Below are 55,813 nucleotides of genomic sequence, written 5' to 3'. Positions count from 1 at the left end.
CCTCCTGCCCGGCGAGCCGGGTCAGCGCCTTGCGGTCGATCTTGCCGTTGGCGGTGAGCGGCAGCACATCGAGCCGGCGGAACCGGCTGGGGATCATATAGCTGGGCAGCGCCGCGCCGAGCGACTCCAGGAGCGTGGCCTCGGACAGTTCCTCGCCGCTGTGGAAGGCCACCAGCTGCCGGCTCTCGCCCTCGCCGGTGACGACGACGGCGCTGTCCCGCACCCCGTCCACCCGGAGCAGCTGGTTCTCGACCTCGCCGATCTCGATCCGGAAGCCCCGGATCTTGACCTGGGCGTCCCGGCGGCCGAGGAACTCCAGCCGCCCGTCCGGCAGCCACCGCCCGAAGTCGCCGGAGCGGTACATGCGTTCACCGGGCAGCAGCGGGTCGGGCATGAACGCGGCCTTGGTGCGCTCCTCGTCGTTGACGTAACCCCGTCCGACGCAGACGCCGGAGAACAGGATCTCGCCCGGGGAGCCGAGCGGCACCAGGCGCAGCCGCTCGTCGACCACATGGATCCGCACATTGGCGACCGGCCTGCCCAGCGGCACCGAGGCCTGTTCGGGCACCCGGCGCATCACCTCGTGGTTGGTGTCGTCCGAGGTCTCGGTCAGGCCGTACGCATTGACCAGCGCGACATCGGGGAACATGGCGAACCAGCGCTCCACCAGCTCCTTCTTGAGCGCCTCACCGGTCGCCGACACATGGCGCAGCCGGGGCAGCGCGCGGGGGCTGCGCTCCAGCTCCGTCAGGACCACTTCGAGATAGGAGGGCACGGCCTGGAGGACCTCGACACCGCCGGTGTCGAGCGTCTCGATGAAGCGCGCGGTGTCCAGGATGTCCGGCTGCCCGATGATGAGGGTGCGTCCGCCGACGGCCAGTGCGGCCACCAGCTGCCACAGGGAGATGTCGAAGCACTGCGGCGCGGTCTGGGCGACCACCCGGCCCTCGGTGATCTCCAAATCGTCGATCTTGGCGAGGAGATGGTTGAGGAAGCCCGCGTGCTCGCATACGGCGCCCTTGGGCGCACCGGTCGAACCGGAGGTGAAGTAGATGTACGCGCTCTGGCCGGCGGCCACCGGGATGCCGGGGTCGGTGACCGGGTGGTCCTCGGCGAGCAGAGTGTCCAGATGATCCGCGCGCACGCCGGGCAGCCCGGTCAGCGCCTCGGTCAGGCCCGGGGACGCGTCCCGCTCGGTCAGCACCCGGCGGCAGTCGGCGCGCACCAGCATGCCGCTGATCCGGTCGGCCGGGAAGTGCGGCTCCACCGGCAGATAGACACCGCCGGCCTTGAACACGGCCAGCACGGCGACCAGCCAGGGGAGGGTGCGTTCGGTGACCACCGCGACGACGTCCTCGTCGCGCAGCCCGCCGTGGCGCAGCGCGTGGGCGACGCGGTTGGCGCGCTCGTTGAGCTCCCGGTAGGTCCAGGACTCGGTGCCGTGGACGGCGGCGATGTCGTCCGGGCGCAACCGCACCTGGTCCTCGAAGAGTTCGTGCACCCGGCGGTCGGGCAGCTCCCGCCGCGGGCCCGCGAACTCGGCCAGCTGCTGTGCGACCTCCCGCTCCGGCACCGGGCTCCACTCCTGGTGGTCCGCCCCGGGCCGCTCGGCCGGCTCGCGCAGCGCGGCGAGCAGATAGCCCGCGAACCGGTCGGCCTGCTCGCCGTCCAGGGCGTCGGGGCGGTGGCTCAGCACCAGTTCCAGCCCGTCCCCGGTCCGGGCGAGGCCGGCGGCGAGCACGGTGCCGTCCGTCAGGTCCTCGGGGCCGGGCGCCCGGCCGGCGACCAGGACGGTGTCGAACAGCGGCTCCGTCCGGCCGGTCTCGGCGCGCAGCTCGTCCAGGGCCTGCGGCGCATGCCGCCGGACCTCGTCCGCCAGCTGTGCGACCTCGGTGACGAGTTCTTCCCACGAGCCCCCGGAAAGCGCGGCCCACAGGGGCAACGGGCTTTTCTCCGGGCCGTCTTCGGGCAGATATCCGGTCACCACGGAAGAGTCGCCCGTCACCGCCGCCAGGACGCGGACATAAGCGGCCAGCAGCAGGGTGTCCGGAGAAAGGCCCGGCCCTTCCGAAAGATCCGGCCGTTCCGAAAGACCCCTCTGTTCCGAAAGGCGAAGCAGTGCCTGTGCGGTGCCGGCGGGTATCGCGGTGCGACGCACGGCAGGCAGGTCCGCCGGAATCCTCGACCACCGGGGCAAAGGGGTGAACCCGCCGCCGAGAACTCTTTGCCAGAATACGCGGTCCGCAGCCATCACACCGCAACCTCCCTAATGGCCCTGCCGGTTGTCATTACTCGGTGCTGTCCCATGAGCGAACAAGACGCTAGGTCGGCGGCTTATTGGCCAGATATCGTGCCGCCGACCACGGGCGATACTCGTATTGCACGGGCCGGAGATATTCGGCGGACCGGGAGAACGCCGGCTTCAGGCGTCCGCCCGGAGCCCGGCTCAGACGTCCGCCCGGAGCGGCGCCTCCTGCGGGACGGCGACCGGGGAGTCATCGGTCTCCCCGGGCGGGGGCTCCGGCGGTTCCGTCCCCAGCAGCTTGAGCAGCGGCCCGGTCATCGCGGTGGTGCCGACCGCCATGAGGACCAGCACCGTCAGGCCCGTCGTGCTGATCAGATGGCGTTGCCAGCCGATCCCGGCGACCACGAGTTCGGTGACCCCGCGGCAGTTCATCAGCGCGCCGAAGCGCAACGACTCCTTCGGCGGGTAGCCCATCGCCCGGGCGGCGCCGCCCGCACCGACGATCTTGGTCAGGGTCGCCACGACGATGACCCCGGCGAGAACCAGCCAGTGCCACGGGTCCCGCCCCAGCGCCCCGACCGAGACATTGAGCCCCACCCCGGCGAAGAACAGCGGCAGCAGCACCGTCAGGGTGAAGCCCTGCAGCTGCTGGTTCATCCGGTGGGTGACCGCCGAGTCGCGGGGGACCGCCGTACCGAACAGGAACGCCCCGATGACCGCGTGCAGCCCCAGCAGATGCGTCAGCACGGCATAGCTGATGGCGCCGACCAGCAGCAGCGGCAGCAGTGTCCCCTTGCCGGGCCGTTCCTCCGCCCGCTGCACCACGGTCGCCAGCAGCGGACGCACGACCAGCGCGGTGAACACCACCAGGGCCACCACCAGCGCGATCGTGCTGCCCATGTCGGTGGCGTCACCGGACCCGGTCGCCGCGAGGATGACGGTCAGCGCGAGCCAGGCGATACCGTCGCCCACCGCCGCACTGGCCAGCGCGAACTGCCCGACGGGGGAGCGGTCCAGACGCAGATCGGTGAGGATCCTGGCGAGCACCGGCAGCGCGGTCACCGATATGGCCAGCCCGAAGAAGCAGAGGTAGCCGAAGTCGTGCGGGGTCGAGCCGCGCAGCATGGCGGGGGCCGCCGCCGCGAGGGCGAGCCCGGCCACGAACGGCAGACCCATCGCGCCGAGCACGCTCACCCCGAGCGAGCCGACGGCCTTCTTGGGGCTCTCCATGCGCAGCTCGCAGCCGAGCAGGAACATGAAGACGATCAGCCCGAGCTGGGCCACCGTGTTGAGGGCGGAGACGACATCGGCGGAGAGCAGCCAGGCCTGCCCGGACGGCCACACCCAGCCCAGCAGCGAGGGGCCGAGCAGCAGGCCGCCGAGGATCTCACCGATCACCAGCGGCTGGCCGAGCCGGCCCAGCAGCGCTCCCAGCAGATGGCTGAGCAGAATGATCACCATGACGGCGAGCAGGAACCTGGCCGTCGTGTCGACCTCGGTCGACGAGCCCCCGGAGCCCAGCCGGCCCCACCACAGCCCTAAGGCGCCGAGCAGCAGGACGACGCCTGCGATGACCTTCAGCATGACGACACGGGGGTGCCGAGGGCGAGCGGCGCGGCGGGTGCCTCGCCGCCCGGCCAGGAGGCGAAGCGCCGCACCCCGTACAGCAGCGGGGTCCCGGCGTCCTGGGTGACACCGGTGACCGCGCCCACCACGAGGGTGTGGTCGCTCACCTCGACCAGCTTCGTCACCCGGCACTCGGCGACCGCGAAGGCGTCGTCGGCCAGCCACGGCAGCCCGGCCTCCGGCGAGCGCCGCCAGCCGACCTGGGAGAACCGGTCCGCGACCGGGTGCGCGAACACCTCACCGGCCCGCTGCCCCCGGTCGTGCAGGAGGTTCACCGCGAAGGCGCCGTACTCGCGCAGCGCGCCCAGGGTCTCTCCCCGGCTGGTCAGCCAGACGGAGAGGGTCGGCGGCGCGGTGGTCACGCTCGACAGCGAACTGCACGTCAGCCCGCGGGGCCGGTCGTCCGTCCCGTACGTGGTGATCACGGCGACGCCGGTGGGGAAGGCGCCCATCAGGGAGCGGAAGCCGTCGGCCGGCACCGGGCGGGTGGCCGTGTCCGGCGCGGACGAGGGTGGGGGAAGGCTAGCCATGGTGAGGTCGTCCTCCGGTTGGGGCGCCGGGCCGTTCCGGGGACCGGCCCCCGGACTCCCGGCCGAGCAGGCGGGTGAAGCGCCGACGCCCGTACCCGCCGGGGGACAGGGGTAGGGGCGTCGGCAGCTGAAGTGAGCCCGGGGGCTCAGCTGTTGAGGGAGGCGATGTACTCGTAGCAGCTGGGCAGGGCGGCGACCAGCTCGTCCGCGTCCGCCTTGAGCCGCGCGAGCTCGGCGCGCGCGTTCGCCGGGTCGATGTGCGCGAGGGAGGGGCGCGGCCGCTTCGGCTCGTGGCCCAGGCCCAGCATCATCGTGATCCACGAGTACTGCTCGAAGCCGTGGTACGGCTGGTAGATGGTGCGCTCGTCGAGCAGGTGCGAGGAGCCGATCGCGAGGCGCTCGGCGAGCCCGTCGGGAAGGGCGCGGGTCTTCGCCTCCTTCCAGTACGGGGTGTCCTCGCGCTGCGCCGCCTTGTAGTGCAGTACCAGGAACTCCTTGACCCCGTCCAGGACCTCGGCGACCCGGTGGTTGTAGTCGTCGGCCAGCGCCGGGTCCCAGTTCGCGTCCGGGAAGTTCTTCACCAGCTGCTCGATGCCGTGCTGGATGAAGAAGATGCCGGTGGACTCCAGCGGCTCGACGAAGGCGCTCGACAGACCGATCGCCACACAGTTGTTGACCCACGAGCGGCGGTTGCGCCCGATGCGCATCCGGATGTGGTTGGCCTCCAGGTCGTCCTGGCCGGGGGCGACGTGGTTGCGCAGGGTGCGCTCCGCCTCCTCCGGGGTGCAGAACTCGTCGGAGTACACATAGCCGTTGCCGTTCCGCCCGAACAGCGGGATGTTCCAGATCCAGCCGGCGTCCATCGCGGTCGCGGTGGTGTACGGGTTCATACCGGTCGTGGCCTGGTCGGCCTGCGGTACGCGCAGCGCGACGGCGCGGTTGTTCGGCAGCACGTCCTGGAAGGACTCGAACGGCTCGTCCAGGGTCTCGTTGATGAGCATGCCCTTGAAGCCGGTGCAGTCGATGAACAGGTCACCGGTGAGGTCACCGTGCTCGCGGGTGGCGACATGGCTGATCCAGCCGCGCTCGTCGCGGGCCACCTGGGTCACGTCGTCGACGACATGGCGGACACCGCGGTCGGTGCCGTACTTGGTCAGGTACTTCGCCAGCAGCGCCGCGTCGAAGTGGTACGCGTACGGGAACTGGGCCCGCTGCTCCTCCAGCGTCGAGCGGCCCAGCGAGCCGTCGAGACCGCCCGCGAACAGGGAGCCGTCCATCAGCCGCGGCGAGCGCTTGGCCTCGCACAGCGCCGGCGTGATGAAGCAGGAACGGTCGAACGGCTGGCTGCGGTCGCCCTCCTGCAGCCACCAGTCGGCGAGGGTGTAGCCGTCGGACGTCCGCAGCCGCTCGAAGGGGTGGTAGAAGTGGTGCCCGGGCTCCCGCCAGTTCTCGAACCGGATTCCCAGCTTGTACGAGCCGGAGCACTCCGGCATCCATTCGCGCTCGTCCAGGCCGAGATAGTCGAAGAAATGCCGGACCGTGCTGAAGGTCGCTTCGCCGACACCGATGGTCGCGACGCGGTCGGATTCAACCAGAGTGACGTTGATGCGGTCACCGTACGCCGCCTTCAGGTACGAGGCGCTCATCCATCCCGCAGTGCCGCCGCCGACAATGACCACTGAATTAATCACGCTGTGACTCCTGTTGTTCGTGAACGGGCCTCAGAAGGGCGGGTGGGCTGATTCACGCACAGAAGTTAGACAGGTGGGCTTTTACTTCGTTATCGGGAAAGGAGCGATCTATATTAGCGGCGTCGCGCCGTCATCGGCAGATTCTTCGCGCCGTACATTCCGCGGGCGTGATAGGCGACGTCGCGGCCGTGGTCGACGCGTAGCTCACGGAAGGTGTCCAGCAGGGCATTGAGCGCCACTTCCGCCTCCATCCGGGCCAGCGGCGCGCCCACACAGAAGTGTCCACCGCGCCCGAAGGCGACATGCCGGTTGGGCGTGCGCCGGATGTCGAAGCGGTGCGCGTCCGGGAACTGGTCCTCGTCGTGATTCGCCGAAATCACCCACGGAGTCACCATGCGGTCGGCCGGGATGAGATGGCCGCCCACCTCGACATCGGTCACGGTGACCCGGCTGACCGTGGTGAACGGAGAACGGAACCGCAGGACTTCCTCGATGGCGGACGGGATCAGGGAGCGGTCGGCGCGGAGTTCCGCATAAGCGTCCGGGTTGCTGTCGAGGCACTGCATGGCGTTGCCGATCAGCAGCGTCGTCGTGAGATGACCGGTCAGGAAGAGGATTCCGGTGAATTTCACGACTTCATCGTCGGTGAGCCGTTCGCCGTCGATCTCGGCCGTGGCCAGCCGGCTGATCAGGTCGTCCTTCGGGTCCGTCCGGCGCTTGCGGCAATGGCCCAGCAGATACTCGTCCATCTCACGGGTCGCGGCCTGGAACGTGGCGACGAAGTCCTCCGGCGCGATCGGCTGGTCGCCGAGCGCGATGAACCGGTCCGCCCACACCCGGAACAGGTCACGGTCCGAGGCGGGCACACCCAGCAGCTCGCTGATGACGATGACCGGCAGCGGATACGTCAGCACGTCCACCAGGTCGAACCGCTCCGCATCGACCCCGGCCAGCAGCTCGTTCGTCACGGACGCGATACGGGGCTCCAGCCCGGCCACCGTCTTCGGGGTGAAGGCCTGATTGACCAGCCGGCGCAGCTTGCCGTGGTCCGGCGGGTCCATCGAGTTGATGTGGCCCTCGGTCAGCGGCTTCAGATGGGGCATGACACGGCTGGAGTCGTTGGAGAACGTCTTCGGGTCGGAGATGACCTGCTGCACGTCCTCGTAGCGGAAGACGTGATACGGCCCGTCCCCCTCCTGCCACACGGGACGGCCGGTCCGCATCCTGCCGAGCCAGTCGAACAACTCGTTGCTGCCGTCGGCATCCGGGACGGCGATCTCGTCGCGCACAGTCATCTGAACCTCTCGGTGGTGCCGGCTCGAAGGGCAGCGGACGCTACCGCGCACCGTTTTTCGTGCGTTATCGGTACGACGCGTCCGCTGTCCCCCCGGTCAGCGCCCCGGCAGCGTCCGGCCCCCGCAGGTCTCGGCCGACAGCCGGCTGATGTCCGCGCTCGCCTGCAACTCCCCCCACACCGAACCGATCTCGTGGAAGGTGTTGCGCGCGATCAGCAGATGCTGGCTCGCCCGGGTGAGCTGGTTCAGCTGCTGGCTGCAGCTGCCGAGCGCCAGATGGACCTTGGCGAGGAGGAAGAGGTCGTCGACCCGCTCCGCTATCTCCAGGGCGTCCGCCAGGATGCTCTCGGCCTCGTCGTACTGGCCCGACGCCACCAGGGTCTCCCCGATGCCCATCAGCGCATACGCCTCACCACGGGTGTCGCCCTTGCTGCGCACGATCCGCAGCACCCCGTCGTACGACTGCTTGGCGGCGTCGAAACGGCCCTGCTTCACATAGGCGGCGGCCAGCCGGTTGAGGGCCTGGGCCGCACCGCGGGTCTCCCCGAGCGCGGTGGCTATCCGCACGGCCTCCAGCGAGAGCCGGACCGCGGCGTCCGGGTTTCCCCACTCCAGCTCGATCTGTGACATCTGGTTCAGGGTGTGCGCCTCGGCGGACGCGTCGCCCACGACCCGGAAGGTGTTGCGTGCCTCGTCGAGCCGGCTCATGGCGGACCGGAGGCCGCCCTGCACCCGGTCGGTGATCGCCATGTTCCGCAGCGTCAGCGCCCGGCCGTGCACCTCCCGCACACTGTCGAAGAGCTGGAAGGCCCTGGTGAACAGCGGTGTGGCGGAGTCGAAGCGCTGCTGGAACATCTCCACGGAGGCGAGTTCGTAGCACATCGCCGCCTCCCCGCGGATGTTCCCCGCGTTCCGGTTCGCCTCCAGCGCCTTCTCGCTGACGGCGCGCCAGTCGTCGTAGTAGTTGCGCGTCTCGAAGAGGACCACGCTGGACATCGCCAGGTCCCAGGCGAGCTCCTCCATCCGGAGCGTGCAGGCCTGGAGGATCGAGGCCACCAGGGACGGGCGCTCGGCCTCGAACCAGTCGAGCGGCGATCCCAGGAGCCTGCCGACGAGCGGGGCGTCGAGGTGCCGGCGCGGCGTCGACCCGTGGATGATCGCGAAATCGCCGCCGTACTCCCGGATATGGCCCTGCTCGGCCAGCGTGAGGTAGGTACGGAACACCCGGTGCAGCGCGGCGCGGCGCTTGTCCTCGGCCTCGTCGGACTCGGCCCGCTCCCGTGCGTACAGCCGCAGCAGATCGTGGAAGCGGTAGCGCATGGTGCCGGTGGCGTCGCTGCCGATCGGGGTGAGCAGATGGGCGTCCACCAGCCGCTCGATCATGTCCTCGGCCTCGGCCGGCGAGACATCGAGGAGCGCGCCGCCCACCCATGCCGGGAAGTCCGGCACGTCGAGCAGCCCCAGCAGGCGGTACATCCGGGCCGTCTGCTCGGTCAGGCCGCGGTAGCTGAGGGCGAAGCTCGCGCGCACCTCCAGGCCGCCGGTGCTGAGTTCATCGAGCCGGCGGTGCTCGTCGCGGAGCCGGTCCACCAGATGCTGTACGGACCAGTGCTGCTTGGCGACCAGGCGGGCCGCCGCGATCCGCAGGGCGAGCGGAAGCCCGTCGCACAGCCGGCAGAGTTCGTTGACCGCCGCCTTTTCCGAGGTGGCCCGCCCCTCACCGGCGATTTTGGTGATCAGGGTCTGGGACTCGTGCGCGGTCATCAGCCCCAGGTCGACCCGGACCGTGCCGGAATCGGCCGCCAATTGCTCCCTGCTGGCCGCGAGGACACAGCTGCGGCCGGTGCCCGGGAGGAGGGCCGTGATGTGGCTCATCGTGCGAACGTTGTCGAGCACGATGAGCGTTTTCCTGTCGGCGAGCACACTGCGATAGAGCGAGGCGAGCTCGGCGGGGTCGGACGGTATCTGGTCCCCGGGCACACCGAGCGCCCGGAGAAAACGCCCCAGCAGGGCGCCGGCCACGAATTCCGGCTGCTTGCCGTCGTACTGGGACAGATCGGCATACAGCTGGCCGTCCGGGAATTCCCCGGCGACGTTATGGGCCCAGTGCACAATGAGGCCGGTCTTGCCGACGCCGGCCACTCCGGTGATGAGTCCCATCCGCGGGGCCTTCTCCCCGAGCAGCCGGTCGAGCTTTCCGAGTTCCGCCGCACGGCCCTGGAACAGATCCACGTCCGGCGGAAGCTGGGCGGGCACCACCATGGGCTTGACTTGCACCGGAAGAGTGAGACCCGGGTCGTCCTGAAGAATGGACGCGTGCAATTCCTTTATTGCCACGCTCGGTTCGAGACCCAGTTCATCGACGAAGTTGCGCCGCCACATCCGGAAACCCTCGGTCGCCTCGGCCCGGAGGCCGGCGCGGTACTGGGCGAGCATGAGGTTGTACCGGAGCTGCTCGTGCAGCGGGGAACTGTTCGCGATCGAGGTCAGCTCGGAGATGATTTCCTGGTGGTGCCCCAGGGCGAGTTCCACCTCGGACCAGGCCTCGTAGGCCGCGTAGCGCCGCTCGTCGAGCCGGGTCGCCTCGTCCTCGACCGGCCGCCCGGTGACCCCCGCGAGGGCGGGGCCCTTCCACAGGTCGAGCGCCTGCCGGTACAGGACACGGCCCTGTTCGTGGCGGCCCTGCTTGACCTGTGCGGCGGCCTCGGTGACGAGTGAGGTGAACTGCAGGGCGTCGAGATCGCTCCCCGTGGTCTCCAGGCGATAGCCGGGATGGGTCGTCAGAATGACATCGCCCTCGACGCCCGCCTGTTTGAAGGACTTTCGCAGCGCCCCGATGCAAATCGCCACCTGCGTCCTGGCCGTGGCCGGAGGTTCGTCACCCCATACCGCGTCGACCAGGCTGTCGACCGATACGACACGCCCCCACGCGAGGATGAGCATCGTGAGAATGGTCCGCTGCCGGGGACCGTGGACCCCTATGATCCGGCCACTACCGGTGATGACCAAGAGCGGCCTGAGTACCGAGTATTTGATGGCGCGAGGTATGGAACGGTCTTCTGGCATGGCTGTGTTACCCCCCGTGTAGCACGGCCCGCGAGGCCCGTGATCCAGCCACTATAGGGATCGTAACGCGACCGCTGAGCGTGGCTCCTGCCGAGGCCCGGGGCAGAGGTCTACTCCACCACGTTTGCGGGCTTTCGCGCCGTGATTTTTGTTGCCGAACAGGGCATCGGGGCGCCGGGCCGGTGGCCGGGAACCGCCGTTGCGGAGCGCCCTCGATGGGGGGAGGGTGTGCTGCGGGCGCCGGGCGAGGTGACCGGGCGGACGGTGACGGACCGAGGGCACCGCGCTGACGGCACATCAAAGCCCCCTGACCGAAAGGCGCCCCGGGAAGACCGCTTCCTGAATCCTGGGCGTCGTTGTGCCGGTGTTCATCCGCCGGACACCGCCGCGCTGCCACGGCCTGACGGACTGAATGGTCCACGGCGCCCGCCCACCGCCCGGAAAAGTAGGCCAATAACGATGTGAAGCCGTCCCCGGATAAATTCATGCTTGATGGCACCGACGGTCGACCACCGTTCGTGCACGTATTAACTAGGGGGAATCATGACTGCGACAATCGGCGTCACTGCCCGACGTGCCACCCCGGACCGAATCGCCTGCGCCACCTTAAAGTTCCCCGCTGCTGTCCGCGTATCGCAGCAGGACTTTTCCGGGCGCCACAGGCGCAACCAGGACTGGGTGTGACAGCAGGCCAGTTGGGAGCCCGGGACCCGCTCGCCGGGCCCGGCCCCGGCCGGCCCCGCGGTAGCGCGCCGTGTAGTCGACCCCCTACCTGAGAGCTACCGCGAAGTGCGCTCCTCAGTGTGATTTCTGCCGCCGCTCCCGTCACTAACCTCCTTTTCCAGTTCCCCGAACGGACAGGAAGGCAGGCCGGCGATGCGCGCTGCACGTCTCAGGCGTGGGCTGGCTATGGCCCTCACCGCATGCTCCATCGTGGTGACGGTCGCCGCGGCGGCACGGTCCACCGTGCCGGGTACGCCCGAGCAGCCGCGGCTCCCCGCGCTCCGGGCGGACACCCTGGCGGCGCGGTACGCGGCGAACCACCGCTTCATCGACCGATCCGAGCGCGCGGCCCGGGACATGGGCGACACCGGCCGGGCCACGGTGCTCGGCCGGCTGGCGCGCAAGGACCGGCACTTCCTCTCGTTCAGCCCGCGTGGCGACGGCCAGGTCGTGGAGGTGCTCGGCGACCTGGCCCACGCCGACCGGATCGCGGTCGTGGTGCCCGGCTCGGACACCACGGTCGACACCTTCGACCAACTGGGCACCGTCTACGCCTCGTTGAACGGCGGCGCCCGGTCCCTGCACGCCGAGATGACAAGGCTCCAGCCGGAGCGGAAGACCGCGGTGGTGGCCTGGTACGGCTACCCGGCACCCCGCACCATGAGCCGGGACATCGTGCTCACCGACCGCGCACTGGACGGCGGCCGCCGCCTGGCCGGGCTGCTCGGGGACCTGCGCACGGTGAATCCTTCGGCCCCCGTGGCCATGCTCTGCCACTCCTACGGATCCGTGGTGTGCGCGACCGCCCTGCGCCGCATGGACGCCGCCGCCGAGTCCTCCCTGGCGGACGTGGTGCTCTTCGGCAGCCCGGGAACGGGCGTGCGCTCCCGGGCCGAACTGCACACCCGGGTCCCGGTGTGGGCGGGCCGGGGAGCGACCGACTGGATCGAGGGAGTACCCCACGTCAGCCTCGATCTGCTGGGCGAACAGGTCGGGTTCGGCACCGACCCCGTCACCGCCGCGTTCGGTGCGCGGCTCTTCCCCGCGGGCGCCGGCAGCCACAGCGACTACCTCCGCCCCGGCGGACTCGCGCTGCGCAACATATCCCTGATCGCGCTCGGCCGGGGCACGGAGGTCTCCCATGACTGATCTGGAACTGCGCCCGCCGTCACCGGTACGGCAGCCACCGCTGCCCACCGGCCCGCTGCGCCCCCGTCCCGCGCGGCGCACCCCCTGGCAGGCCCTGCACACGGCGGCCCTGCGCATCGACGCGGCGACCCCGGCGGAACGAGACCGGGCCATAGATGTGCTGCGCGCGCTGGCCATCGCGGGGGTGGTCCTGGGCCATTGGCTGGTGAGCGGTGTCGTCCTCCAGGCCGGCGGTCATCTGGTCGGCGACAGCCCGCTGGGACATCTGCCCGGCCTCGCCCCGGTGACCTGGATCCTGCAGCCCCTGGCCGTGTTCTTCCTGGTGGGCGGCCGGGTGAGCGCCCGCAGCTACGCAACGGCGCAGGCCCGCGGAATCGGCTACCGGACCTGGCTGGGCCGGCGGCTGGCGAGACTGCTCCGCCCGGCGACGGCGTTCGCCCTCACCTGGGGACTCGTGTGGCTGGGCCTGGTGCTCGCCGGCACCGCACACGAGACGATCCACACGCTGATGTGGCTGGCGTACTCCCCGCTCTGGTTCCTCGGTGTGTACGCACTGCTGATCGCGGCCACTCCGCTGGTGCACAAGGCAGGGGGCCGTATCGCGGTGGCGGCCTGCCTGGTCGTGGCCGCGCTGGACGCATCCCGGGTGCTGTTCGCGGACAGCGGCTGGCCCGACACCCTCCGCCTGCTGAACATCCCGGCGGGCTGGCTGGTCCCGTACTGCCTCGGCGCGGTCTGGGCGGCCGGCGGATTCAGCCGCAGCCGGCCCGCGGTGGCGCTGCTGCTCGGCGGCGGCGGTGCCATGGCGGCGCTGATCCTCTGGGGCGGCTATCCCGCGAGCATGGTCGGCGTCCCGGGTTCCACCCTCTCCAACCTCAGCCCGCCCACCCTCGCGGTGGTCGCCTTCGGCCTGGCCCAGGCGGGCGCGGCACTGCTGCTGCGCGGTCCGCTGCGCCGGGCGGTGACCGTTCCGGCCCCCACGGGCCCCGCCGCGGCGCTCCGAAGCCGCGCGACTTCGGCGCAGTTCCTCTGGGCGGCGGTGGCGCTGCTCAACCTCTCGGCCGTCACGGTCTTCCTCTGGCACCAGACCGCGATGCTCACCACCACCGTCATCCCGCTGGGCCTGGGGCACACCTTCCCCGGCCTGCACACCAGCCCCGACTCCCTGGCCTGGATCGCGGCCAGATCCGGGTGGATCGCGGTGTTCGTGGTGGTCCTCCTCGTGCTGGGAACGGCCTTCCGGGACCGGGAGGGGGCCCGCGGCAACCGAGCAATAATCAACCAATAACGTCATGTGAGAAGGTAGTTCGCCGCCGCGTCGGCCGTTGAAGCCCCCAGTGTCCGTTCGTCAGCACCACCCGCAACTCGTCCCCTCCGGAGGATTGATGTCCACCCTCACGCTCGAATCGATAAGCACCCTCTATGCGAAGTACGCGGACGACTTGAGGGCGGTGCGTGACGCGCAGCGGAAGTTCCTCCAGGACAACAAGGACACGGTCAAGGCCCAGCTCGACGACTACGAGGCGGAGATCACCTACCTGCTCCTGCGGGACCTCAAGCCGGAGGTCGTTGTGGAGGTGGGCACCTTCCGCGGCTGGTCCACCACCTGGATCCTGAGCGCGCTGCGCGACAACGGAACGGGCCACCTGTACTCCTTCGACATCGTCGACAACGTCGTGAAGAACGTGCCGGCCGAACTCTCCGAGGGACGCTGGACGTTCACCAAGGGCGATCTGCGGGACACCATCGCCAAGGTCCCGACGGAGACCGACTACCTCTTCATCGACGCCGACCACGGCGCCCGGTTCGCGCGCTGGTACATCGACAACCTCTTCCCGGTGGTCCGCCCCGGGACCCCCACCAGCGTCCATGACGTCTTCCACGGCCGCCGCCCGAAGCCCATGAGCGAGGGCTCGGTCGTGATCAAGTGGCTGGCCGCCCAGAACGTCGAGTACTTCACCCCGTCCGTGGCCAAGGCCCCCGAGGTGACGGCGCGACTGGCCGAGGTGAAGAAGGAACTGAACCTCAGCGAGCCGGTCCGCGAGAGCCGCCACAACCCGATGATCTACTTCAACCTCCCGCAGAGCTGAGCCCCTAGGCGGCACACCACGAAGTCCCCCACCTCGCCCGAGGTGGGGGACTTCTGCGTCCGGGGTGCTCAGGGGCCGGTCACGGCAGCTGGTGCACGAAGGCGAGGACGAAGAGCAGGCCGAGGACAACCGCCAGGACCGCGGTGGGCAGCGCCCAGGCGGGGCGGCGTTCACCGCGCAGCGGAGCCGTCGTATGGCGGTTCAGCCGGGTGAGGCCGGTCAGTATGACCAGCGCGAGGGCGACGCAGGGCACCGATACGGCGAAGTGCGCCAGCCACGCCCCGGCCAGTGAGGGCCCGCCCCAGTCGTTGATGTGCGGAGTCCGGTCCACGAACCCGTACAACAGCCCCCGTGCGACGGCCAGGGCGAGCGCACCGGCCAGCAGCAGGGCGACGACGCCGAGGAGTATGGTCAGCGCGCCGTGGAACACCAGCCGGGCGACGCCCGGTGAGCGGGCGCCCAGCGGCAGCGGCCCGGCGCGCAGCCACCGCCGCCGGGCGGCTTCCCGGTGACCGGTGAGGGTGGAACAGAGCGCCAGGGCACCGGCGGGGAACAGGGTCACCGCGAGACCGGCGTGCCGGGCCGCCTCGGCCAGGCGGGGCGGGCCCGACGAGCTGGCCGGACGCCGCACGACGACAGGGGGTCGGTTCGTCATGCCAGGACAGTAGGTTCGCGCCACGGTCACCCGCGTCACTCCCCGGCGGTGTCCCCGCACCCGTACCGCAGTAGGGCGTGGGGTACGGCTGCTTGGCCTACAGGCACGCAGATGTCCGGGAGAGGGCCCGGCCTACGGCAGACGGACAGCGGGGGCCGGGGGAGCCGGGTCCCCTGGGCGGAACGGTGCGGCTGTCAGCTGTCAGCTGTCAGCTGTCGGGATCGAGATCCACCGTGGCCAGGGCCCCGCCGTCCGGGGGGTTTTCGTAGGTCACCCGGGCGCCCAGCACCCGCGCCTGCCCGGCGACGATGGTCAGGCCCAGTCCGATCCCGGCACCGCGCTCGCGGGCACCGGTGCGGAAGCGCTGGGGGCCGTGCGTCAGCAGCTCGGCGGGGAAGCCGGGGCCGTGGTCGCGTACCCGCACCGCCGACCCCGCCACCTCCAGGGTCACCGGCGGGGCGCCGTGGAGCCGGGCGTTGGCGACCAGGTTGGCCAGGATCCGTTCGACCCGGCGGTGATCGGTCGCCACGACGGACTCGCCCCGTACGAGCACCTCGACGTCCCCGCCCGCCAGGGCGGCCGCCCGGTGCGCCAGCGCGCTCGGGAGCACCTCCTCGCACTGCGCCTGCTCGACGCCCGGCACATCGAGCCGGGCCACCTCCAGGACGTTCTCCACCACGCTGCGCAGCGTGTCCACACCGCCGCTGACCAGCTCGGCCGGGCGGCCGGGCGGCAGCAGTCCGACGGCGGTCACCAGCCCGGCCACCGGGGTGCGGAGCTCATGGGCGATATCGGCGGTGACCCGTCGCTCGGCCTCCAGGCGGGCGCTGAGGGCGTCGGCCATGGTGTTGACGGCGGCACCGAGCCGGGCGATCTCGTCCTTGCCCCGGGGCCGGACCCGGTCCGTCAGATCGCCGTCCGCGATCCGCTGGGCGGTGCGCGCGGACGCGGTGATCCGCCGTCCCGCGCCGGCCGCCGCGACGATGCCCAGCACACAGCCGAGCGCGGTGACGGCCGCGCCGGAGCCGACCAGCACCCGGTCGAGATCGGCGAGGGCACGCACCTGTGGCGCGTAGGAGCGCCGGACCGCGACGATGTCCCGCCCGCTGCGGGTGGCGGCCCACAGCACCGGGGCGGAACCGCCGGTGTGCTGCAGACAGGTGGCCCGCACGGGGCGGTCGGTGACGGTCCTGCGGAGCGCGTCGGGCAGGCCCCGAGGATTCACCAGGGCGCCGTTGTCGATTCCGGAGGCGTATTCGTTCACCGCCTCCAGGAGTTGGGCGTCGACCACATGGGCCGCGTTCTTCCGCTGGTCCTCGGCGGTGAGTTGATGCACCAGCAGCCCGATGAGCATGGCGACGAGCGCGGCGGTCGCGGCGATGACCAGGGCGGTCTTGGTGCGGAGTCCCATGGCGCTCAGGGCGCGAGCTTGTAGCCGAAGCCGCGAACGGTCCTGATGCGGTCGTGGCCGATCTTGGCGCGCAGCCGGAGCACATGGACGTCGACGACCCGGGTGTCGCCGCCGCAGGCGTAGTCCCACACCCGCTCCAGCAGGGCCATCCGGGACAGCACGACCCCGGGCTCGGCCGCGAGCTCCAGCAGCAGCCTGCGCTCGGTGGGGGTGAGTTCGAGCCGCCGGCCCGCCCGGCGGACCGCCAAGGAGGCGGTGTTCACGCTGAGGTCGCCGAACCGCAGCACCGTGTCGTCCTCGTGCGGCCCGTTCCGGTCGACCGCAGTGGCGCGCCGCAGCGCCGCGCGGATACGGGCGACCAGCACCGGGATGTCGTACGGCTTGGTGAGGTAGTCGTCGGCGCCCGCCTCCAGGCCGAGGACGACATCCACCGGGTCGGTGCGCGCGGACACCATCAGCACCGGCAGCGGGCTCTCGTCCCGCATGCGGCGCACCAGACTGACCCCGTCGAGCCGGGGCAGCATGACGTCCAGGACGGCGACATCGGGCACCCGGTCACGGAACTCCGCCAGCCCGGCCTGCCCGTCGGAGGCCGCGCGCACCTGGTATCCGTAGTGTTCCAGGGACAGTTGGGTGGCCTCCCGCAACAGGGAGTCGTCCTCCACGAGCAGCACGTCGGTCATTGGTTGCGTTCCCAGGGCTCGGGGATGGGCAGCCGGACGTTGCGCAGTTTGGATGACTGGTCGGACGGGAGGTGGGCGGGGGACCGCACCACGGCGAGGGTGTAGTAGCCGACGTTCTCACGGCGCTGCAGGCGGCTGAGCTCGACGGTGGCCGGATACCCGTGGTCGGGGCAGTGGGGGATGCACCACATGCCGCTCAGCCTCCCGGTGGCCACGGCCTTCGCCTCTCCCCAGGAGCGCCAGCTCAACCGGGAGACCGACGAGAACTCGGTGAGGCCGAATTTTGTGGGGCGGGTCAGCGGGTGGCCCATGGTGTCGGAGACATAGACCGGGCCGGAGGCCTGCGAGGGGCTGGGGGCGGGGCCCTCGACATGGGGCCGTTCGGGATTGCCGCACCCCGAGCAGCCCACGGCCGCCAGCACCAGTACGCAGACGGTGGCCAGGGCCGTGGGCTTGTTCATCGGGAGAGTTCTCCGTCAGATGGTGGACATCGGACGCTTGCCCTTGAGGTCTTCGGCATCGTACATACCGCTACCGACGGGCAGCTTCAGGGTGAAGGACGAGAAGACCTTCTTGCCGTTCACGGTCTTGGGGTCCGAGAGCGTGAGGGTCGCGTTCAGGGGCTTCTCGTCGCAGGCTTTGCCGCACCAGCCGCTGGAGATCTTGCCGGTGGCGACGGCCTTCTTCGCGCCCCACTCCTTCCAGTCGAGGTTGTTCACCGCGGTGAACTCGGAGAGCACCAGATTCTCGGGGCTGCGCTCGGCCTTGCCCCAGTCCGCGTTCTCCTCGCCGTAGTGGTTCACGACATAGGGAGTGCTGCTGGTGCGGGCGACGCTCGCGGTGTGCTCCGAGGCCGTGGCGGCCTGCGCCCCGGTGGCGGTGGCGACCGTACCGAGGACGGCGACACAGGCCAGTGCCGCGCCGAGGGCCGTCTTGTGGCGCCGGGCGATGCTCGTGGTGCGCTTCATGGTTCTCGCTCCATCGTGTTGATCATTTGGGGCACGACCGAAGCTATGAGCGACGTTTCCCGGTGCTCTGACAGCTGTGTAACAGCCATCCATCGACCTTTGTAACCTGATCGACATACGGGGGAGAGCGTCGGCAGCGGAGCCCGCCCGGCCAAGGGAAAGGCCAGGTCAGGGAGTTGAGGGTCGGCGCTCGTCCGGGCCCGTTGCGCCCGGCGGATCGGTTGCCCTGCCGTCCCGGATCACCGCGACGCCCCTGGGCACCTCGACCTTGAACTTGGCGTCACAGAAGGCGATTCCGCTGCACCCGGCGTCGATGTCGAGGGTGTCGCCCTTGAGGGTCCAGGTCAGATGCTCGCTGCCCGCGGCGTGGTCGAACCAGCGGGTGACCTTGATGTCCCTGCGGTCGGCGGCGACCAGTTCGGTGGCCACCTCATGCGTCGTCAGTTTCAGGGAACTGCCCGCGTACGCGAAGCTCTTCGACTCGGGTTCCACCGTCGAGGCGTCCACCGAGCATCCGGTGAGGCCGAGCGCGGCGGCAACGGCCGTCGCCGCGACGACGAGAGGGAGCGGCCGCTTCGGTCCGGTGCCTGTGAACATCGGTTCCTCCAGAGGTACGGGTGGGGCGCTCCCAGGAGGATCCCGGCCCCGGACGGGCGGCACATCTGCCGATCGGCAGAGATCGGGTCACCGGACGGCGGGCACCGGCAGCCGGCAGCTGACCCGCCACCCCTGTGCGTACGGGCCCGCCTCCAGGGCGCCCCCGACGGCACCGACCCGTTCGGCGAGGCCCGCAAGACCGGTGCCGCCGCCCGGGCGTCCCCCCTGCTCCCGGAGAGCGCGGGGGAGGGCGCCGGTGGACGCGCCGGTCCCCGCGCCGTCGGCGATCGAGAGCTCCACGGCCCCGTCGGCGCTCCGGGCGGCGCGCACCTCGACCCGCCCGGCCCGCGGCGCATGCCGCCGTACGTTGGTCAGCGCCTCCAGCACCACGCGGTACGCGGTGTCCTCGGCCTCCCGTGAGAGCGTGCCGGCCACCTCGTCCTCCAGGGACAGCGTCACCTCGGCCGCCGTCATGGCGGCGAAGCGGCCGATGAGTTCGGGCAGATCGGCCAGACCGTGCGGCCGGGTGGGCAGCGGCTCCTCCCAGGTGCGGCCGTCCGCCTCGCGGAGCGTCGCCACCGTCCGGTCCATGGAGTCCAGCGCCCGCAGCCCGGCCTGCTCGATGCGGTGCAGCAGCGCGCGGTGCTCCCCGGGGCCGCAGTCCTCGTCCAGCTGGGCCGCCTGGGCCTCCAGCACGATGCCAGTCACCTCATGGGCCACGAAGTCATGCAGATCGCGGGCGACTTCGAGCCGCTGCTCACGCCGGGCCAGCGCCACGGCATGCGTCCGGCGGCGGTCCAGCGACCGGAGGTAGAGCCCGACGCCCGTCGCGGCGGCGGCCGGGACGAAGGCCAGTGCGGCCAGGAAGACCGATTCCTTGATCCCGGTCTGCGGGGCGTGCAGGGTGAAGCGCAGCGGCAGCAGTACCGCGGCGGCACCGGTCAGCCCGCCGACGAGGCCCACCCGGGAGCCGGGCACATGGCGGACCACCCGCTCCAGGAGGACGAGCAGGGCGACCGCCTCGAACGGGAGCCAGAGCAGCGCCAGTCCGGCCTTCCCGAAGGAGACGGTGTCCGCGGCGAGGGAGAGCACCGCGGTCCCGGCCGCCGCCCGCGCGAGCGAGACCCGGCCCACCGGCCACACCGAGAGCGCCACGACCAGAGCCAGCGCGGCCATGACCGCCGGCAGGTAGGCGCCGGGGGGCGAGAGGAGGGCGGGGAGGAGCATCGCCGCCGCGGCCGCGCCGCACCATCCTCGGCGCCGCCCGCGCCGCACCGGAACGTTGTCCTTCATGCCGGTGAGGCTACGCAGCGCGTCCGTGTCCGGCCCGGTATCCCTCCCGGAGCCCGTCACCCCGGTGTCCGCCCCGTGGCATATCCCAACTCCCAGGCCCGTACGGCGATTCCGACCCGGTTACGGACCTGCAGCTTGCGCTGAATGCTGGCGACATGGGTCTTCACGGTGCCCGCCGAGATGAACAACTCCCGGGCGATATCGGCATTGGTCTTCCCCTCGGCGACCTTCCCGGCGATCTCCACCTCCCGCTCGGTCAGCACCGCGTCGCGGCGGCGGGGGCGGCGGCCGGCCGTGGGGCCGGTGACATGCCGCAGCAGCCGGACGGTGACCGAGGGGCTGATCAGACTGTCGCCGGCCATCGCCGCCCGGACCGCCTCGACCAGCAGCGTCGGCCCCGAGCGCTTGAGCAGAAAGCCGGAGGCGCCGAAGCGCAGCGCGGGATAGACGTATTCATCGAGGTCGAAGGTGGTCACGATGACGATCCGGACCGGGTCGGCCAGCGCGGGGTCCGCCAGCCGGCGGGTCACCTCCAGGCCGTCCATCCGCGGCATCCGGATGTCCACCAGCGCCACATCCGGCTTCAGCGCGCGCCCCATCGCCACGGCGTCCAGGCCGTTCGCCGCCTCGCCGACCACTTCCATGTCGGGCTGGCTCTCCACGATGCGGCGTATTCCCCGGCGGACCATCTCCTGGTCGTCGGCGATCAATAAGCGAATCGTCACGGGCAGGGATTCTGCCGTACGGGCGGGGCACGGGCCCTTGCCATTTCGCCGCCCGCACGGACCGAGGGCCGTCCGGAACGCCCGGCCGCCCGGAGGGACCGCCCGGATGGCGGGCCGCCCGGAAAAGCGCCGAGCACCCGCTCCGCACCCCGGCCCGCCCCTGCTGACCTGCAAAAAGGCGACTTCCGGGGCAGGGGGTGCGGAGCCGTCCGGCCGCTGCTCGCGTGGCGGGTGACGGGGGATGCGGTCATGTTGAGCAGACAGCGGCATTCCTGGACGGGAGGAAGGGCCCCAGGGGGCCATGCCCGACGCGGCCGGCGCCGTCGGGCGAGCGGACCAGGAGGCTGCCGCATGGTTCGGAGATCACTGCGGATACCCGCTGCCGGCATCGCCTATCTGATGACGGCCGCGATGGCGTCGTCCGCGATGGTGTCCGGGCCGGACGAGTTCGCGGATGTCGCCGTGAGCAGCGGGACGCGGGCCGGACCCGGCACCGCGGCGACCCGGGTGATCGCCCACCGCGGCGCCTCCCGTTACGCGCCCGAGAACACCCTCGCCGCCGTCGACGCCGCACACCGCCGCGGATACATCTGGGTCGAGAACGATGTGCAGCGGAGCAAGGACGGCCGGCTGGTGGTGCTGCACGACACCACGCTGCGGCGGACGACGGACGCCGCCAGGGTGTTTCCCGGGCGGGCGCCGTGGCGGGTGGGGGATTTCACCGCCGCGGAGCTCGCGCGGCTGGATGCCGGCAGCTGGTTCGGCAAGCGGTTCAAGGGGGAGCGGATACCCACGCTTGCCGACTTCTTGCGCCGTCTGGACCATAACGGGCAGCGTCTTTTGCTGGAGATCAAGGCTCCAGAGAAGTATCCCGGAATCGAGGCACAGGTCCTCCGTGAACTACGCGCCAAGGGGTGGCTGGATCGCGCCCATGTCCGGAGCCGGCTGGTGGTCCAGAGCTTCTGTGTGATGTGCGTAAAAACCGTCCATGAGTTGGCGCCACAGGTGCGTACCGGGATTCTCGGGGCGCCCGATGTGCGCAAACTGGCGCGCTATGCGCGGTTCGCCGATCAGATCAACCCCCGTGTATCCGCGCTCAGTTCACGCTGGCTGGCGGCCGTGCACCGGCTGCGCGGGCCGCACGGCCGCCGGTTGGAGGTCTATGCGTGGGACGTGGCGAAGAACACGACCGCGCGGTCCGTGCGGGCCAGAGGGGTCGAAGGTGTTATTGAATAGCGGGCAACGGCCGGAGATTGAGGCAGCATTGTCCAGATCTCCCGGGGTGCCGGGCCGCGCTGCGGCCCGCCCTGCCGCCCGCGGTGCGTGAAGGAGCTGTGGAGGGCGGATGCGCCGTGTGTGGCCGCGACGGGCGGGGATTTACGTGATTCCCGCCGCGGGGCTAAGGTGCCTGAGATGTTCGACGCCGCCACACTCCCCGTAAAAGAACTAAGACGCAGGATTTGGCTTTTGGGTTCCGATTTGCGGCCCGGCGCGGGCCAGCGTCCAGCTCCTCCCCTGGGATCCTTTCGGGAGGCTCCTTGAAGAACGAATTTCCGGCGTATGGTGAACGGCGGGTGCCGCTTCCCCCGCCGCGGCAGATGTCGCACGACACGCTGAGCCGGACGGGCACACCGGCGCCGCCGCAGACCGGTGGGGCCACGGCAACGGCAACGCTGGCACCGGAGACGGTGACGGCGACCGTGCCCGGTGCGGCGACGGCCGGCGGTGCGGCGACGGCCGGCGGTGCGCACGCCAGGCCCAGAAGCCATGCCAAGGGCCGGGGCAAGGACCGTGCGAAGACCGAAGCGAAGGCCGATGCCAAGGCCGATGCCAAGGCGAAGCCGCGCGATGCCTTCTTCGACAACGCGAAGTACCTGGCCATCGTGCTGGTGGCGATGGGGCACTCCTGGGAGCCGCTGCGCGACGGCAGCCGCTCCGCTGCGGCGCTCTACATCACCGTCTACGCCTTCCACATGCCGGCGTTCATCATCATCTCCGGTTATTTCTCGCGCAGTTTCGATATGCGCAAGGACCGGCTGCAGCGGCTGATTACCGGAGTCGCCGTCCCGTACATCCTCTTCGAAGTTGCCTACACGCTCTTCAAGAAGTGGGCGGACGACGATCCGGGTTACCCGATAAGCCTGACGGACCCCTGGTATCTGACGTGGTTCCTGCTGGCGCTGTTCGTCTGGCGGCTGACCACCCCGCTGTGGAAGATCGTGCGCTGGCCGGTCCCCCTGGCGCTGGCCATCGCCGTCCTCGCGTCGCTGTCCCCGGACGTCGGCGACGGCATGGACCTCCAACGGGTGCTGCAGTTCCTGCCGTTCTTCGTGATCGGGCTGTCACTGCGGCCGGAGCACTTCAAGCTCGTACGCCGCAAGAAGGCGCGGATCCTGGCCGTACCGGTCTTCGCGGCCGCGCTGGTCTTCGCGTACTGGGCGGCACCGCGGATGAATGCCGCCTGGTTCTACCACCGTGACGCCGCACAGGAGCTCGCCGCTCCGTGGTGGAGCGGTGCGGTGATGACGCTGGCGATGTTCGGCTGTTCCCTCGTGCTGGTGGCCTGCTTCTTCGCCTGGATCCCGGGCCGCACGATGTGGTGCACGGCGCTGGGCGCGGGCACCCTCTACGGCTATCTGCTGCACGGCTTCCTCGCCAAGGGGTCGCGCTTCTGGGACTGGTACGACAACCCGTGGATGCACACGCCGTGGGGTGCGGTACTGCTGACGCTGATCGCGGGCACCGTGGTCACGGTCTTGTGCACACCGCCCGTGCAGCGGGCCTTCCGCTGGGCGATGGAGCCCAAGATGACCTGGGCGTTCAAGAAGGACCCGGTGGGGATGGCGCGCAGCCGCAACTGAGCGGCCGCGCTCCCACGAACGGGGTGACGCGGCAGCGCGTACAGGACGGGGCGTACGTCCGGAACAGCGCCAGGGGCGCCCGCCCCGCCGGGAGACCGACGGGACGACGGGCGCCCCTGGTGTGTGCGGGGCGGTGGCCGGCGCGGCCGGAAGCGTCGCCGCGGTCGGCGCGGTCGGCGCGGTCGGAGTCACCGGAGTCACCGGAACCGCCGGAGTCACCGGAGTCACCGGAGTCACCGGAACCGCCGGAGTCACCGGAGTCGCCGGAGTCGCCGGAGTCGCCGGAACCGCCGGAGCGGTCCGCTAGCGGACGACGGCGATGCCTTCGATCTCGACCAGCGCGGTCTCGTCCCACAGGCGGGTGGCACCGATCACGGCCATCGCCGGATAGTCGCTGCCCGCCAGGCGCTTCCACACCCGGCCGATCTCGCGCGCATGCAGGCGGTAGTCCGCGACATCGACGGCGAAGACGGTGAGTTTGGCGAGGTCGGACGGGCCGGCGCCGGACGCCGCCGCGACGTCCAGGAGATTCGTCAGCGCCCGCTCGAACTGCTCGACGATGCCGTCGCCGACGATCCGGCCCGAGCCGTCGAGAGCGGTCTGTCCCGCGAGAAAAACCAGGGTGCCCGGGGCGGCGCGCACCGCATGACTGAACCCGGTCGGCGGCGCGAGATGCGCCGGATTTACACGCTCCAGCCCACCGCCGCCCGCACCTGCCTTTGCCTCCGTGCCTGCTTCTGCCTCCGGGCTTGCTTCTGCCTTCCGGCCTGCGTTTGCCTCCGCGCCTGCTTTTGCCTCCGGGCTTGCTTCTGCCTCCCGGCCTGCGTTTGCCTCCGTGTCTGCCTTTGCCTCCGGGCTTGCTTCTGCCTCCCGGCCTGCCTTTGCCTCCGTGTCCGCCTTTGCCTTCGCGTCCGGGGCCGCGCCCGCGCCTCCGCCCATGATTGCGTGCGCGCCTGCCTTCGCGTCCGCGCCGTGCTCGGCAGGCCGCTCCGATCCAGCGCTCGTTCCGGTCCCGGCACTCATCCGGCCGACTCCCTCCGCCGCCAACTCTTCTCGCCCGTCCAGGGATTGAAGCGCGTTCCGCTCCTTCTGCGAAAGCCCCGCACCGGAGCGAACGAGCACCCGCACGGGCCCGGCTCCTTCGCGGCCCCTTCCGTCGCGGAGACTCACCCAGCCGACTGCCGACTGCCGCTCCCCGACCGCTGATCACCGACCGCCGACCGCCGACCGCCGACCGCCGACCGCCGACCGGCGCTCGCCGCTGGCACCTGCCGGCGAGTTTAGGGCGTAGCGGACGGATCGCCAGGGGCGACGGGGCGAGCACGGCACGGCACGTCGGGAGGAACACGGCACGGCCGGGAGGGCCTTGCACGGCTGGGACGGCATGGCGAGGACGGGAGGACGTGGGGCACGGACGGGGATGGCATGGCACAGCCGTGATGGCGCTGCCCTGCCCTGCCCTGCCCTGCACGGCCGGGGCGGCCGCGGGCCCGCGGCGCGGGGCCAGGGCAGGCGGCGCGGGTCAAGGACACGCGGGCAGGCGGGCCTGAGCCGCGCCGCGGTCAGCACAGGCCCACCCCCGTGGGACCCGTGCGGACCGCGGCGCGGCTCAGGGTATGCGCGGGGCCAGGGCGGTCGTCGCCACCGGCTCCTGGCCGTCCAGCGTGCCCTGGGCGCCGTACGGCCGGCACCGCAGGAACCCTGCCTCGTGGTGGAACGGCTTCGCCTGGTGCTCCCTGACCACCTCCTTGTGCTCGGGCTGTGCGGATCCGTAGGCGTAGCGGCGCATCGCCGACGCGCTCTGCCACAGGGAGAAGGTGCCGACGAAGCGGGGCGGCCTGGCCAGGGCGACCGAAGCGGTCATCGCGGGATCGGCGGCGGCCCGGCCGGCGGCCTGGGAGTTGGCGCGCAGGAACGGCAGGGCGCGGCGCAGCCGCAGCTGCCCGAGGGTGAGGACCGCGACCGGCCCGTCCTCCTCGTCCTCCGCGGCGCCGGGGCCGATCTCGACCGGCATCGGGCCCCAGGAGCCGGAGAACCGGAGCGGCCGCAGCCGCACATGCCAGCCACCGGTCAGCCGCCGCGGCAGCGGGTCCTCGGCGAGAAAGCGGTCGAGCGCGGCATCGTCGTCCCACGAGGCGAGCAGCGCGGCGCGGCCGGGGCGCACCTTGGGCGGCCCGGACGCGATGGCGCCGGTGAGCGTGGTCTCGGCATAGCGGAGGCCGGGGGTCTCGCCCGGCCGGGGGCGCTCGCGGAGCACGGCGCGCACCGCGCGGACGCCGATGTCGGCGATGTGAACGGAAACGATCACGATGAGCCCCCGCATCTCGAACTTACTCCTGCGTATACCAAGCGGTACACGACCCAGTATCCTTCAATCCCACGGCCATGGCGAGCCGAATTCACCACTGGATTGAGCCAGATCGCAGGGAGGGGACGAGATGAGCGAGATCGACCGGAGCCGCGCCGCGCGCGCCGAGGCCAGGACCCGTATCGAGGAGGTCGCTGCCCGGCTGTTCGCCGAGCGCGGCTTCGCGGGCACGACCATCGGGGAGATCGCCGCCGAGGCGGGCCTGAGCAAGCCGATGCTCTACCGCCACTTCGACTCCAAGCAGGAGCTGCACCTCGCCCTGCTGGAGCGGCACCGCGACGAGTTGGCCGCCGCCCCGATCCGCGAACTCCTGCACGGCGAGGGCGATCTGGACACACGGATGACGGCGATGTACGACGCCTGGTTCGGGTATGTGGAGAGCCACCCGTACACCTGGCGGATGATGTTCCGGGACACCACCGGGGACGCTCAGGTGCAGGCCTTCCACCGTGAGCTGCAGCGCCGGCAGCGCGAGACGGACATGGCGCTGCTCCGCGAGTTCGTGCCCGGTATCCCCGAGGCCGAGCTGGAGCCCCTCGGCGAGGCGATCCGCAGCGCGCTGTACGGGCTCGCCCTGTGGTGGCTGGACCGCCCCGACCAGCCCCGCGAGCTGCTGGTGGCGACGATGACGCGGATCACCCGTGGCCTGATCTCGACCGTCGAGGGCCCGAACGCCGAACTGCCGGGCGCTACGAGCGCCGAGCCCCCGGAAACCACGAGCACCGGGACCCCGGACGCCCCGGGCCCGAGCGGAACGTCCCCCTCCGGCCCACCGGGCAGCACGGACTGAGAAGCCGGCGCCCCGGGCGGCGCGACGGCGCCCGGTGTCCCGGGGCGGCACGGACTGAGCCCCGGCGTCCCGGGCGGCACTGACGGATTCTCGGCGCCCCGGGCGGGACGCCCGGCGCCCGGCCCGGCTCAGCCCGCCAAGCTCAGCCCGACACCGTCAGCCCCCACCGTCAGGCCGCCACGGTCAGCCCGCCACGGCCAGTCGTCCCCCCACCGTCAATCCGCCACCGTCATCCCCCCACCGGATACAGCGCCTCCCTCAACTGCCCCGTCCAGTGCGCCGTCATCTCCTTCGCCACCCGGGTGTCCGGCGCGAACAGCTCGAAGCCGTGCCAGGCACCGGGCACATTGCGGACCGTGACCGGCACCCCCGCGTCCATCAGCCGCCGGGCATACGCCAGCCCCGCATCGCGCAGCGGATCGAGATCGCAGACCAGCACATAGGCCGGCGGCAGCCCCGACAGGTCGGTGGCGCGGGCCGCCGCGGCATACGCCTCCGCCTCGGCCGTCCCCTCCGGCAGGTAGTGCCGCCACGCCCTCTGGATGTCCCGCGCGGTGGTCACCCGCGTCTCCACGGCTTCCGCGTCCTCCTCGGCATCCACCGCCGCCTCGTCCGCCCCGACCCGGTCGTCCACATCCGGGACGCACAGCGACTGGTGGACGATCGCCGGGCCGCCGCGGTCCCGGGCCATCAGGGCGACCGCGGCGCTGAGCCCACCACCCGCGGACTTGCCGGTGAGGGCGATCCGCGCGGGATCGATGCCCAGGCCGGCGGCTCGCTCCGCCGCCCACTCCAGGGCGCGGTAGCAGTCCTCCACCCCGGCCGGATAGCGGTGTTCCGGAGCGAGGCGGTATTCGACGGTGAGGACGACGGCGGGCAGCTCACGGCAGAGCGCGATCGCCGCGCGGTCCTGCCCCGGCAGCGACCGGCCGAGGGCGAACCCGCCACCGTGGAAGTGCAGCACGGCGGGCAGGGCGCGTCCGGCCCCCTCGGGAGCGGCTCCCCGCGTGTCCTGCCCCGTACCGGTGTCCGCCCCGCCCTCCGGGCGGTAGACCTCGACCGTCAGCGCACTGCCGTCCGCCCGCGGGATCTCGAACCGCTCGCTGCTCACGCCCGTACGGTCGGCCGGAAACGCGGCCAGCATCTTGTGGAACCCCTCGCGGGTGGCCTCGATGTCCTCGTACGGATCGGGGAACTGCGGCAACGACTCAAAGGCCGGGAGGAGTTCGGGATGCACCTGCATCTCGGTCCGGAGCTGCATCTCGGGCGGGACGCTCATACGGGGCACTCCTCGTTCGGGACGGACGCACTACGCCTTCTGCTCACGATCTTCACTCTGCACGCCCGCACCGCCGCTGTCCCGGCGGTTTTCGCACCACGCCGCCCGGCACCTGCCCCGCCCTCACTTCGCCTCCGCATAGCACTCCACCACCGCCGTGGTGAACGGGAAGCGGACCGGGGTCTCCCCGAACGCGATCCGCCCCGCCGTATCGGCCGCCGCCGTGATCGCCTCGGAGACCGCCGCCGCCTCCTGCGCGGGGCAGTGCACGATCACCTCGTCGTGCTGGAAGAACACCAGCTCGGCGTGGAGTCCGCCCGCCCACAGCGAGTGGCGCAGCGCGGCCAGCAGCAGCAACGCCCAGTCGGCGGCGCTGCCCTGGACGACGAAGTTACGGGTGAACCGGCCGCGGGCACGGGCGGCCGCCGAGCTGCCGCCGTACGCCGCGGGCTCCTCCTGGGGCAGGCCCGCCTCATCGGGCGGCACCACGGACGCGGGCGGGCAGGTGCGGCCCATCCACGTGCGCACCAGCCGGCCCTCCTCGCCCGCGCGCGCCGCCTCGTCCACATACGCCACCGCGGCCGGATAGCGGCGGCGCAGATCGGCCATGTGCTTGAGGGCGTCGCCGGACGTCTGCCCGTAAATGGCGCCCAGCAGACCGAGCTTGGCCTGGGCACGGTCCCCGCCGAAGGCACGGGCCGCCAGATCCGCGTACAGATCCTCGCCGCTGCCGGCCACCTCCATCAGGCCCCGGTCACGGGAGACGGCCGCCAGCACCCGCGGCTCCATCTGGTCGGCGTCGGCGACCACCAGGCGCCACCCCGGATCGGCGCGCACGGCCTGCCGGATCACCTTGGGGATCTGCAGCGCGCCGCCGCCGTTGGCGGTCCAGCGCCCGGAGACCGTGCCACCGGGCAGATACTCGGGACGGAAGCGGCCGTCGTGCACCCACTGCTGCAGCCAGGACCACCCATGGGCGGTGTGCAGACGGTAGAGCTTCTTGTACTCCAGCAGCGGCGCCACCGCCGGATGGTCGATCTGCTGCAGCTCCCATTTGCGGGTCGAGGTGAGGGAAATCCCGGCGCGGGCGAAGGCCTTGATGATGTCGTTCGGCAGATCCGGGCGCACCCGCGCACCCGCCCCGAAGGCCCGGGACACCTCATCGGCCAGCTCCGCCATACGGCGCGGCTCCAGTCCGCCCGGAAAGCGCCCGCCCAGCAGCCCGTCGAGCAGCGCGCGGTGCACATCCGCCCGCCAGGGCACCCCGGCCCGCCCCATCTCCGTGGCGACCAGCATGCCCGCGGACTCCGAGGCCAGCAGCAGCCGCATCCGGTCCGGGTGTTCGGCCTTCTCCGCACGCGCCACCTGGCCGGCGTAGACCTCCAGCAGTGCCGTCAGCTCGTCCGTGCCGGGCGGCAGCGGCACCGGACCCGGCTCGAACAGCGACGGCTGGGTCTCGGCAGTACGGACGGGCGGGTCCTCGGGGACGGGCAGGCCGTGCAGCCGCGCCCAGGCGGCGGCCAGCGAACGCGGCTGGCCCGACTGGCCCTCCTCATGGCCGATCAGCAGCGCCTCCGCGGCCTCCACGTCATAGCAGCGCTCGACGCGCACCCCCGCCGCCTGCAGCCGCCGGTAGATCTCCGCGGTGGACCGCCACACCCACCGCTCGACCTCGGGCCGGGAGCGCACCGCCGCCGCGAGCGAAGGCTCCTGCACCACCGGCCCGGCGGGCCGCCCGTCCTGGGCGAGCGGGCAGAGACGAGCACCTCCGTCGCCCGTCTCCACCACCGCCCATCTCATGCCCCTGAGTCTTGCACCAGGCTCTGACAATCGCCCTGACCAGCACGGACGACACGGACGACAGGGACGGCACGGACGGCACGGAGGACAGGGACGGCACGGACGGCACGGACGATGCGGAGCCGGCGCCCGAGGGGCCGGCCCCTAAGCCGTACGCATGACGAGCGCCCGCTCGCGCCCCGTGCAGCGGGCGAGATGGCCGGCCTCCGCCTCCAGGCCCGCCCGCGGCACCTCGCCGTGCTCCGCGAACAGCGTCACCGCCACCGACTCCTCGGTGAACTCCCACACCCCGGCCACCCGGCCTTCGTGCACCACCACCGGCGAGATCCAGCCCCCGGTCCGGCTCACCGCCGTACGCCGGCCGGCCGCGATCAGCCGGGTGTCGGTGGTGCCGGGCCCGAGGACGTACTGATCGAAGCCGCCCAGCAGCCGCACCTCCCGCGACGGCTCGGTCCGCGCCAGCGCCGCGGCGTCCTCGCTGCGCACGAACGCCCCGCCCACCCCGTCGACCTCGACCTCCGTCAGCCGGTCGCCGAGCGCCGCGAACCAGCCGCGCAGCACGGCCTTACGGGTCGCCCCGCGCAGCAGCCAGGCGTCGAACGCGGCGGGCGTCGCCGGCCCATGTGCCCCCAGGTACGCGGGAATCACGGCCGGCGCGGCCTCCTCCGGGTCCGGCACTCCACGCCATCCGGGCACCCAGGACCGCGGCGAGGTGAAGGTCACGTGCTGCCCCCGGGGCGGCCCCTGACACAGCCGCCCCGTCCAGGCGAGCGGTTTGAGAACGGTGCCCCAACCGGAGGACAGCTGCTCGCCCAGCCCCTCCAGGCCGGCACGCGCCGACACCGCCTCGATCAGCTCCTGCCGGCTCAGCACCTGACCGTCCAGGATGTCGTCCACGGCCTCCCCGAGCGCCGCCATCTGCCCCGGGTCCACCCCGAACGCCCGCTGCCAGACGGGCTTTTCCCATGTACGCGCCGCCCCCAGCAGCGCCAGATACGACGCCATCCCCTCGGCCGGCAGCAGATGCAGCGTGCCCCGCATCGCCCAGGTCCTGACCAGCGAGCGCGCGGCGAGCGCCGACGGCACGGCCCCGCCGCGCGGCGTCTTCTGCCGTACCGCGAGCGCGAGTTCGGCGGCGGAGCCGACCTGCGCCTGCACCCCCGCCAGCCGCGCGACGAGCTCCTCGACCGGGGCGTCCGTCCGCGGCACCAGACTCTGCTGCCGCAACCGCCAGGCCACCACCTGCGCATGAGTCACCTTCATGACGCCATTGCACACGACGTCGCCGACAATCCGCGCTGACCGAAGGCCGGTTGGCTGTCAGCTGCCAATATGTATATCCCTCTCACCAATGCCGTCCCCCGGGCTCATCGGCCATGCATTCACCCGAATGAACCGCTACTTCTGCCCTGGGTGGTGAGTTGAGCAGCTTGTCGCTCTAAGCGGCGCGTACAGATTTCTGCTTGCTGCTCAGTGAAGAGGTTCACCGTGAAGTTTGTTTCCAAGGCCGCCGTCCTGTCCGCTGCCGCGGGTCTCGCCGTTGTGGGCGGAGCCGGTGTGGCCAGTGCGCATGGCGGCGCCGGCGCGGCAGGAGTTGCCCAGAACTCCCCCGGCGTTCTCTCCGGCAACCTCATCCAGGTCCCGGTCGATGTGCCGGTCAACGTCTGTGGCAACACCCTCAACTTCATCGCCCTGCTGAACCCGGCGTTCGGCAACACCTGCCTCAACGTCTGATCAACGTACAGCTCTTGAGGCCCGGCCGTATTCGGTCGGCCCCCTCCTCGGCAAAGGCCGGTACGAAGAATTCGTACCGGCCTTTGCCGTGCAAAGCGTGCTGCAGGCCGCAATGTTGTCCCGCCGCAGTGATATGTATCTATGGTTTCGTGGCATTCGGGTGAAACGGCGAAACCGCACCCCCAGAAGGGAGTTGACCAGGGCGCTCCGGATACGGGCACTCCGCTTCGAGAAGGGTAAATCGTGATCAAGAAGGTCCTCGCCACGACGGCTGTAGCCGCGTCCGTCGTCGGCATTTCGGCGGCGGCCGCACCCCAGGCGATGGCTACCGGCAACGACAAGGGCACCTCCACGGTCAACGGCAACGGCGCCACGTCGGCGTTCGGTAACTCCACCACCCGCGGCAGCATGAGCCCGCAGCTGGAGCTGATTCAGGGCTCGCTGAACAAGCTGTGCCTGGCCCTGCCCAAGGTCAACCTTGCGGCGGTCGCCCAGGACATCAACGTGCTGTCGTCGCCGCAGAACCAGCAGTGCGTCGAGAACTCGAGCCAGGCCAAGGGCGACGAGCCGCTGTCGCACATCCTGGACGACATCGCGGTGCTCGCCGCCAACGGTGTCGGCAACCGCTGAACCGGCCATCGGTCGCAGGCCCGGCCGCAGGCTCTCTCTTCGTGAGCGGTCCGGGCCCGCGACACCCTCCTACGAACCGTGAAGCCGAAGATTTTCGCGGCTTGTTCGGTAGGAATTCGTATTCGGCGGATACCTCGTACGTTCGAACTCCGGTGTTTTTTCCGCGTCGTATGCGCGGTGGCAATCTCCTGAAACGGTCTTGCATCATTTGGGCGATTCCTCCGAAAACTTCTCGGGAAGAGTTTCGTCCACGAGGAGAAATCGTTACCAATATCGGCAGCGGCGTTACGGGCGAGCAGATCAGCGCCCGAGCGACACGACGGTCGTGTTCGCTACGGACCCGCTGCAGGAAGGGCTGAAAGTGAAGTACGCAAAGGTCGCAGCAGTCACCGCCGGAACCCTCATGGCGGTGGGCTCGGCTGCGCCGGCGTTCGCCGACGCGGGTGCCGCGGGCGGCGCCAAGAACTCCCCCGGTGTTCTCTCCGGAAACGCCATCCAGGTTCCGGTCCACATTCCGATCAACCTGTGCGGCAACACCATCAACATCGTTGCTCTGCTGAACCCGGCGTTCGGCAACAACTGCCTGAACCACTGACTCGAAGAATTTCGAGCCGTGTCTTCTGACCCGGCCCCGGTGCGCGGACGCCTGCACACCGGGGCCGGTCGGTATTCGACCCCGGCCGCCGCAATCGACCGCCGTAATCGCAAAATCCCGCATCTTTAGGGTGGCGTTGTCAAGAAGGTGAAACTTCAGAGTTTCTCCGTGCGGCGGTACTCGTTAGTCAGGGTGAATGCGGTGATCCGAGCAGCGAAGTGAGTGCTCACGCGGCACTTGTGCCGCGGGACCTTCAAGCACCGCCCGAGAAGGGACAGTTGAAAGTGAAGTACGCGAAGTCTGCCGCAGTTGCTGTTGGTTCCGTCATGGCGCTGGGTACGGCCGTGCCCGCTTTCGCCGCCCAGCCCGGCGCTCCGACCATGAGCCTCAACGGCGGTCTGACGGACGCGCTGCACAGCAAGCAGCTGGACGGCCACCAGATCGCACCGCTGGTCAAAATGGTCAAGACCACGAAGGACAAGGTCAAGTCGACCAGCGCGAAGAAACTTCTCGGGAGCGTCGCCGGAGCCACCAAGAAGGCTCCGCTGCTCGGTGGTCTGCCGCTCGGTAAGTAATTCCCGGGCGCGCGGGATCGCCCGCCGGCCGCGGCGTGGATATTCACATTTCATCGTTTCCGGCGATACCGCAGCTGCCGAATGCTTCACGGGCCCGGCCGAAATCACCGGGCGGGGCGCGGTGGCCCACCGAATGACTCCCGCCCGTATCTCCCGGGCGCTTCCCCTGCTCGTAACGCTGACCAGGGCAAGCTCATTGGAGTGAATCAGCACAACCCAACTCAATTCTTTCGAGTTGGGCAGCTTGTCCGTCCCAAGGGCAACTCGAAACACGAAGGACTAGCAATGATCAAGAAGACGCTGGCGACCGCAGCTGCGGCTGTGTCCATTGTCGGCATTGCCGTCGCTGCCGCCCCGCAGGCGATGGCCACCGGTAACGACCAGGGCACCTCCACCGTCAACGGCAACGGTGCCCGGCAGATTTACGGCAACTCCACCACGTACGGCTACATGAGCCCGCAGATCGGCTTGATCCAGGGCTCTCTCAACAAGCCGTGCCTCGCCCTGCCCAAGATCAACGGCTTGGCGGGCCTCCAGGACATCAACGTGCTGTCGTCGCCGCAGAACCAGCAGTGCACCGAGAACTCGACCCAGGCCAAGGGCGACGAGCCGCTGTCGCACATCCTGGACGACATCGCGGTGCTCTCCGCCAACGGCGCCGGCAACCGCTGAGCGGCTGAGCAAGGCCCGGGCTGCCCAGTCCTCCTTCTTCTGGGCGGCCCGGGTTTTTGCTGCCATCGCCCGGCGAAGCCGGGGTTGGTGCGGAAATCCCGGCCTCCGCAACGCGATTTGTTATTCGCCTGTGACCGATACGCGGTGCGCCGGATCGTTAAGAATGATGTGTGGAGGGAAGCGTGCCAATGCCCTTGTGCGATTGATGGGGTTGCCGGGGCATTGGCACGCCGGCCGGAAACACAGGACAGGGCCTGCTGACCCGTTTACCGGCGATGTAGGCCCTTTGTCATACGGTCCGTCCGGAGAGCCCAGGGGGAGGCTCGCGCGGAGGTATGAGGCCCGTTGAAGCGCAGGACGCCTTTCGGGAAATGCATCGCCATCTGTTCGGGTGATGATGCGGAACTCGTGCGGCTGCGACGGGTTATTCAAACAGGGCTCCCGTGCCGGGAGTTCCTTCTCCTGAAGGGTTTGCGCGATGAAGAAGATGATGGCGGGCGCGGCGATTGCGGCGTCGCTCGTGGGAATGACCGCGGCGGCCGCGCCGCAGGCCATGGCGATCGGCAACGATCACGGCACGTCCACGGTCAACGGCAATGGTTCCAAGTCGATTTACGGCAACTCCACCACGCACGGCAATCTGAGCACCCAGCTCGGGCTCGTGCAGGGCTCCCTGAACGACCTCTGCCTGGGCCTTCCGAAGGTCAACCTTGCGGCGGTCCTTGCCCAGGACATCAACGTGCTGTCGTCGCCGCAGAACCAGCAGTGCGTCGAGAACTCGAGCCAGGCGAAGGGCGACGAGGCGCTGTCGCACATCCTGGACGACCTCGCGGTGCTGTCCGGCAACGGGGTTGCCAACCACTGACGACCAACGGCCTCGGCCGTTCCACCGCTTGTGCCCCCGGGCGGTCGGCGCCGCGTATGCGCTGCCGGCCGCCCGGCCGTGCGAGCAGCACGGGGGAGGGGTGCGGGCGGCGGTCCGTACGCCTCGACTGCAGATGAGGGATGACAGATGCGACAGAGCCTGAAGGCGTGCGTGTTCGTGGCGGCGGCGTCGGGCGTGCTCGGTGCGAGCGGCAGTGCGGCGTACGCGGATGCCGGTGCCGGGGGGAGCGCGACGAACTCTCCCGGGGTGCTGTCCGGGAACAGCGTCCAGGTGACCGTGGACACCCCGGTCAACGCGTGTGGCAACTCGGTCGACGGGGGCGCGGCGCTCAACCCGGCCATGGGGGCGTCGTGCGGGAACGGAGCGCCGGCCGCGCCGGCCTTCCGGCGACCGCCGCCGGCGCAGCATCCCCCGGCGGACCGGCTGCCTGCCGGGGCGGAGCATGCCCCGGGAGTGCACTGGACGGCCCCGGAGCCGGAGCACCGCGCGGAGCCGGAGCGGCGACCTGCCCCGGAGCGGCGAGCGGCCCCGGAACGGGACGGGCGCCCGGTCACGACGCCGGTGGAGCACACCGCCCCCAGGCCGCCCGCCCCGCGGCCCGCACAGGAGGCGCGGGTGGATGCGGTGGCACGGGCCGGGGCCTCGGCGGGCTCGGCGCTGCTGGCGGCCACCGGGGCGGACGAGCTGGCCGCGGTGGCCGCGGTGGGCGGCGGACTGCTGGTGGGCGGGGCGCTGCTGCTGCGCCGGGCGCATACCCGGCGGCGATGAGCGGGCGGGCCGCGCACGGACGGCCGGGCGGTCCCTGGGGTTCCGGGGGGCTCGGCGGCCGGCCGAGCGGGTCCGGCGGGCCGCTCGGCCGGAGCCGCCCGGTCGAGCCGGCCGTCGGCATCGCCGGACGACTCGACCGTGGACCGTCGTACCGCTGCCGCCGGGCTGAGCTGCGGCTGGAAGCGGCCCTGCGGGGCGTACGGCGGATCGTGCGGATCAACGGGTGAAACCCGTGTCCGGCACGGGAAGGATCGTTCTTTCGCTCATTGGTGGGGACCGGTCTTCCGGGTGTTTGAAACAGGGCGGAACCGTGAGCTCCGCCGGGCCGTGCCGCTGTCTCCAGGCTCTGGCAAAATTGGGGTGAAAGCCGCAATAGTGATGAGTCGATGAGGTGGGGACATGCTCATTGCGCTGGCGCAGACCGACTGTGTGCTGGGTGACGTCGAGGAGAACCTCGTCATCGCCCGCGAGCAGATCGAGCAGGCGGCGGCGCAGGGCGCGGATGTCGTCGTGTTCCCCGAACTGAGCCTGCACGGCTATCACTTGGGTGCCCTCAAGCGCGATGAGTCCCTGGAGGGGAACGATCCCCGGCTGCTGGAGCTCAGCATCCACGGCCCGGATGTGCTGGTCGGCTTCCACGAGCACACCAGTCTGCGGGCGTACAACACCGCGGCGCACTACTCGGGCGGTGAGCTGGTGCATGCGCACCGCAAGCTGTACCTCCCCAACTACCTGGCCTGGGAGGAGCGCAAGCACGTCAGCCCGGGGCAGTCGCTGCGGGCCTACGAGCTGAAGCGGGACCGGAGCGGCGGCCGGGGGGCCACGCTGGTGTGCAATGACGCCTGGCAGCCGGCGCTGCCGTGGCTGGCGGTGCAGGACGGCGCCGAGGTGCTGTTCATCCCCACCAACAGTGCGGCGAGCCTGGATCCCGAGGCGATGGACACCGGCCTGTACTGGGACACCCTGCTGTCCTATACGGCGAAGATGCTGCAGTGCTGGGTGGTCTTCGTGAACCGGGTGGGCAATGAGCACGGGGCGGCGTTCTGGGGCGGCTCGCGGGTGGTGGATCCGCGCGGTTTCGTGGTGGCGCAGGCGCCCAAGTGGGAGCCCGCGCTGGTCACCGTGGAGATCGATCTCGCCGAGGCGCGGCGGCAGCGCCGCTCGGTGCCGCTGGTCGCCGAGGCCCGGCTGGGGCTGATCGACCGCGAGGTGCGGCGGCTGATCGACGAGGGCGGCGACCACTGAGGGCCCGGGGCCCCGGCGTCAGTGGCGGGTGGCGGACTCCGGGCGGGGCGCCTCGGCCTGCTCGTCGTCCTTGATGGCCCGCGCCTCGGACTTGAGGATGCGCATCGAGCGGCCCAGGCCGCGTGCCATGTCGGGCAGCTTCTTCGAGCCGAAGAGCAGTACCAGGACCGCGAGGATCAGGATCAGGTGCCAGGGCTCGAAGGCGTTGCGGAGCATGGGCGCGCTCGCTTTCGTCGGGGGCGTCGGACGTTCTGTCCAGTATTACCCGAAGGGTCCGGCCGTCCGGTCCAGGGGTGCCCCGGGCCGGACGGCCGGTGGTGCGGCTACCAGCTGGACTTGCGGACGCCCGGGAGATAGCCCGCGTGGGCCTGTTCGCGCAGCCGTACGCGGGACAGGCCGAAGGCGCGGAAGTAGCCGCGGGGGCGGCCGTCGACGCTGTCGCGGTTGCGTACCCGGGTGGCGCTGGCGTCCCGCGGCTGGCGGGACAGCTCGCGCCGGGCGGCGGTGCGCTCCTCCTCCGGCGTGTGCGGGCTGCGGATCAGGGCCTTGAGGACGGCGCGCCGGGCCGCGTAGCGGGCGACCGTCGCGCGGCGCTTCTCGTTCTTGGCGATCTTGCTCTGCTTGGCCATCAGACCTTTCCTCCTCGTGCGCGGATGCGGGCGACGGCCGCCTCGATCCCGATCGTGTCCACGGTCTTGATGCCCTTGGCGCTCAGCGTGAGCCGGATGTGCCGGCCCTCGCTCTCCAGCCAGTAGCGCTTGCGCTGGATGTTGGGGTCGAAGCGGCGGGGGGTGCGGCGGTGCGAGTGGGAGACGGACTTGCCGAAGCCCGGCGTGCGGCCGGTCAGCTGGCAGTGGGCGGACACGGGGTGATCCCTTCGGTCGGCGGCCCTGGTGAGAGCCTATTGAAAATGGAAACCATTTCCGTATACTAACCCCATGGCCCGCAACGAACTACGCCCGGTCGTCAAGCTCCGGTCCACCGCCGGCACCGGCTACACCTACGTGACCCGCAAGAACCGCCGTAACGACCCCGACCGCCTGGAACTGCGCAAGTACGACCCGGTGGCCGGCCGGCACGTCGCTTTCCGAGAGGAGCGCTGAGCACCGTGAAGACTGGAATCCACCCCGCCTACGGGCCGGTCGTCTTCCGCGACCGGGCCGCCGACTTCGCCTTCCTGACCCGCTCGACCGCCGCCAGCGAGAAGACTGTGGAGTGGGAGGACGGGAACACTTATCCCGTCATCGACGTCGAGATCTCCTCGGCGAGCCACCCCTTCTACACGGGCACCGCCCGGGTGCTGGACACCGCAGGCCGCGTCGAGCGGTTCGAGCGCCGCTACGGCGCGCGCGGGGCCCGCTGATGGAGCGGCTCAACGTCGTGCTGGTGGGCGGCCTGCACTCGGACGCGCGGCGGGCCGCCGTCGAGCGGCTGCTGCGGACCGTCCCCGGCAGCGTCGCCCTCCACCACGACCTCGCGTCGGCCACCGACGGCACGGTGCGGCGCACCGTCCGTGACGCGGGCGGCACCCTCGACACCGGGGACGCACCGCTGGTCAACGACTGCGCCTGCTGTGCGCTGCGCGAGGATCTGGTGCCCGAGCTGGAGCGGCTGGCCGCCGGCCGGACCTGCCGGCTGGCGATCGTCGAACTGTGGGACTCGGTCGAGCCCAAGGCGATGGCCGAGGTGGTCACCGCCTGCGGCAGCGAGAACCTCGTGCTGACCGGTGTGCTCACCGCCGTCGACCCCGCGCTGCTGCTGCCGTATCTCGGCTGCGGCGACGACCTCGCGGAGGCGGGCCTCGCCGCCGCGGCCTCCGACCAGCGCACGGTCGCCGACACCTGGGCCCGGCAGCTGGAGTACGCGCCGGTGCTGGCGATCGCGACGGGCGAGGAGCCGGCCGAGCCGGCCGACCTGGCGCTGCTCGGCCAGCTGCACCCGATGGCACACCAGGTCTCAGTGGAATCAGAGGAGTTGGCGGCCGCGGCGACGGCCGGCTTCGATGTGGCCGCGGCCGCGGACCGCCAGCACCCGGCCTGTGCGCTGCTGCCGCAGGAGGCCGACGCGGAGGGCGTCTCCACGCTCGTCTGGCGGCACAGCCGTCCCTTCCACCCCGAGCGGCTCTACGCCGCGCTGGAGGACCTGACCTGTGCGGCCGCGCGCAGCCGGGGCCGGTTCTGGCTGGCCGACCGCCCGGACACCCTGCTGTCCTGGGACGCGGCCGGCGGTGCGCTGTGTGTGGAGAACGCCGGGCCGTGGCTGGCCTCGCTGCCGGACGCCGCCTGGGAGATGGTGCCGCCGACGCGCCGGGCCGCCGCCGCCCTGGACTGGCACCCCGAGAACGGTGACCGCACCCAGCATCTGGTCTTCACCTCGCCGGGTCTGGACCGCGAGGGCCTGCGGTCCCTGCTGGACTCCTGTCTGCTCACCGACGCCGAGTACGCGGGCGGCCCGCCGGCCTGGAAGAGCCTGCCGCCCGCCTTCGACGCCCTCCTCGACCCCGTTTCGTAAGGCCGGCCGCGTCCGTACGCACGGAACCGGCCCCCTCAGCACGTACAAGGAAGCTCCCCATGCCCCGACGGCACGACCCGCGCCGCTCGTCCAAGCCCCGCCGCAACCCGCTGGACGCGGCGGGCATCACCTACATCGACTACAAGGACACCGATCTTCTGCGGAAGTTCATTTCGGACCGCGGCAAGATCCGCAGCCGCCGGGTCACCCATGTCACCGCGCAGCAGCAGCGGCAGCTGGCCCGCGCGATCAAGAACGCGCGGGAGATGGCGCTGCTGCCGTACGCCTCCCGGTGACCGCCGTCATCCGCTGATGAACAGGAGGTTCCCTACGTCTGTCGTGTAGGGGACCTCCTTCGTTTGTCCGTGGGTGTGCTGAGGGGCAGGGCCTTCGCCCGGGCGGACGGATCACCCGGATCCGGAACCCGAAGGGCGTGGCACACGTCTTTTCCTCGGGCATGAGGGCTTGAGCCCCGTCGATCCGTACCAGGTGACGGCGTATCGCGCCGGGGGAGACGGTCGGCCGGCGACCGTGTGTGAGGGGTCGGTGACCGTGCTCGACGAGCTGTGACGGCGTCGGCACCCCGTGTCGTGCACGTGCATCTGCGCATGCATCCGCATGTGAACGCAGCTATGATCCCGGGCAGTTGACACCATTTATCACCGGGAGACCCCTGTGCCCCACGCATACAACGGCATGGCCGCCACAGATCTCCGTGATGTGGCATGGCAGAAGAGCAGGCACAGCAACTCCCAGGGATCCTGTGTGGAGTTCGCCAAGCTGCCCGGGGGAGACATCGCGGTGCGCAACTCCCGTTTCCCGGACGGCCCGGCGCTCATCTACACGCCGGCCGAGGTGCAGGCGATGCTGCTCGGCATCAAGGACGGAGAGTTCGACCATCTCGTCCGGGACTGAGTGCCCGCAGGGGACCACGCGGTTGCAGGGAAGTGCGCGCCCGTAGGCGGTGAAGCGCCCGCACAGGACGACCGGGCGCCCGCGTGTCACGGTGCGCCCGGTGTACGGAACGGCTACGGCAGCCGGAAGAGTGCCCACACGATCTTGCCGTGCGCGGCGCCGGCCAGCGGATGCCAGCCCCAGCTGTCGCTGAAGGAGTCCACGAGATACAGCCCGCGCCCCGATTCCGCGGCGGAGTCCGCCTCACCGGCGACCGGGGAGTCATCGCTCGGGTCCCGTACGGCGCAGACCAGCCGGGAGGACCAGCGCATCAGATGCAGCCGGGCGGGCGGAGTGGCGTCGCCGTGCTCCGGGGCGGCGAGGATCGCATGCCGCAGGGCGTTGGTGACGAGTTCGGAGACGACCAGGGCGACCGAGTCGAAGAGCTCGTCCAGCTCCCAGCCCTGCAGGGTCTCGCGGGTGAACGTCCGTGCGCTGCGCACCGATTCATAGCGCGGTGGGAGCGTGCGGGATGCGGATCCGGAGACAGCCAGGGGGTCGACGGGAGGAAAGCCCTGCCATAACGGCTCGAGCATGGTCAAAACCTTGGTCCCCATGCGAGGCACTCCTGGCGTTCGCGGACGTCATGACCCTGGCCGGTCAGCCGGATCTGGCGGATCTTTCACGAGCGTGCATGCGTGCGACGCCTATGGTTCCCAATGTGCGAGACAGATGCAAGGGCAGATGCACGTGCACGTGCCGTAATTGCCCTTGTGTGCATGGATTTGATCGGGATTCTTCCTGCGGCATCTTGTGGAGGGCTTGCGGGGGCCGCACGTATCCGTAACCGGATGAGCACTCAACGAAGCCCGAACGTGGCAGACTGCGGCCCACTGTTGGACGGGGTGGGGTCACAGGAGGGTCTGAGAGGTGTCCGCAAGTGAGTCGAGCGGGTCGGTGGTGCGGCGCATCCTGCTCGGATCGCAGCTCCGTCGGCTGCGTGAATCGCGCGGGATAACCCGCGAGGCGGCCGGCTACTCGATCCGTGCGTCCGAATCGAAGATCAGCCGCATGGAGTTGGGCCGCGTGAGCTTCAAGGCACGGGATGTGGAGGATCTGCTCACCCTGTACGGGGTCGGTGACGCCCAGGAGCGCGAGGCGCTGCTCTCCCTGGCGCGGGAGGCGAATGTCGCCGGCTGGTGGCACAGCTACAGCGATGTGCTGCCCGGGTGGTTCCAGACGTATGTGGGGCTGGAAGGCGCCACTTCTCTTCTCCGCGTCTACGAAGTCCAGTTCGTCCACGGGCTGTTGCAGACGGAGAGCTATGCGCAGGCCGTCGTCAGACGGGGCATGCCCGACGCCGGGTCCGCGGAGATCGAGAGACGGGTCGCGCTGCGCATGGAGCGCCAGAAGCTGCTGGTGGCCGAGCGGTCGGCGCAGTTCCACTGTGTGCTGGACGAGGCCGCGCTACGGCGTCCGTACGGCGAACGTGCGGTGATGCGCGAGCAGTTGAAGCATCTGATCGAGGTGTCGGAGCGCCCCAATGTGCGGCTCCAGGTGATGCCCTTCAGTCTGGGCGGGCACGCGGGCGAGAGCGGTGCCTTCACCATGCTCGGCTTCCAGGAGTCCGGCCTGCCGGACGTCGTCTATCTGGAGCAGCTGACGAGTGCGCTGTATGTGGACAAGCCCGAGGAAGTGGCCCAGTACGCACGGGTGATGGACCGCCTCCAGGAGGAGGGGCCGAATCCGGCCGAGACCAGGGACCTGTTGCGTGGTCTGCTCCAACTGATGTGACGCGTCGGTAGGATGGCGCACCATCAGGAGTCAGCACCCCCCAATGCGGCGCCCTGAGCGCCCTGTTCTCCAGATCGGGATGGCATGTCCTACTTCGACGAGTTGGCGTATCAGTTCATCGACGGTGAGTGGCGGTCCGGCAGCGGCTCGTGGGACATCGTCGATTTCAATCCGTACAACGGCGAGAAACTGACCTCCATACCCGTCGCTACGGTAGAGGAGATCGACCAGGCCTACCGTGCTGCCGAGCGCGCCCAGCGGGAGTGGGGCGCCACCAATCCGTACACCCGGCGGCTCGTCTTCGAGCGCGTGCTGCGGATCATCGACGACCGCGAGGCGGAGCTCGGCGAGGCGATCGCCGCGGAGGTCGGCGGCACGCTCGCCAAGGTGGGCTTCGAGCTCCATCTGGCCCGGGAGTTCCTGCGCGAGGCCATCCAGCTGGCGCTGCGCGCGGAGGGCCGCATCCTGCCCTCGCCCATCGACGGCAAGGAGAACCGCCTCTACCGGCTGCCGGTCGGTGTCGTCGGGATCATCAGCCCCTTCAACTTCCCCTTCCTGCTGTCGCTCAAGTCCGTCGCGCCGGCCCTCGCGCTCGGCAACGCCGTCGTCCTCAAGCCGCACCAGAACACCCCGGTCTGCGGCGGCGGTCTGGTCGCCAGGATCTTCGAGGAGGCCGGGCTGCCGGCGGGGCTGCTGAACGTCGTCGTCACGGACATCGCCGAAATCGGTGACGCGCTCATCGAGCACCCGGTGCCCAAGACCATCTCCTTCACCGGCTCCGAGAAGGTCGGCCGGCATGTCGCGACGGTCGCCGCCGCCAACTTCAAGCACACCGTGCTGGAGCTGGGCGGCAACAGCGCCCTGGTCGTCCTCGACGACGCCGATGTCGACTACGCGGTGGACGCCGCCGTCTTCAGCCGCTTCGTCCACCAGGGCCAGGTCTGTATGGCCGCCAACCGGGTGCTCGTGGACCGCGCCGTGGAGCGGGAGTTCACCGAGAAGTTCGTCGCCAAGGTCGCCTCGCTGAAGGTGGGCGACCCCACCGATCCGCAGACGCACATCGGTCCGCTGATCAACGAGGGCCAGGCCGAGGCGATCTCCGCGCTGGTGGACCGCGCGGTCGAGGACGGCGCCTCGGCGCTGCTGCACGGCGAGACCCGGGGCACGCTGGTCGCCCCGAGCGTGCTGAGCGGTCTGCCGGAGGACTCCCCGCTGCTGCAGCAGGAGATCTTCGGGCCGGTCGTGCTGCTGGTGCCGTTCGACGGCGAGGAGGAGGCGGTGCGGCTGACCAATGCGACCTCGTTCGGGCTCAGCGGCGCCGTGCACACCGGCGACATCGAGCGCGGGGTGCGGTTCGCCAAGCGCATCGACACCGGGATGTTCCACGTCAACGACGCCACCGTGCACGACGAGCCGATCGTGCCCTTCGGCGGAGAGAAGAGCTCCGGAGTGGGGCGCCTCAACGGCGAGGCGATGGTGGAGGCCTTCACCACGACCAAGTGGATCTCCATCCAGCACGGCCGGTCGCAGTTCCCGTTCTGAGCTTCTGAGCTTCTGAGCGGACGGGTCCGGGACGATCCGCTGCGAGTTGCGGACAGAAGCTGACCGCAAGGGCTCCTACGTTGAGTGGTGTCGGAAGGCGGACGGCGAAGGGCCGGCCGCCGAGGACGTCACGAAAGGTGGACCCCATGCCCACTCACGTTCTTGCCGAGGCCCACGGCGACGAGACCGGCGCGCTGCTGGCCTTCCTGGAGGCCCAGCGCGGCGGGCTGCGCCGGGCGGTCCTGGGGCTGACCGACGACCGGGCGACCCAGCGGCCGAGCGCCAGTGAGCTGTCGCTGGCCGGACTGGTCAAGCATGTCGCGGAGACCGAGCAGGGCTGGGTCGAGACCGCGCAGGAGCTGCCGCACTCCATCGAGCGGACCCAGGACACCTGGCATCTGAGCTTCCAGATGGAGGACGGCGAGACCCTGGCCGAGGTGCTGGCGTTCTGGGACGGCGTGGCGAAGCGGACGGAGAAGTTCATCCGCTCCGTGCCCAGCCTGAACGACACCTTCCCGCTGCCCCCGGCGCCGTGGTTCCCGCCGGAGGCCCGGCAGTCGATGCGCTGGCTGCTGCTGCATCTGATCGAGGAGACGGCCCGGCACGCCGGCCACGCCGACATCCTCCGCGAGTCCCTCGACGGCAAAACGGCCTTCGAGCTGGTGGACGAGGAGCGCGCGGCCCGGGAGGGGTAGCGGGCGGGGACCTCGCGCGCTCTAGGCTGGCGGAAGGGGGCGCGCGAGGAATTGAGGAGACGATGTCGGCGATCCGGCTGTTGGTACTGGGCGCCGTGCGGCAGCACGGCCGGGCGCACGGCTACCAGGTGCGCAACGACCTGGAGTACTGGGGCGCCCACGAGTGGTCCAACGCCAAGCCCGGCTCGATCTACCACGCGCTCAAGCAGATGGCCAAGCAAGGGCTGCTGCGCGCCCACGACATCGCGCCCAGCACCGCCGGCGGCCCGCCGCGTACCGAGTACGAGCTGACCGCGGCGGGCGAGGCGGAGTTCTTCGCGCTGCTGCGCGCCGCGCTCTCGCAGCACGACCAGAAGGTCGACATGCTCAGCGCGGGCATCGGCTTCGTCGTCGATCTGCCGCGGGCCGAGGCGGTGGCGCTGCTCAAGGAGCGGGTGCGGGCGCTCCAGGAGTGGCGCGGCACGGTCACCGGGTACTACACCCCCGAGGGCGGGACCGGACAGCTCGGCCACATCGGCGAGATCATGCATATGTGGGTGCACTCCGCGGACAGCGGTGCCGAGTGGACGCGGGGACTGATCGAGCGGATCGAGGGCGGGGCGTATGTCTTCGCCGGTGAGGGGGAGCCGTTCGTCGGCGTACTGGCGGACGGGCAGGAGAACCCGTACGCGACCAAGGGTGCGGAGGAGCCGGACGCGGAGGAGCCGGGCGAGGGCGGGAGCGGTGGCGCGGGCGACGGCGGCGCCGCCACGGAAGCGCGCTGACCGGGGCCCGGCGCCCGTCAGTGATGGAACGCCGTGGCGACGCTCTCCGGGCGCTCCATCGGGCCGGGCTGGTCGCGGAGTTCGGGCAGCAGCGACTCCAGGTCCGCGAGGAACAGATCGGCGAGGTCCAGGGAGAAGCCGTTGCGGCAGACCACCCGTAGGACGGAGAGGTCCTCGCGGTTCTCCGGGAAGGTGTAGGCGGGGATCAGCCAGCCGCGCTCCTTCATCCGCCGGGAGACGTCGAAGACGTCGAAGGCGGTGACATGGTCCGCGGTGGTGAAGGCGAAGACCGGCAGCTGGTCGCCGTCGGTCAGCAGCCTGAAGTCGCCCAGCGCGCCGATCCGTTCGGCCATTGAGCGGGCCACGTCACGGGTGGCCTGCTGCACGGCGCGGAAGCCGGCCCGGCCGAGCCGCAGAAAGGTGTAGTACTGCGCGGCTACCTGGGCGCCGGGGCGGGAGAAGTTGAGGGCGAAGGTCGGCATGTCGCCGCCCAGGTAGTTGACCCGGAAGACCAGCTCCTCGGGCAGTGCCTCCGTATCGCGCCACAGTGCCCAGCCGACGCCCGGGTAGACCAGGCCGTACTTGTGCCCCGAGGTGTTGATGGAGGCGACCCGGGGCAGCCGGAAGTCCCAGACCAGCTCCGGGTCGAGGAACGGGGCGATCATGGCGCCGGACGCGCCGTCCACATGGACCGGGATGTCCCAGCCGTGCTGCCGGTGGACCTCGTCGAGCGCCGCGCAGATCTCGGCCACCGGCTCGTACGACCCGTCGAAGGTCGAGCCGAGGATCGCCACCACGCCGATGGTGTTCTCGTCGCACAGCGCGGCGGCGGAGGCGGCGTCCAGATGGAAGCGGTCGCCCTCCATCGGGACCATGCGCGCCTCGACCTCCCAGAAGTTGCAGAACTTCTCCCAGCAGACCTGGACATTGGCGCCCATGATGAGGTTCGGCCGGGCCTGCCCCGGATACCGGTCCTGGTTGCGCTGCATCCAGCGGCGCTTGAGGGCCATCCCGGCGAGCATGCAGGCCTCGCTCGACCCGGTGGTGGAGCAGCCGACGGCGGTCGCCGGGTCGGGGGCGTGCCACAGGTCGGCGAGCATCGCCACACACCGCTTCTCCAGTTCGGCGGTGCGCGGGTACTCGTCCTTGTCGATCATGTTCTTGTCCCGGCAGTCCGCCATCAGGACGCCGGCCTGGGGCTCCATCCAGGTCGTGACGAACGTCGCCAGATTCAGCCGGGAGTTGCCGTCCAGCATCAACTCGTCGTGCACGAACTGATAGGCGGTGTGCGGGGAGAGGGGGCCGTCGGGCAGGGTGTGCCGCGGTGGCGCGGTCTCCATTCCGGCGACCGGGTCGGCCTCGCCGTAGAAGGGGTTGACCGGATGCCCGGAGTGCTTACGGTCGGAAGGCGATGCGCCTTTGTGCAGAGTCATCTGTCGCGCCTACCCGTCAACTGGCTGGAGAGAGGCCATGTTTGATGGCTTTGGTGAACTTCACCACGCGCTCCGCCTGGATGCGGGCGGCGGTGCGGGCTTCGTCGTCGAGCGGGGTATCGGGGCCGCCGACATGGGAGGTGCCGTAGGGATTGCCGTCGGTGAACTTCGCCGGGTCGGTGTAGCCCGGCGTCACGAGGATGCCGCCGAAATGGTGGACGGTCTGGTAGAGCGCGAGCAGCGTGGACTCCTGGCCGCCGTGCTTGGTGGCGCTCGCGGTGAAGCCGCTGTAGACCTTGTCGGCCAGCCTGCCCTGCTGCCAGAGGCCGCCCAGGGTGTCGAGGTACTGCTTGAGCTGCGAGGTCACATTGCCGAAGCGGGTGGGGGTCCCGAAGATCACCGCGTCCGCCCAGAGCACGTCCTCATGGGTGGCCTCCATGATGTCGGCGGTGGCCGCGGCGTTGGCCGCCCAGGCCGGGTTCGCGTCGATCGCGGTCTGCGGGGCGAGTTCCGCGGCCCGGCGCAGCCGGACATCGGCCCCGGCGTGCTCGGCGGCGTCCGCGATCAGCCGTGCGAGCTCGGCGACGGTGCCGGTCGACGAGTAGTAGATGACGGCGACATGGACGTCATGCACGGGCATCGGCGTACCTCCTCGAACCCGACAATAAGGGCATAGGGGGTACGTGGCCTCCAGGGTTCACCCAGGGGAAGCGCAGCGGGCGGGCGGCCGCCCCGGAGGACCGCCACCCGCCCGTACACAAGCTCCTGCCGCGAGCCCCCGTCAGCTCGCGCTGGCCAGCGACAGCTTCGCGGCGAAGCCGAGGAACGCCGCCCCGGCGCCCGCGGACAGCCCGGCCGTCAGCCGCTTGCGGCGGCGGAAGGCCGCCGCCAGAAACGTCCCGCTGAAGATCAGAACCGACAGATACGTGAAGCTGAACAGCTGCGCCCAGGCGCCCAGCGTCAGGAACGACAGCACCGGGTGGGCATAGGACGGATCCACGAACTGCACGAAGAAGGAGATGAAGAACAGGATCGCCTTCGGGTTGAGCAGACTGACCACCAGCGCCCTGCGGAACGGCCGCTCCACGGCCTCCTTCGGCGCCTCGGGTGCCCCGTCGCCCCGCTCGGCCCGGCGGGCCTCCCGGCCGCGCCACAGCGCCCAGGCGCCGCGCAGCATCCCGACCGCCAGCCACGTCAGATAGCCCGCACCGGCGAACTTGACGACGGTGAACAGCACCGGAGTGGTCTGCAGCAGCGAGGCCACCCCGCCCGCCGACAGCGTCATCAGCACCGTGTCACCGCACAGCACCCCGGCCGCCGCACGGTACGCCACCCGCGGGCCGCGCCGGGCGGCCACCGACACGACGTACAGCGAATTCGGCCCCGGCAGCAGAATGATCAGCGCGAGCCCCACCAGATACGTGGACAGATCCGTTATCCCCAGCATGTGCGGCAGGATCTCACCCCCGGTCCCGCCGCCTCACCGGGTTTTCAGGATGCGGACTTGCACCTCACGCGGCGTGAGGTCACATCGTGGAGCGCGTACCCAGAAGGGAGCGGAAGTGAGCTATTCGGTAGGGCAGGTGGCGGCCTTCGCCGGTGTGACGGTGCGCACCCTGCACCACTACCACGAGATCGGGCTGCTCCAGCCCGGCGAGCGCAATCACGCAGGTCACCGGCGCTACGGCGATGACGACCTGGACCGGCTGCAGCAGATCCTGTTCTACCGGGAGCTCGGCTTTCCGCTCGATGAGGTCGCGGCCCTCCTGGACGATCCGCACACGGACCCGCAGCAGCATCTGCGGCGCCAGCACGAACTGCTGACCGAGCGGATCGGCAAGCTCCAGAAGATGGCCGCCGCCGTCGAACACGCGATGGAGGCACGCAAGATGAACGTACGGCTCACACCGGAGGAGAAGTTCGAGGTCTTCGGGGACTACGACCCCGACGAGCACGCGGCGGAGGTCGAGGAGCGCTGGGGCCACACCGAGGCCTACAAGGAGTCGCAGCGCAGGACGGCCGCGTACACCAAGGAGGACTGGAAGCGGGTGACGGCGGAGCTCGATGCCGTCCACCGCAGGATGGCGGACCAGCTCGCGCAGGGGGTGGCGGCGGACTCCGCGGCGGCCATGGATGTCGCCGAGGAGCACCGGCAGTTCATCTGCGGTGCGTACTACGACTGCTCCCCTGAGATGCACACCTGCCTCGGTGAGATCTATGTCACCGATGAGCGCTTCACCGCCACCTACGAGGCGATCAGGCCCGGCCTCGCCGTCTACATGCGGGACGCGATTGTGGCCAACGCGGCCCGCCACCAGTGATCCGTACGGGCCGGGGAGCGCGCCCCCGGCCCGTACGGAGCCTGCACCGGGCTCAGGCCTGCGGCGAAAGCACCACGGCCGTCCCGTAGGCGCACACCTCGGTACCCACGTCGGCGGCCTCCGTGACATCGAAGCGGAACATCAGCACCGCGTTCGCACCGCGTGAGCGGGCCTGCTCCACCAGCCGTTCCATCGCCTGGTTACGGGTCTCGACCAGGGTCTTGGTCAGGCCCCGCAGCTCGCCGCCGATCATCGACTTCAGGCCCGCGCCGATCTGGCTGCCGAGGTGCCGGGAGCGCACCGTCAGGCCGAAGACCTCACCGATCACCCGTTCCACGTGAAACCCCGGGACGTCGTTGGTCGTCACCACCAGGACGTCGGACTGCGCACGCTGTCCGCCGCCGTATTCTTCGATGCCCATGGCGCGCACCTCCTCATGGCCAGCATCACCCGGCCCGGTGGGGGCGGCCAGCGGTCGGGGGCCGTCGGGTGAGGCCCGGGGGCCGCCTGGAACCATGGCGGGTCACCCGGCGTTGATAGTTTTGGCCGCACACGCGCCTGTATCCCGTCGCTTCGCCCGTCGCACCGCACGATCCGGCGCCCTCGACCCAGGAGCCTTCACCCCGTGAATACTCTCGCGCTCGGCCCCCAGTGGCTGGACCCGGACTACCTGATCGCGACATTCGGCCTGATCGGCGTCCTGGTCATCGTCTTCGCGGAGTCCGGCCTGCTGATCGGCTTCTTCCTGCCGGGCGACTCGCTCCTGTTCACCACCGGTCTGCTGGTGACGACGAACAAACTGGACAAGCCGCTGTGGATGGTGTGCTCCCTGATCGTCCTTGCCGCCGTCCTCGGCGATCAGGCCGGCTATCTCTTCGGCCGCAAGGTGGGCCCCGCGCTCTTCACCCGCCCGGACTCCAAGCTCTTCAAGCAGGAGAACGTCGAGAAGGCGCATGAGTTCTTCGAGAAGCACGGCCCCAAGTCGCTGATCCTGGCCCGCTTCGTCCCGATCGTGCGTACGTTCACGCCGATCATCGCCGGTGTGAGCCGGATGAACTACCGCTCCTTCATCACCTTCAACGTCATCGGCGGCGCCCTGTGGGGCGCGGGTGTCACCCTGCTCGGGGCCTCGCTGGGGAAGGTCGAGTTCGTCCACAAGCACATCGAGCTGATCCTGGTCGCGATCGTGCTGATCTCCGTCGTGCCGATCGCCATCGAGTACTTCCGTGCCCGTGGCAAGTCGAAGAAGGCCCAGTCCGCCCCACCCCACCCCGCGGACAGCCCGCAGGGCGCCCCCGCCGACACCCGCCGCGGCCGCCACGCCAAGCGCTGACCACAGGCGGAGAAGAGCGCGCGCACCCACCCCCCCCACACACAACTCCACCCGCACCCACCACGCGAGGCGACGGCGACCGCGACGGCCGCCGGAAAGTGTTGCCCCCGTGCACGCGTCCCGCATCCTCATCAGGCATCGTGTCCTTGACATCCGTCAGGAGGCTTACGAGGAGAGCGAAGACCCGTGGCGTCGGACTCACAGCGCGGCCAGCGCGGCCAGCGCGGCACGAACGGCAGCAGCGGCAGCGGCGCCTCGGATCAGACCGGCGCCGAGGACCGCAAGCCCCAGTCGGACGAGGCCCACAGCGCGTTCACCCCGCCCCTGGGCGTGCCCTACCCGCCGCTTCCCGAGGACGAGCACCCCACCTCCGAGTTCGCGCTGCCCGTGGGCCTGCGCCCGGAGACGCCGGCCGAGCAGGAGGGCTCGGCGTTCACCGCGCCCAGCAGCACCACCGGCCAGACCCCGCTGCCCGCCCCCGTCGGTGCCACGGCGATGAGCGCCTTCACCCCGCCGCACGGCATCCCCGCCGTCAGCCTCACCAAGGAAGCCCCCTGGCAGGACCGGATGCGGACCATGCTCCGGATGCCGGTCCACGAGCGCCCGGTCCCCGAGCGCCCGGAGCGCGGCGACGAGGACACCGGCCCGGCCGTCCCCCGTGTACTCGACCTGACGCTCCGTATCGGCGAGATCCTGCTGGCCGGCGGTGAGGGCGCGGAGGACGTCGAGGCCGCGATGTTCGGCGTCGGGCACGCCTACGGGCTGGAGCGGGTCGAGCCGACCGTCACCTTCACCCTGCTGTCGATCTCCTACCAGCCGTCGCTGGTCGACGACCCCGTCACGGCCAGCCGGACGGTACGGCGCCGTGGCGTCGACTACACCCGGCTGTCCGCGGTCTTCCGGCTCGTCGACGACATCACCTCCGAGGGCATCACCCTCGAAGAGGCCTACCGCGGCCTCGCCGAGATCCGCCGTAACCGCCACCCGTACCCGAGCTGGGCGCTGACGGTGGCCTCCGGACTGCTGTCCGGTGCCGCTTCGATGCTGGTCGGCGGCGAGTTGCTGGTGTTCCTCGCGGCCGCGCTGGGCTCGATGCTCGGCGACCGGCTGGCCTGGCTCGCGTCCGGGCGCGGGCTGCCGGAGTTCTACCAGTTCGTGGTCGCGGCGATGCCGCCCGCGGCGGTGGGCGTCGGCTTCGGTCTGGCCCACGCCAATGTGCAGGCGTCCGCGGTGATCACCGGTGGGCTGTTCGCGCTGATCCCGGGGCGGGCCCTGGTCGCCGGCGTCCACGACGGGCTGACCGGCTACTACATCACCGCCGCCGCCCGTCTGCTGGAGGTCGGCTACCTCATCGTCGGCATCGTCGTCGGCGTCCTCAGCGTGCTCTACATCGGACTCCAGCTGAACCCCGGTCTGCGGCGGCTCAACCCCGAGGAGGCGCTGGGGGCGTACAACGAGCCGCTGGTGCAGATCACCGCGTCGATGCTGCTGGCGCTGGCGTTCTGTGTGCTGCTCCAGCAGGAACGTCACACCGTGGCGTTTGCCACCTTGAACGGCGGCGTCGCCTGGGTGGTCTACGGCGCACTGCACTACGTGGCCGGGATAAACCCCGTGCCCGCCACCGCCATCGGGGCCGGACTGGTCGGCCTCTTCGGCCAGTTGCTCTCCCGATACCGCTATGCCTCGGCCCTGCCGTACGTCACCGCGGCCATCGGCCCGCTGCTGCCCGGTAGCGCCACGTACTTCGGGCTGCTCAACTTCGCCCAGGGCCATCTGCCGGAGGGCCTCACCTCGCTGGTGCAGGCCGTCTCGCTGGCGCTCGCCATCGCCGTGGGAGTCAACCTCGGTGCCGAGGTCGCCCGGCTGTTCCTGCGCGCCCCCGGAGTCGAGGAGGCCGGTATCGGACGCCGGGCCGCCAAGCGCACCCGCGGCTTCTAGACGGTCGCGCCGGGGCCGTGGCCCGGCCCCGACACGCACGAACGGGCGGCAACCCGACTGGGTGCCGCCCGTTCGCGTACGAAAATCAGCGGGCGCGGACCCGGGCGCCGCGGTCAGGGAAACCCCGCCGGACGCCGGGCCGACGACGCTGCGTCAGTGCGCGCCGCCCTGCGCCTCAAGGCGCTTGAACGAGGCCTCGATCTCCGCCTCGGCCTCGGTGCGGCCGACCCAGTTGGCGCCCTCGACGGACTTGCCGGGCTCCAGGTCCTTGTAGACCTCGAAGAAGTGCTGGATCTCCAGGCGGTCGAACTCCGACACGTGGTGGATGTCCCGCAGGTGCTCCACTCGCGGGTCGGATGCCGGCACGCACAGCAGCTTGTCGTCGCCGCCGGCCTCGTCCGTCATCCGGAACATGCCGATGGCGCGGCACTTGATGAGGCAGCCGGGGAAGGTCGGCTCGTCCAGGATGACCAGCGCGTCCAGCGGGTCGCCGTCCTCTCCCAGGGTGTTCTCGACAAAGCCGTAGTCGGCCGGGTAGCTGGTCGAGGTGAAGAGTCGACGGTCCAGGCGGATCCGACCGGTCTCGTGGTCCACCTCGTACTTGTTCCGCGAACCCTTCGGGATCTCGATGGTGACGTCGAACTCCACGGGTGGCTCCTCCATGATCAACACATACGTCTGGTGATTAAGTGTCCCCCACGCAGGTGTGTGGTGGCGAAAGGGGCTGGTCCGAGGTGCCGGAGACCGGAAAGTGGCAGGTCAGATGGCAGTCGGCGGCACGGTCCGCGCGGTCGGCGACGCGCGCGGCGGTCCGGTCGGCGCAGACGGCGGTCGATGCCACGCGGCAGGCCTGGCAGGCCACACCGCGCCATACCCAGCAGACCTGGCGGCTGACGGCGGTCTCCGCAGCCACCGGCCTGGCGGTCGCGATCGTCGCGGTGGCGGCGTCCGGGCCGTGGGACTCGGGTCAGCGTACGGCCGAGCGTGCGGAGGCGGCCGTCATGGACGGTGCCAGTGGCGAGCATCACGCTCCGGACCCCCGGCCGGCGCCCAGCGCACCGCCCGTGCTGCCCGCGCTCGGCGGCCCCGCGCCCGGCGCCGCGGGCCGTGGCGCGGCCCCCGCACCCACCGACGCGGGCCTGGCCGACGCACTCGCACCGCTGCTGAAGGACCCGGCGCTCGGCCCGCTGCGGACGGCTTCCGTCCTGGACGTCGCCGCGGGCCGCGAGGTCTTCGGCGAAGGGCAGGGCAAGGCCGCCACCCCCGCCTCCACCGTCAAGCTCGCCACCGCCGTCGCCGCGCTCTCCGCGCTCGGCCCCGACCACCGCATCGACACCACCGTCGTCCTGGCGGGCAAGAAACGCATCGTCCTGGTCGGCGGCGGCGACCCCACCCTCACCGCCCGCGCCCCGCGGCACGGCGCCGAGGAACAGCCCGCGAATCTGCGCACCCTCGCCGACGCCACCGCCCGCGCCCTCAAGAAGCGCCACCTCACCAAGGTCAGCCTGGGCTACGACACCAGCGCCTACTCGGGCCCCGGCCGGCACCCCATCGGCCCGAACGAGAACATCGCCCCCGTCACCGCGCTGATGACCGACGAGGCCCGCCTCGACGACTCCGACCACGGCACCGCCCCACGTGACGCGGACCCGGCCCGCACGGCGGCCGGCACCTTCGCCGATCTGCTCCACGACCGCGGCATCACCGTCGACGGCGACCCCGGCGGCGCCAAGGCCCCCAAGAAGTCCGACCGGATCGCCGCCGTCCACTCCCTGCCGCTGTCCGCGCTCGTCGAGCGGATGCTGACCCACAGCGACAACGACATCGCCGAGGCGCTGGCCCGCCAGACCGCCCTCGCCACCCGCCGGCCGGCCAGCTTCGCCGGTGCCGGAAAGGCCGTGCGCACCGCCCTCCAGCGGGAGCACCTCCCGCTGTCCGGCGCCGTCTTCGAGGACGGCAGCGGCCTGGACCGCGACGACAAGGTCTCCGCCGCCCTGCTCTCCCGCCTCCTGCTGCACGCCTCGTCGCCCGACCACCCGGCCCTGCGCCCCGTCGTCACCGGCCTCCCGGTGGCCGCCTTCACCGGCACCCTCAGCAACCGCTACCGGGGCCAGAGCGCCGGCGCCGGCGCCGTACGCGCCAAAACCGGCACCCTCACGGGCGTGAACACCCTGGCCGGCACCGTCGTCGACGCCGACGGCCGCCTCCTCGCCTTCTCCTTCATGACCACCGGCACCACCGACCCCCAAGGCGCCCAGACCGCCCTGGACAAACTCGCCTCAGCAGTAGCCAACTGCGGCTGCCGCTAAGCCCGGAGCCCCCCGCCGATCGCCGAGCCCCTGGGCCCACCGACACGCCCCTCGGCCCCGAGGGGTTTCCCACCCCCACCCGAGGGTTTCCCCACCCCCAAGCCTTCGCCCGCCCGCCAACCGTCCCCACCCACCGCCCTTTTCCCACCCACCCACGGGAGGGGACGGGCCGGAGGGGCAGGGTGTCCGGACGTAAAGCGAAGCAGTCCGGACACCCTGCCCCGGAGGCCCGTCACCGCACCCCAACAGCCCCGCGCAGCGGACCGGCCCGCCGCGTGGGGGTACCTCCCACGCCCTTCAGGCAGTGGGGGAGCAACGACGAGACCCCCCACGGCGGGACAGCCGAACACGTGGGCCGAAGGCAAAGCGCAGCGAACCGGCTACCCCCACGCCAAGCGCCCACGTACGGTGAACTCATGACGAGCATCGGTGGAACCGAGATGGTCGACTGGAATCTCGCGGTCGCGACCGCGACCCGGTTCGTGCGGCCGGGCCCAGAGGTGAGCCGGGACGAGGCGCGCGCGATCGTCGCCGAGCTGCGCAAGCACGCCAAGTCCTCCGAGGCGCATGTGCGCGCGTTCACGCGGATGGCACAGCCCGACGCGACGGGCGAGGCGCCGCATGACACGCCGGTCCTCGTCGTGGACCGGCCCGGCTGGATCAAGGCGAATGTCGCCGGGTTCCGGGCCGTGCTCAAGCCGCTGCTGGCCAAGATGGAGGACCGCCGCTCGACGGTCCCCGGTGGCGCGGTGCTCGGCGCGGTCGGCGGCAAGGTGACCGGCGTGGAGCTGGGCATGCTGCTGTCGTTCCTGGCCTCGCGGGTCCTCGGCCAGTACGAGACGTTCGCGCCGGCCTCCCGGGATCTGCCGGCCGCCGCACAGGGCGGCCGGCTGCTGCTCGTCGCGCCGAACATCGTGCACGTGGAGCGCGAGCTCGAAGTGGCCCCGCACGACTTCCGGCTGTGGGTGTGCCTCCACGAGGAGACCCACCGCACCCAGTTCACCGCCGTCCCGTGGCTGCGGGACCACATCGAGGGCGAGATCCAGTCGTTCCTCGGTGAGACGGACATCGACCCGGGCACCCTCCTGGAGCGGCTGCGCGAGGCCGCCCAGTCGCTGGCCGGCGCCAAGCCCGAGGGCGAGGAGGGCGAGGACGAGGGCCGCTCCCTCGTCGATCTCGTCCAGACGCCCGCACAGCGCGAGATCCTCGGCCGGCTGACCGCGGTGATGTCCCTGCTGGAGGGGCACGCGGATTATGTGATGGACGGTGTGGGGCCCGATGTCGTGCCGTCGGTCGCCGAGATCCGGGAGAAGTTCCAGAAGCGCCGGG

General features: G+C 70.8%; 57 protein-coding genes (2 of these 57 only partly in view). 29 read left to right on the top strand and 28 right to left on the bottom strand.

Annotated elements, in window-relative coordinates:
* From SLV14N_RS17420 to SLV14N_RS17395, 6 genes are all read right to left on the bottom strand, one after another.
* A protein-coding gene (locus tag SLV14N_RS17420) for an amino acid adenylation domain-containing protein (RefSeq protein WP_263270017.1) crosses the window boundary here: on the bottom strand, positions 1-2,005 show its 5' portion. Its footprint begins 290 nt before the window's first position; 2,005 of the gene's 2,295 nt are visible here — the first part of the coding sequence; it begins with the start codon at positions 2,003-2,005; its stop codon lies beyond the left edge, outside the window.
* Between the two features lie 441 nt (positions 2,006-2,446).
* Complete coding sequence (locus tag SLV14N_RS17415) at positions 2,447-3,829, bottom strand: cation:proton antiporter (protein WP_263270015.1); 1,383 nt, start codon at positions 3,827-3,829, stop codon at positions 2,447-2,449.
* Positions 3,823-4,401: a flavin reductase family protein gene (locus SLV14N_RS17410; RefSeq protein WP_263270014.1), complete on the bottom strand. Its 579-nt coding sequence runs from the start codon at positions 4,399-4,401 to the stop codon at positions 3,823-3,825. The genes SLV14N_RS17415 and SLV14N_RS17410 overlap by 7 nt, the downstream gene beginning before the upstream one ends.
* A 146-nt stretch (positions 4,402-4,547) precedes the next feature.
* Positions 4,548-6,092, bottom strand: coding sequence for a tryptophan halogenase family protein (locus SLV14N_RS17405; RefSeq protein ID WP_263270013.1), 1,545 nt, complete (start codon positions 6,090-6,092; stop codon positions 4,548-4,550).
* A gap of 113 nt (positions 6,093-6,205) precedes the next feature.
* Entirely contained in the window at positions 6,206-7,387 is a 1,182-nt protein-coding gene (locus SLV14N_RS17400; RefSeq protein ID WP_208681849.1) for a cytochrome P450, read from the bottom strand.
* A 96-nt stretch (positions 7,388-7,483) separates the two neighbouring features.
* On the bottom strand, positions 7,484-10,453 hold the full coding sequence (locus SLV14N_RS17395; RefSeq protein ID WP_259670384.1) for a BTAD domain-containing putative transcriptional regulator: 2,970 nt from the start codon (positions 10,451-10,453) through the stop codon (positions 7,484-7,486).
* A 909-nt stretch (positions 10,454-11,362) separates the two neighbouring features.
* Between SLV14N_RS17395 and SLV14N_RS17390 the strand changes: the two genes are divergently transcribed.
* The 3 genes from SLV14N_RS17390 (at position 11,363) to SLV14N_RS17380 (ending at position 14,415) form a co-directional block, all read left to right on the top strand.
* Positions 11,363-12,325, top strand: a complete 963-nt coding sequence (locus SLV14N_RS17390) for an alpha/beta hydrolase (protein WP_208681846.1) — start codon at positions 11,363-11,365, stop codon at positions 12,323-12,325.
* A complete protein-coding gene (locus SLV14N_RS17385) occupies positions 12,318-13,613 on the top strand; it encodes an acyltransferase (RefSeq protein ID WP_263270011.1) in 1,296 nt (431 codons plus the stop codon). Before SLV14N_RS17390 ends, SLV14N_RS17385 begins: the two co-directional genes overlap by 8 nt.
* 97 nt (positions 13,614-13,710) lie before the next feature.
* Positions 13,711-14,415 carry a class I SAM-dependent methyltransferase gene (locus SLV14N_RS17380; RefSeq protein ID WP_127152345.1) on the top strand — a complete coding sequence of 235 codons (705 nt, stop codon included), beginning with the start codon at positions 13,711-13,713 and terminating at the stop codon, positions 14,413-14,415.
* Positions 14,416-14,494: 79 nt separating this feature from the next.
* On the opposite strand, the gene SLV14N_RS17375 is transcribed toward SLV14N_RS17380, so the two are convergent.
* From SLV14N_RS17375 to SLV14N_RS17340, 8 genes are all read right to left on the bottom strand, one after another.
* A complete protein-coding gene (locus SLV14N_RS17375; RefSeq protein WP_208681843.1) occupies positions 14,495-15,070 on the bottom strand; it encodes a hypothetical protein in 576 nt (191 codons plus the stop codon).
* Between the two features lie 208 nt (positions 15,071-15,278).
* Positions 15,279-16,481 (bottom strand): HAMP domain-containing sensor histidine kinase, encoded by a 1,203-nt coding sequence (locus tag SLV14N_RS17370; protein WP_263270009.1) that lies wholly within the window; start codon positions 16,479-16,481, stop codon positions 15,279-15,281.
* A gap of 5 nt (positions 16,482-16,486) precedes the next feature.
* Entirely contained in the window at positions 16,487-17,164 is a 678-nt protein-coding gene (locus tag SLV14N_RS17365; protein WP_208681839.1) for a response regulator transcription factor, read from the bottom strand.
* A complete protein-coding gene (locus tag SLV14N_RS17360) occupies positions 17,161-17,625 on the bottom strand; it encodes a hypothetical protein (RefSeq protein ID WP_263270007.1) in 465 nt (154 codons plus the stop codon). Before SLV14N_RS17360 ends, SLV14N_RS17365 begins: the two co-directional genes overlap by 4 nt.
* Before the next feature lie 15 nt (positions 17,626-17,640).
* Complete coding sequence (locus tag SLV14N_RS17355; protein ID WP_263270006.1) at positions 17,641-18,132, bottom strand: hypothetical protein; 492 nt, start codon at positions 18,130-18,132, stop codon at positions 17,641-17,643.
* Positions 18,133-18,300: 168 nt separating this feature from the next.
* A complete protein-coding gene (locus tag SLV14N_RS17350) occupies positions 18,301-18,729 on the bottom strand; it encodes a hypothetical protein (RefSeq protein ID WP_263270005.1) in 429 nt (142 codons plus the stop codon).
* Positions 18,730-18,816: 87 nt separating this feature from the next.
* The gene (locus SLV14N_RS17345) at positions 18,817-20,022 is read right to left on the bottom strand and encodes a sensor histidine kinase (protein WP_259670382.1); all 1,206 of its coding nucleotides are present in this window, start codon (positions 20,020-20,022) and stop codon (positions 18,817-18,819) included.
* Between the two features lie 56 nt (positions 20,023-20,078).
* Positions 20,079-20,747, bottom strand: coding sequence for a response regulator transcription factor (locus SLV14N_RS17340; RefSeq protein ID WP_208681831.1), 669 nt, complete (start codon positions 20,745-20,747; stop codon positions 20,079-20,081).
* Between the two features lie 351 nt (positions 20,748-21,098).
* On the opposite strand from SLV14N_RS17340, the gene SLV14N_RS17335 reads away from it, so the two are divergent.
* Positions 21,099-21,983 carry a glycerophosphodiester phosphodiesterase family protein gene (locus SLV14N_RS17335; protein WP_263270003.1) on the top strand — a complete coding sequence of 295 codons (885 nt, stop codon included), beginning with the start codon at positions 21,099-21,101 and terminating at the stop codon, positions 21,981-21,983.
* Positions 21,984-22,285: 302 nt separating this feature from the next.
* Positions 22,286-23,608: an acyltransferase family protein gene (locus SLV14N_RS17330; RefSeq protein ID WP_208681827.1), complete on the top strand. Its 1,323-nt coding sequence runs from the start codon at positions 22,286-22,288 to the stop codon at positions 23,606-23,608.
* A gap of 303 nt (positions 23,609-23,911) precedes the next feature.
* Here SLV14N_RS17330 and SLV14N_RS17325 read toward each other — a convergent pair whose 3' ends face one another.
* Positions 23,912-24,304, bottom strand: a complete 393-nt coding sequence (locus tag SLV14N_RS17325; RefSeq protein ID WP_026169715.1) for a RidA family protein — start codon at positions 24,302-24,304, stop codon at positions 23,912-23,914.
* Positions 24,305-25,217: 913 nt separating this feature from the next.
* Positions 25,218-25,916, bottom strand: coding sequence for a spheroidene monooxygenase (locus SLV14N_RS17320; RefSeq protein ID WP_263270001.1), 699 nt, complete (start codon positions 25,914-25,916; stop codon positions 25,218-25,220).
* 130 nt (positions 25,917-26,046) lie between these two features.
* Between SLV14N_RS17320 and SLV14N_RS17315 the strand changes: the two genes are divergently transcribed.
* Positions 26,047-26,766 (top strand): TetR/AcrR family transcriptional regulator, encoded by a 720-nt coding sequence (locus SLV14N_RS17315; protein ID WP_263269999.1) that lies wholly within the window; start codon positions 26,047-26,049, stop codon positions 26,764-26,766.
* Between the two features lie 229 nt (positions 26,767-26,995).
* Here the strand turns inward: SLV14N_RS17315 and SLV14N_RS17310 are convergent, their stop codons facing one another.
* The 3 genes from SLV14N_RS17310 to SLV14N_RS17300 all read right to left on the bottom strand — a co-directional run bounded on the left by SLV14N_RS17310 (position 26,996) and on the right by SLV14N_RS17300 (position 31,108).
* Entirely contained in the window at positions 26,996-28,045 is a 1,050-nt protein-coding gene (locus SLV14N_RS17310; RefSeq protein WP_263269998.1) for an alpha/beta hydrolase, read from the bottom strand.
* Between the two features lie 123 nt (positions 28,046-28,168).
* Positions 28,169-29,845, bottom strand: coding sequence for a bifunctional 3'-5' exonuclease/DNA polymerase (locus SLV14N_RS17305; protein ID WP_263269997.1), 1,677 nt, complete (start codon positions 29,843-29,845; stop codon positions 28,169-28,171).
* 144 nt (positions 29,846-29,989) lie between these two features.
* Positions 29,990-31,108 carry a winged helix DNA-binding domain-containing protein gene (locus SLV14N_RS17300; protein ID WP_263269996.1) on the bottom strand — a complete coding sequence of 373 codons (1,119 nt, stop codon included), beginning with the start codon at positions 31,106-31,108 and terminating at the stop codon, positions 29,990-29,992.
* A 225-nt stretch (positions 31,109-31,333) separates the two neighbouring features.
* On the opposite strand from SLV14N_RS17300, the gene SLV14N_RS17295 reads away from it, so the two are divergent.
* From SLV14N_RS17295 to SLV14N_RS17255, 9 genes are all read left to right on the top strand, one after another.
* Positions 31,334-31,579 (top strand): chaplin, encoded by a 246-nt coding sequence (locus SLV14N_RS17295; protein WP_263269995.1) that lies wholly within the window; start codon positions 31,334-31,336, stop codon positions 31,577-31,579.
* A 243-nt stretch (positions 31,580-31,822) separates the two neighbouring features.
* Entirely contained in the window at positions 31,823-32,209 is a 387-nt protein-coding gene (locus tag SLV14N_RS17290; protein ID WP_208681813.1) for a rodlin, read from the top strand.
* A 361-nt stretch (positions 32,210-32,570) separates the two neighbouring features.
* Entirely contained in the window at positions 32,571-32,804 is a 234-nt protein-coding gene (locus SLV14N_RS17285) for a chaplin (RefSeq protein ID WP_208687944.1), read from the top strand.
* Positions 32,805-33,088: 284 nt separating this feature from the next.
* Positions 33,089-33,379, top strand: coding sequence for a hypothetical protein (locus SLV14N_RS17280; protein WP_208681811.1), 291 nt, complete (start codon positions 33,089-33,091; stop codon positions 33,377-33,379).
* A gap of 285 nt (positions 33,380-33,664) precedes the next feature.
* Complete coding sequence (locus SLV14N_RS17275; protein ID WP_208681810.1) at positions 33,665-34,051, top strand: rodlin; 387 nt, start codon at positions 33,665-33,667, stop codon at positions 34,049-34,051.
* Positions 34,052-34,529: 478 nt separating this feature from the next.
* The gene (locus tag SLV14N_RS17270) at positions 34,530-34,916 is read left to right on the top strand and encodes a rodlin (RefSeq protein ID WP_208681808.1); all 387 of its coding nucleotides are present in this window, start codon (positions 34,530-34,532) and stop codon (positions 34,914-34,916) included.
* A 147-nt stretch (positions 34,917-35,063) separates the two neighbouring features.
* Positions 35,064-35,705 carry a chaplin gene (locus SLV14N_RS38665; protein WP_269470887.1) on the top strand — a complete coding sequence of 214 codons (642 nt, stop codon included), beginning with the start codon at positions 35,064-35,066 and terminating at the stop codon, positions 35,703-35,705.
* Complete coding sequence (locus tag SLV14N_RS17260; protein ID WP_208681806.1) at positions 35,702-35,932, top strand: hypothetical protein; 231 nt, start codon at positions 35,702-35,704, stop codon at positions 35,930-35,932. Before SLV14N_RS38665 ends, SLV14N_RS17260 begins: the two co-directional genes overlap by 4 nt.
* 172 nt (positions 35,933-36,104) lie before the next feature.
* Positions 36,105-36,950 carry a nitrilase-related carbon-nitrogen hydrolase gene (locus SLV14N_RS17255; RefSeq protein ID WP_208681804.1) on the top strand — a complete coding sequence of 282 codons (846 nt, stop codon included), beginning with the start codon at positions 36,105-36,107 and terminating at the stop codon, positions 36,948-36,950.
* Between the two features lie 18 nt (positions 36,951-36,968).
* On the opposite strand, the gene tatA is transcribed toward SLV14N_RS17255, so the two are convergent.
* The 3 genes from tatA to rpmB form a co-directional block, all read right to left on the bottom strand.
* Entirely contained in the window at positions 36,969-37,166 is a 198-nt protein-coding gene (gene tatA, locus SLV14N_RS17250) for a Sec-independent protein translocase subunit TatA (RefSeq protein WP_263269991.1), read from the bottom strand.
* 107 nt (positions 37,167-37,273) lie between these two features.
* A complete protein-coding gene (gene rpsN / locus SLV14N_RS17245) occupies positions 37,274-37,579 on the bottom strand; it encodes a 30S ribosomal protein S14 (RefSeq protein ID WP_208681799.1) in 306 nt (101 codons plus the stop codon).
* Entirely contained in the window at positions 37,579-37,815 is a 237-nt protein-coding gene (gene rpmB / locus SLV14N_RS17240; protein ID WP_018090077.1) for a 50S ribosomal protein L28, read from the bottom strand. The genes rpsN and rpmB overlap by 1 nt, the downstream gene beginning before the upstream one ends.
* Positions 37,816-37,888: 73 nt before the next feature.
* Here rpmB and rpmG point away from each other — a divergent pair, with 73 nt between their 5' ends.
* From rpmG to SLV14N_RS17215, 5 genes are all read left to right on the top strand, one after another.
* Complete coding sequence (rpmG, locus tag SLV14N_RS17235; protein ID WP_006604069.1) at positions 37,889-38,053, top strand: 50S ribosomal protein L33; 165 nt, start codon at positions 37,889-37,891, stop codon at positions 38,051-38,053.
* Positions 38,054-38,058: 5 nt separating this feature from the next.
* Positions 38,059-38,313, top strand: a complete 255-nt coding sequence (locus SLV14N_RS17230) for a type B 50S ribosomal protein L31 (RefSeq protein WP_208681797.1) — start codon at positions 38,059-38,061, stop codon at positions 38,311-38,313.
* Positions 38,313-39,461: a GTP-binding protein gene (locus SLV14N_RS17225; RefSeq protein WP_263269988.1), complete on the top strand. Its 1,149-nt coding sequence runs from the start codon at positions 38,313-38,315 to the stop codon at positions 39,459-39,461. Before SLV14N_RS17230 ends, SLV14N_RS17225 begins: the two co-directional genes overlap by 1 nt.
* A 59-nt stretch (positions 39,462-39,520) precedes the next feature.
* Entirely contained in the window at positions 39,521-39,757 is a 237-nt protein-coding gene (gene rpsR / locus SLV14N_RS17220; protein ID WP_263269987.1) for a 30S ribosomal protein S18, read from the top strand.
* A gap of 379 nt (positions 39,758-40,136) precedes the next feature.
* Positions 40,137-40,376, top strand: a complete 240-nt coding sequence (locus SLV14N_RS17215; RefSeq protein WP_018090081.1) for a DUF397 domain-containing protein — start codon at positions 40,137-40,139, stop codon at positions 40,374-40,376.
* A gap of 113 nt (positions 40,377-40,489) precedes the next feature.
* Here SLV14N_RS17215 and SLV14N_RS17210 read toward each other — a convergent pair whose 3' ends face one another.
* A complete protein-coding gene (locus tag SLV14N_RS17210; RefSeq protein ID WP_208681785.1) occupies positions 40,490-40,972 on the bottom strand; it encodes an ATP-binding protein in 483 nt (160 codons plus the stop codon).
* Positions 40,973-41,285: 313 nt separating this feature from the next.
* Here SLV14N_RS17210 and SLV14N_RS17205 point away from each other — a divergent pair, with 313 nt between their 5' ends.
* From SLV14N_RS17205 to SLV14N_RS17190, 4 genes are all read left to right on the top strand, one after another.
* Positions 41,286-42,149: a helix-turn-helix transcriptional regulator gene (locus SLV14N_RS17205; RefSeq protein ID WP_208681784.1), complete on the top strand. Its 864-nt coding sequence runs from the start codon at positions 41,286-41,288 to the stop codon at positions 42,147-42,149.
* Positions 42,150-42,233: 84 nt separating this feature from the next.
* Positions 42,234-43,691: an aldehyde dehydrogenase family protein gene (locus SLV14N_RS17200; RefSeq protein ID WP_263269985.1), complete on the top strand. Its 1,458-nt coding sequence runs from the start codon at positions 42,234-42,236 to the stop codon at positions 43,689-43,691.
* 146 nt (positions 43,692-43,837) lie between these two features.
* The gene (locus tag SLV14N_RS17195) at positions 43,838-44,386 is read left to right on the top strand and encodes a DinB family protein (protein WP_263269983.1); all 549 of its coding nucleotides are present in this window, start codon (positions 43,838-43,840) and stop codon (positions 44,384-44,386) included.
* A 62-nt stretch (positions 44,387-44,448) separates the two neighbouring features.
* A complete protein-coding gene (locus tag SLV14N_RS17190) occupies positions 44,449-45,150 on the top strand; it encodes a PadR family transcriptional regulator (protein WP_263269982.1) in 702 nt (233 codons plus the stop codon).
* Between the two features lie 17 nt (positions 45,151-45,167).
* On the opposite strand, the gene SLV14N_RS17185 is transcribed toward SLV14N_RS17190, so the two are convergent.
* The 3 genes from SLV14N_RS17185 to leuE form a co-directional block, all read right to left on the bottom strand.
* A complete protein-coding gene (locus SLV14N_RS17185) occupies positions 45,168-46,583 on the bottom strand; it encodes a glutamate decarboxylase (RefSeq protein ID WP_208681782.1) in 1,416 nt (471 codons plus the stop codon).
* Positions 46,584-46,599: 16 nt separating this feature from the next.
* Positions 46,600-47,223, bottom strand: coding sequence for an NAD(P)H:quinone oxidoreductase (gene wrbA, locus SLV14N_RS17180; protein ID WP_208681780.1), 624 nt, complete (start codon positions 47,221-47,223; stop codon positions 46,600-46,602).
* Between the two features lie 141 nt (positions 47,224-47,364).
* Positions 47,365-48,030 carry a leucine efflux protein LeuE gene (gene leuE, locus SLV14N_RS17175; protein ID WP_208681767.1) on the bottom strand — a complete coding sequence of 222 codons (666 nt, stop codon included), beginning with the start codon at positions 48,028-48,030 and terminating at the stop codon, positions 47,365-47,367.
* A 115-nt stretch (positions 48,031-48,145) separates the two neighbouring features.
* Here leuE and SLV14N_RS17170 point away from each other — a divergent pair, with 115 nt between their 5' ends.
* On the top strand, positions 48,146-48,904 hold the full coding sequence (locus SLV14N_RS17170) for a MerR family transcriptional regulator (RefSeq protein WP_208681765.1): 759 nt from the start codon (positions 48,146-48,148) through the stop codon (positions 48,902-48,904).
* Between the two features lie 52 nt (positions 48,905-48,956).
* Here the strand turns inward: SLV14N_RS17170 and SLV14N_RS17165 are convergent, their stop codons facing one another.
* On the bottom strand, positions 48,957-49,325 hold the full coding sequence (locus tag SLV14N_RS17165) for a YbjQ family protein (protein WP_263269977.1): 369 nt from the start codon (positions 49,323-49,325) through the stop codon (positions 48,957-48,959).
* A 204-nt stretch (positions 49,326-49,529) separates the two neighbouring features.
* Here SLV14N_RS17165 and SLV14N_RS17160 point away from each other — a divergent pair, with 204 nt between their 5' ends.
* Both SLV14N_RS17160 and SLV14N_RS17155 read left to right on the top strand, forming a co-directional pair.
* The gene (locus SLV14N_RS17160; protein WP_208681763.1) at positions 49,530-50,237 is read left to right on the top strand and encodes a DedA family protein; all 708 of its coding nucleotides are present in this window, start codon (positions 49,530-49,532) and stop codon (positions 50,235-50,237) included.
* A gap of 186 nt (positions 50,238-50,423) precedes the next feature.
* Complete coding sequence (locus SLV14N_RS17155) at positions 50,424-52,175, top strand: threonine/serine exporter ThrE family protein (RefSeq protein ID WP_263269975.1); 1,752 nt, start codon at positions 50,424-50,426, stop codon at positions 52,173-52,175.
* Between the two features lie 153 nt (positions 52,176-52,328).
* On the opposite strand, the gene SLV14N_RS17150 is transcribed toward SLV14N_RS17155, so the two are convergent.
* Positions 52,329-52,823: an inorganic diphosphatase gene (locus SLV14N_RS17150; protein ID WP_018090094.1), complete on the bottom strand. Its 495-nt coding sequence runs from the start codon at positions 52,821-52,823 to the stop codon at positions 52,329-52,331.
* A gap of 86 nt (positions 52,824-52,909) precedes the next feature.
* Here SLV14N_RS17150 and dacB point away from each other — a divergent pair, with 86 nt between their 5' ends.
* Positions 52,910-54,484 carry a D-alanyl-D-alanine carboxypeptidase/D-alanyl-D-alanine-endopeptidase gene (gene dacB / locus SLV14N_RS17145; RefSeq protein ID WP_263269972.1) on the top strand — a complete coding sequence of 525 codons (1,575 nt, stop codon included), beginning with the start codon at positions 52,910-52,912 and terminating at the stop codon, positions 54,482-54,484.
* A gap of 416 nt (positions 54,485-54,900) precedes the next feature.
* Positions 54,901-55,813, top strand: the 5' portion of a protein-coding gene (locus SLV14N_RS17140; protein ID WP_018092952.1) for a zinc-dependent metalloprotease. It continues 233 nt past the right edge of the window; only the first 913 of its 1,146 coding nucleotides appear in the window; the start codon lies at positions 54,901-54,903; the stop codon falls past the right edge of the window.

This window comes from Streptomyces sp. Je 1-4 4N24, from assembly GCF_026239515.1.
GTDB lineage: Bacteria > Actinomycetota > Actinomycetes > Streptomycetales > Streptomycetaceae > Streptomyces > Streptomyces nigrescens.
The sequence above is the reverse complement of the archived record's forward strand: the minus strand, read 5'-3'. Positions and strand labels throughout refer to the sequence as shown.

Coding starts and splice junctions, on each gene's coding strand:
- SLV14N_RS17200 (WP_263269985.1), top strand. CDS start 42,234: ATGTCCTACTTCGACGAGTTGGCGTATCAGTTCATCGACGGTGAGTGG.
- SLV14N_RS17165 (WP_263269977.1), bottom strand. CDS start 49,325: ATGGGCATCGAAGAATACGGCGGCGGACAGCGTGCGCAGTCCGACGTC.
- SLV14N_RS17365 (WP_208681839.1), bottom strand. CDS start 17,164: ATGACCGACGTGCTGCTCGTGGAGGACGACTCCCTGTTGCGGGAGGCC.
- SLV14N_RS17210 (WP_208681785.1), bottom strand. CDS start 40,972: ATGGGGACCAAGGTTTTGACCATGCTCGAGCCGTTATGGCAGGGCTTT.
- SLV14N_RS17360 (WP_263270007.1), bottom strand. CDS start 17,625: ATGAACAAGCCCACGGCCCTGGCCACCGTCTGCGTACTGGTGCTGGCG.
- SLV14N_RS17270 (WP_208681808.1), top strand. CDS start 34,530: ATGAAGAAGATGATGGCGGGCGCGGCGATTGCGGCGTCGCTCGTGGGA.
- SLV14N_RS17390 (WP_208681846.1), top strand. CDS start 11,363: ATGGCCCTCACCGCATGCTCCATCGTGGTGACGGTCGCCGCGGCGGCA.
- SLV14N_RS17305 (WP_263269997.1), bottom strand. CDS start 29,845: ATGAGATGGGCGGTGGTGGAGACGGGCGACGGAGGTGCTCGTCTCTGC.
- SLV14N_RS17185 (WP_208681782.1), bottom strand. CDS start 46,583: ATGACTCTGCACAAAGGCGCATCGCCTTCCGACCGTAAGCACTCCGGG.
- rpmG (WP_006604069.1), top strand. CDS start 37,889: ATGGCCCGCAACGAACTACGCCCGGTCGTCAAGCTCCGGTCCACCGCC.
- tatA (WP_263269991.1), bottom strand. CDS start 37,166: ATGCTCCGCAACGCCTTCGAGCCCTGGCACCTGATCCTGATCCTCGCG.
- SLV14N_RS17190 (WP_263269982.1), top strand. CDS start 44,449: ATGTCGGCGATCCGGCTGTTGGTACTGGGCGCCGTGCGGCAGCACGGC.
- SLV14N_RS17370 (WP_263270009.1), bottom strand. CDS start 16,481: ATGGGACTCCGCACCAAGACCGCCCTGGTCATCGCCGCGACCGCCGCG.
- SLV14N_RS17260 (WP_208681806.1), top strand. CDS start 35,702: ATGAGCGGGCGGGCCGCGCACGGACGGCCGGGCGGTCCCTGGGGTTCC.
- SLV14N_RS17195 (WP_263269983.1), top strand. CDS start 43,838: ATGCCCACTCACGTTCTTGCCGAGGCCCACGGCGACGAGACCGGCGCG.
- wrbA (WP_208681780.1), bottom strand. CDS start 47,223: ATGCCCGTGCATGACGTCCATGTCGCCGTCATCTACTACTCGTCGACC.
- SLV14N_RS17225 (WP_263269988.1), top strand. CDS start 38,313: ATGGAGCGGCTCAACGTCGTGCTGGTGGGCGGCCTGCACTCGGACGCG.
- leuE (WP_208681767.1), bottom strand. CDS start 48,030: ATGCTGGGGATAACGGATCTGTCCACGTATCTGGTGGGGCTCGCGCTG.
- rpsN (WP_208681799.1), bottom strand. CDS start 37,579: ATGGCCAAGCAGAGCAAGATCGCCAAGAACGAGAAGCGCCGCGCGACG.
- SLV14N_RS17275 (WP_208681810.1), top strand. CDS start 33,665: ATGATCAAGAAGACGCTGGCGACCGCAGCTGCGGCTGTGTCCATTGTC.
- SLV14N_RS17395 (WP_259670384.1), bottom strand. CDS start 10,453: ATGCCAGAAGACCGTTCCATACCTCGCGCCATCAAATACTCGGTACTC.
- SLV14N_RS17400 (WP_208681849.1), bottom strand. CDS start 7,387: ATGACTGTGCGCGACGAGATCGCCGTCCCGGATGCCGACGGCAGCAAC.
- SLV14N_RS17410 (WP_263270014.1), bottom strand. CDS start 4,401: ATGGCTAGCCTTCCCCCACCCTCGTCCGCGCCGGACACGGCCACCCGC.
- SLV14N_RS17380 (WP_127152345.1), top strand. CDS start 13,711: ATGTCCACCCTCACGCTCGAATCGATAAGCACCCTCTATGCGAAGTAC.
- SLV14N_RS17300 (WP_263269996.1), bottom strand. CDS start 31,108: ATGAAGGTGACTCATGCGCAGGTGGTGGCCTGGCGGTTGCGGCAGCAG.
- SLV14N_RS17310 (WP_263269998.1), bottom strand. CDS start 28,045: ATGAGCGTCCCGCCCGAGATGCAGCTCCGGACCGAGATGCAGGTGCAT.
- SLV14N_RS17375 (WP_208681843.1), bottom strand. CDS start 15,070: ATGACGAACCGACCCCCTGTCGTCGTGCGGCGTCCGGCCAGCTCGTCG.
- SLV14N_RS17345 (WP_259670382.1), bottom strand. CDS start 20,022: ATGAAGGACAACGTTCCGGTGCGGCGCGGGCGGCGCCGAGGATGGTGC.
- SLV14N_RS17350 (WP_263270005.1), bottom strand. CDS start 18,729: ATGTTCACAGGCACCGGACCGAAGCGGCCGCTCCCTCTCGTCGTCGCG.
- SLV14N_RS17335 (WP_263270003.1), top strand. CDS start 21,099: ATGGTTCGGAGATCACTGCGGATACCCGCTGCCGGCATCGCCTATCTG.
- SLV14N_RS17255 (WP_208681804.1), top strand. CDS start 36,105: ATGCTCATTGCGCTGGCGCAGACCGACTGTGTGCTGGGTGACGTCGAG.
- SLV14N_RS17415 (WP_263270015.1), bottom strand. CDS start 3,829: ATGCTGAAGGTCATCGCAGGCGTCGTCCTGCTGCTCGGCGCCTTAGGG.
- rpsR (WP_263269987.1), top strand. CDS start 39,521: ATGCCCCGACGGCACGACCCGCGCCGCTCGTCCAAGCCCCGCCGCAAC.
- SLV14N_RS17315 (WP_263269999.1), top strand. CDS start 26,047: ATGAGCGAGATCGACCGGAGCCGCGCCGCGCGCGCCGAGGCCAGGACC.
- SLV14N_RS38665 (WP_269470887.1), top strand. CDS start 35,064: ATGCGACAGAGCCTGAAGGCGTGCGTGTTCGTGGCGGCGGCGTCGGGC.
- SLV14N_RS17385 (WP_263270011.1), top strand. CDS start 12,318: ATGACTGATCTGGAACTGCGCCCGCCGTCACCGGTACGGCAGCCACCG.
- SLV14N_RS17355 (WP_263270006.1), bottom strand. CDS start 18,132: ATGAAGCGCACCACGAGCATCGCCCGGCGCCACAAGACGGCCCTCGGC.